Origin of the sequence: Curtobacterium sp. MCBA15_005, from assembly GCF_001864855.1 — a bacterium.
In the GTDB taxonomy this organism is placed as follows: Bacteria; Actinomycetota; Actinomycetes; order Actinomycetales; family Microbacteriaceae; genus Curtobacterium; species Curtobacterium flaccumfaciens.
The window spans coordinates 55,527-112,290 of sequence record NZ_MJGL01000089.1 but is presented as its reverse complement, the minus strand read 5'-3'; the positions used below and the strand labels follow the sequence as shown (position 1 = coordinate 112,290).

Below are 56,764 nucleotides of genomic sequence, written 5' to 3'. Positions count from 1 at the left end.
GAGCACGAACGCCCACATGTCGGTCCGGATGATGAACGACACCAGGAAGCTGATGAACACGAGCATGAGCAGCGGGTTCTTCCACCGCGGGGACACCCGGAAGGCGATGAAGTACGCCACCGGGTACCCGACGACGATGCAGGCGATCGTGGCGGCGGCGCCGTACCAGAGCGACCGGAGCAGGAACGTCAGGTAGGGCACCTGCGGGTCGACGAACAGCGAGCCGTAGATCCCGAAGTTCCAGGTGAACGTGTAGCCGTCGTCCGGGTTGCCGGTCATGAGCGAGACGATCAGCCCGGACACCAGCGGGATGACGAAGAACACGCAGAGGTACGCGGTGCCGACGAGCGCCAGGAAGAACGGTGTGCTCCGACGGCGTCCACGCCGCACCGGCGCCGGGCTGGCGGAACCACCGGGAGCGAGCCCCGGCGCCACTCCGACCGCGCTCACGACTGCACCACCGCGTTGAAGATGCCGTTCCACTCCGAGTACTCGTCGTAGTTCTCGAACACCCGGAACTCGTGCGACTGCTCCAGCACGTCCGCAGAGGGGAACACGAGCGGGCTGTCCGCCACGGTGGCGTCGTCGAGTTCGTCCCGCACGTAGTCCTCGGCCGCGGGCACCGGGCAGACGTAGTTGACCCAGTCCTCGACGATCCCGGCGACCTTCGGCGTGTAGTAGAAGTTCATCCACTCCAGCGCCGACACCGGGTTCGCGGCCTGCCGTGGGATGAGCATGTTGTCGTGCCAGGTCATCTGCCCCTCTTCCGGCGTGACGAACTCCAGGTCGGGGAACCCGGACTGCTGCGCCTGGAACACGTCGCCCGACCACGCCTGGGTGATCCAGGTGTCGCCGTTCTCCAACCGGTTGATGTAGCTCTGGTCGTAGAAGCCGGTGACGCTCGGCCGCAGTTCGCGCAGCCAGGCCTGGGCCTTCCGCCAGTCGGCGGGCGTCGAGGTCTCCGGGTCGATGCCGAGCGCGAGCAGTCCGAGCGACCCGAGTTCGGTGTTGTCGCTCATCAGTCCGATGCGGCCCGTGAAGGCCGGGTCCTGCAGGTCCTTGAGCGAGGTGATCTTCCGCCCGGTGTACTTCGGGTTGTAGGCGAGCCCGGTGAACCCGGTCTGCCAGACGACGGAGTGCTTGTTGCCCGGGTCGTAGATGGGGTCCTTCACGGAGTCCGAGGCGTTCGCGGCGAAGTTCGGCAGCCGCGAGTGGTCGAGTTCGCACACGAACCCGTTCTTGATCATCTGGGTCAGCTCGAACCCGTTCGTCATGACGACGAGGTCGTAGCCGGTCGCACCGTGCGCCCGCAGGATCGGTGAGACGGTCGCGTAGAAGGTCGCGTTGTCCTGGATCACCGCCTGGTAGTCGACCGCGATGCCGGTCTCCTGCTTGAACAGCGCCAGGGACTCGGACTTGCCGTGGTCGGAGTCGATGTACAGCGGCCAGTTCGCGAAGTTCAGGGTGCCGGTCGCCTTCGCGTCCTTCCAGAACGCCGCCCAGTCGACGGTGTCCTCGGCGCCGGCGGCGGCGGAGCCCTTGATGCTGCAGCCGGTGAGCAGGGCGGCCAGCGCGGCGGCCCCGCCGCCTGCCAGCAGGCCGCGTCGGCTCACGCGGGCCGACGTCAGCCCGCGCAGCAGGTCCGGACCGGGCACCGCGCCGGTCACGCGAGCGATCCTGCCGTGGCGGGGACGGACTGGAGGCCCGGGTCGTCCTGGGTGGTGACGGTCGCGTCGGACGCGGGGTGCGCCTCCAGGCCGAACCCGTGGTCGACGCCCCACGTGAGCCAGACCTCGGTGCCGGTCGCGATCCGCGGCCCGCCCTTCGAGTTCTGCGCGAACACCGAGACGCGCCCGGCGCCCGGCACGTCGACCAGGTACTGGGTGCTGACGCCGGAGAACGAGACGTCCACGACCCGACCGGGGCCGAGGATGTTCCGTCCGGCCTCGGGGGTCGGTTCGGCGGTGCGGATCTTGAGCTTCTCGGGCCGGACGCCGACGACGACGCGACCGGTCGTGGCGACGGCTCGGTCGGCCGGCACCGCGATGGAGCCGGCCGCGGTGGCGACGACGAGCAGGCCGGCGTCGGTGCCGCGGACCTCGCCCTCGAGCAGGTTCGACTGGCCGAGGAAGTTCGCGACGAACGCGGTGCGCGGCAGCTCGTACAGGTCTTGCGGGCTGCCCATCTGCTCGATCCGGCCGCCGTTCATGACGGCGACCGTGTCGGCCATCGTCATCGCCTCTTCCTGGTCGTGGGTGACGTGCAGGAACGTGAGCCCGACCTCGGCCTGGATCGTCTTCAGCTCGAGCTGCATCTGGTGGCGGAGCTTCAGGTCGAGGGCGCCGAGGGGCTCGTCGAGCAGCAGCAGTGCCGGCCGGTTCACGATCGCGCGGGCCAGGGCGACGCGCTGCTGCATGCCGCCGGAGAGCTGGGCGGGCCGCTTCGACGCCGATCCCTCGAGCTCGACGAGCCGCAGCGCTTCCGTGGCCTTCGTCATCGGGTCCGGGATCCGGCGGCGCTTCAGCCCGAACGCGACGTTGTCGAGCACGCTCATGTGGGGGAACAGCGCGTAGTTCTGGAACACCGTGTTGACGGGCCGCTGGTACGGCTTCGTGTCGGTGACGTCCTGGCCGCCGATGGTGATGGTGCCGCTCGTGGGTTCCTCGAGCCCGGCGACGAGCCGCAGGGTCGTCGTCTTGCCGCAGCCCGACGGGCCGAGCAACGCGAAGAACGAGCCGGCGGGCACCGTCAGGTCAAGGCTGTCCACCGCGGTGTGGCCGGGGAAGGACTTCGTGATCTGGTCGAGGCGGAGATCCGCTCCCGATTCGGCGAACGTTCCGGTCATTGCCATGGTGCCTCCAGGGGGTGGTCGGCCTCAGCCGATGTAGGACATGACGTGCTTGATGCGGGTGTAGTCGTCGAAGCCGTACTGGGACAGGTCCTTGCCGTACCCGCTGTGCTTGAACCCGCCGTGCGGCATCTCGGCGACGATCGGGATGTGCGTGTTGATCCACACGCAGCCGAAGTCCAGGTCACGGGCGAAGCGCATCGCACGCGCGTGATCGGTCGTCCACACCGAACTCGCCAGGCCGTACTCGACGCCGTTCGCCCACGTCAGGGCCTGCTGTTCCGTCGAGAACCGCTGCACGGTCTGCACGGGGCCGAAGATCTCCTGCTGCACGGCACGGTCGTCCTGGCGCAGGCCGGCGACGATCGTGGCCTCGTGGAAGTACCCGCGGTCACCCTGTCGTGCGCCGCCGAGCTCGATCGTCGCGTGGTCGGGCAGCGTGTCCAGGAACGACTGCACGTGCGCGAGCTGGTTCGCGTTGTTGACGGGGCCGTAGTGACCGTCCGACCCGGTTCTCGCGTTGACGCGTGCCTCTGCTGCGAGCGCTGCGACGAACTCGTCGTGGATGCCCTGTTGCACGAGCAGCCGGGTGGCGGCGGTGCAGTCCTGTCCGGCGTTGAAGAACCCGGCGGCGACGATCCCGGCCACCGCCGAGGGGATGTCGGCGTCGTCGAACACGATCACGGGTGCCTTGCCGCCGAGCTCCAGGTGGGTGCGCTTGAGGTCCCCGGCGGCGGCACGGGCGACCTCGACGCCGGCCCGGACGGACCCGGTGATGGACACGAGCTGCGGGGTGGGGTGGTCGATCATCGCGGCGCCGGTGGTGCGGTCCCCCACGACGACGTTCAGGACCCCCGGCGGCAGGAACTCGGCGGCGACCTCGGCGAGCAGCAGGGTCGACAGGGGTGTCGTGTCGCTCGGCTTGAGCACGGTGGTGTTCCCCGCGGCGAGCGCCGGCGCGAACTTCCACACCGCCATGTTGAGCGGGTAGTTCCACGGGGTGACCTGGGCGACGACACCGATGGGTTCACGCCGGACGAACGAGGTGTGGTCGGCCAGGTACTCGCCGGCGCTCCGGCCCTCGAGGTTCCTGGCGGCCCCGGCGAAGAAGCGGATCTGGTCGACGGAGAGCAGGATCTCGTCCTCGACCAGGGTGGCGCGGGGCTTCCCGGTGTCGAGCGACTCGAGGTCGGCGAACTCCGACGCCCGCTGCTCCATCGCGTCGGCGATCCGGAACAGGGCGAGCTGCCGTTCGGCGGGGGTGGTGCGGCGCCAGGTCTCGAACGCGGTCGCGGCCGCATCGAAGGCGGCGTCGACGTCGGCGGGGGTGGACACCGGGGACGTGCCGTAGACGTGCTCGTCGGTCGGGTCGACCAGGTCGAACGTGGTGTCGGCGGTCGACTCGACCGAGGCACCCCCGACGAAGTTCCGCACGACCCGGGTGTCGGTGTCCGCCGTCGCCGTGCTCTGTGCGTCCAGCATGGCGGTGATACTGACACGGATTCCGGCGGCGCGGAAGAAGGATCCGGAGGTTGTGGAGAACCGTAACAACGGAAATCGTCGCGAAACACGGTGTTCACAACGGAATCCCTTGCGCACCCCGAACCTCGCTGCCATGCTGTCCGGCATGGCGGCAGCACCACGACGTCCGGGACCGATCGACGACACCTCGAAACGGATCATCGAACAACTCCAGGCGGACGGGCGCCGCCCGTACGGCGAGATCGGCAAGGCCGTCGGTCTCAGTGAAGCGGCGGTCCGACAGCGCGTGCAGAAGCTGACCGAGACCGGCGTCATGCAGATCGTCGCGGTCACCGACCCGATGCAACTGGGCTTCCACCGCCAGGCGATGATCGGCATCCGGGTCAGCGGCGACACCCGAACCGTCGCCGATGCCCTGGAGCAGCTGCCGGCGGTCGACTACCTCGTGATGACCGCCGGCAGCTTCGACCTGATGGTCGAGGTCGTGTGCGAGGACGACGACGACCTGATCGAACTGCTCAACGGCACCATCCGGGCCATCCCGGGCGTCGCCGGCACCGAGACCTTCGTCTACCTGCAACTCCGCAAACAGCTCTACGACTGGGGAACGCGATGACCATCTCCGACCAGAAGACCGAACAGCCCACCCGCCTCGGCTCGTACGACCCGTTCGCACCGGTCGACGACGCCGACCTGCAGCGGAAGTCCCGGGACCACCTGTGGATGCACTTCGCCCGGCACGGTGCGAACCAGGCCGGTGCCGACGTGCCGATCATGGTGCGCGGCGAGGGCCACCACGTCTACGACAGCCACGGGAAGGAGTACATCGACGGGTTGTCCGGCCTGTTCGTCGTCGCCGCCGGGCACGGGCGGAAGCGCCTGGCCGAGATGGCCGCGAAGCAGGCGGAGACGCTGAGCTTCTTCCCGATCTGGTCGTACGCGCACCCCGCGGCGATCGAGCTCGCCGACCGGCTGGCCGAGCACGCCCCCGGTGACCTCAACAAGGTCTTCTACTCCACCGGCGGCGGCGAGGCGGTGGAGACCGCCTTCAAGCTCGCGAAGTACTACTGGAAGCTCCAGGGCAAGCCGATGAAGCACAAGGTGATCTCCCGTGCGGTCGCCTACCACGGCACCCCGCAGGGCGCCCTGGCGATCACCGGCATCCCGGCGATGAAGGAGATGTTCGAGCCCCTGACCCCCGGTGGCTTCCGGGTACCGAACACGAACTCGTACCGCGCCGAGGAGATGGGCTTCCCCGGCGGCACCGAGGAGCAGTTCGGCTTCTGGGCGGCGGAGCGGATCCGCGAGATGATCGAGTTCGAGGGCCCCGACACCGTCGCCGCGGTGTTCCTCGAGCCGGTGCAGAACTCGGGCGGCTGCTTCACCCCGCCGCCCGGGTACTTCCAGCGGGTGCGCGAGATCTGCGACGAGTACGACGTGCTGCTCGTCTCGGACGAGGTCATCTGCGCCTTCGGCCGGATCGGCACGATGTTCGCCTGCGACACCTACGGCTTCGTGCCGGACATGATCACGTGCGCCAAGGCGATGACCTCCGGGTACTCCCCGATCGGCGCGACGATCATCAGCGATCGCCTGTTCGAGCCGTTCTCCAAGGGGGACACGACCTTCTACCACGGCTACACGTTCGGGGGGCACCCGGTGTCGGCCGCCGTCGCGATGGAGAACCTCGACATCTTCGAGGAAGAGGGGCTGCTCGCCAACGTGCAGCAGAACGCCCCGCTCTTCCGCGCCGAGCTCGACACCCTGCTCGACCTGCCGATCGTCGGGGACGTCCGCGGTGACGGCTACTTCTACGGCATCGAGCTCGTCAAGGACAAGGCCACCAAGACGACCTTCGACGACGACGAGTCCGAGCGGCTGCTGCGCGGGTTCCTGTCGAAGGCACTGTTCGACGCGGGGCTGTACTGCCGGGCCGACGACCGCGGTGACCCCGTCGTGCAGCTCGCACCGCCGCTGACCATCGGGCAGCCGGAGTTCCGCGAGATGACGTCGATCCTGCGGAGCGTCCTGTCCGAGGCCTGGACGAAGATCTGACCGTGGGCGGCTACCGGGGCGTCTCGTTCTGGCTCGACCAGCTCGCGTCCACCGGACGCGACGACCTGACGCCCCGGCCGCCGCTCGACGGCGACACGACGGCCGACGTCGTGATCGTGGGCGGTGGACTGACGGGTCTCTGGACCGCGTGGTACCTGCACCGGGCCGACCCGGGCCTCCAGATCGTCGTCCTGGAACGCGAGATCGCCGGCTTCGGCGCGTCCGGTCGGAACGGCGGCTGGTGCTCGGCGCTGTTCCCGCGGTCCGCCTCCGCGATCGCCGAGGAGCACGGGCGCGACGCCGCCCTGGCGCTCCGGGCCGCCATGCGCGACACCGTCGACGAGGTCGGCCGCGCCGCGGCCGAAGCCGAGGTCGACTGCGACTACGTGAAGGGCGGGACCGTCCTGTACGCACGCTCCGCCGTGCAGGAACGCGCCGCCCACGACGAGGTCGCGTCCTCCGCGGCATGGGGCGACGACATGACCTGGCGACCCGCTCGAGCGGGCGACGCCGCCGGATCGGCGGGTGTCGCGTGGACCCCGGACTGCGCGCGCGTGCAGCCCGCCGCGTTGGTGCGTGGCCTCGCGGCCGCCCTGGAGGCCCGTGGCGTCCGAATCGCGGAGCACACGCCCGTCTCGTCCTGGGATCGCGGGCGTGTGGTCACGTCGCGTGGCACCGTCACGGCGGGCGCCGTGGTGATCGCGGTCGAGGGCTACGGAGCCCAGCTGGAGCAGACGAAGCGGCGGATCCTGCCGCTGTACTCGCTCATGATCGCGACGGCCCCGCTGCCGGCGTCCGCGTGGGAGCGCATCGGGCTCGAGCACGGGCAGACGTTCTCCGACTACCGGCACCTGCTCGTGTACGGGCAGCGCACGGCCGACGACCGGCTGGCGTTCGGCGGCCGCGGAGCCCGCTACCACTGGGGGTCCTCGATCACGCCCGGGTACGACCGGGTGCCGCGGGTGTTCGAGCACCTGCGGAAGGCCCTGGTCGACCTGTTCCCCGTCGTCGCGGACGCCCCGGTCACCCACACGTGGGGCGGACCGCTCGGGGTCCCGCGTGACTGGTGCGCCTCGGTGACCTGGGACGGCCACGTCGGCAGCGCCGGCGGGTACGTCGGGGACGGCCTGTCGACGACGAACCTGGCCGGACGGACCCTCGCCGACCTCGTGCGCGGCGAGTCGACGGCACTGACCGCGCTGCCGTGGGTGAACCACCGATCGCCCGACTGGGAGCCCGAGCCGCTGCGGTTCCTCGGGGCGAACGCGGGACTCGTCGCGACCGACCTGGCCGACCGCGAGGAAGCGCTGACCGGGCGGCCGAGTCTGGCGGCCCGGCTGATGGCACCGCTGACCGGAGGACACTGATGGCTGCCGGTCTCGACGCCGACGTCGTGGTCGTCGGGGCGGGGATCGCCGGGCTCGCCGCCGCCCGGGCGCTCGCACTCGGCGGGCAGCGAGTCGTCGTGCTCGAGGCCCGCGACCGGATCGGCGGGCGCACCTGGACCGATGCGTCACTCGGGGTGCCGGTCGACCTCGGCGCCTCGTGGATCCACGGGGTCGACGGCAACCCGCTCTGGGCCCTGGCGTCGGCGTTCGGCATCGACACCGTGGAGTTCACGGTCGGCAGCTTCCAGTTCGACGGCCGGCCGATCGCGTGGCACGACCCGTCCGGCGCCGCACTCTCCACCGAGGACACGTCGGCGTTCGTGGCGGACCTGCACACCGTCGACGCGGCCCTCGACGCCGTCGTCGCGCAAGCGCCCCCACCCTCGACCTACGCGGCCGCCGTCGACACCGTGCTGCGGTCGCTGCAGTGGCAGGGCGACCGGGCCGCACGGGTCCGCGAGTACACGGCTCACCGCTCCGAGGACCTCTGCGGTGCCCCCGTGACCGTCCTCGACGCGCACGGCCTCGACGAGGAGCACGTCCCCGGCGACGAGGTGGTGTTCCCCGGCGGCTACGCCCAGTACGCCCGCGCGCTGGCCGAGGGTCTCGACGTCCGGCTGTCGTCGATCGTGCGGTCGGTGACCCAGGCCGGCGACTCGGTGACGGTGGGACTCACCGACGGCACCACCGTGGTCGCCCGGCAGGTCGTCGTCACGGTGCCGCTCGGGGTGCTGCAGGCCGGCGACGTGGTCTTCACTCCGCCCCTGTCCGCACCGGTGACCGGAGCGCTCGACCGGCTCGGGATGGGCACCTACGACAAGGTGTTCCTGCGGTTCCCCTCACGGTTCTGGGGCGACTCGTGGGTGGTCCGGCAGCAGGGGTCCGTCGGGGTCGACTGGCACTCCTGGTACGACATGTCCCGGGTGACCGGTGCGCCGGTGCTCGCCGCCCTGGTCGGTGGTGCCGGAGCCCGTCGGCTCGAGACCCTGCCGGACGCCATGGTCGTCGACGAGGGGGTGGTGGCGCTGCGGAGGATGTTCGGCGCGTCCGTCCCCCGGCCCGAGGCGTTCCGGATCACCCGGTGGGCCGAGGACCCGTTCTCGCGGGGCTCGTACTCGTACCTGCACGTCGGGGCGTCACCCGACGACCACGACCTGCTCGGCACCCCGTCCGGCCGGGTGCAGCTCGCCGGCGAGGCCACCTGGAGCGACGACCCGGCGACGGTGCACGGTGCGCTGCTGTCCGGGCTGCGCGCGGCCGGGCGGTTGCTCGGCACCCAGGTCGAGCCGCTCTCGCTCGCCGACCCGCTGTCCAGGCCCTGAGCGCCACACCCCCGCGGGTGTCGGCCCGTGCGACACTCGCTCCGTGACCCCGACGAGGACCCGACCGAGACACGAACACCGGGCACCGGTGGCCGTCGCGGTCCTGGTGAACCTGGCGCTGAGCCTGTTCCTGCCGGACGAGGTGCTGTTCTTCCCGTCGTGGGTGGTGCCAGTCCTGGGCGTCCTGCTGCTCGCCCCGCTCATCGTCTTCAACCCGCGGCGTCTGACGCGCGAGACCACCTGGTCACGGTGGCTGTCGTTCGCGCTGGCGGCCCTGCTCACCGTCGCCAGCCAGCTCACCGTCGTCCGGACCATCACCGAGCTGCTCGGCGGGCACGCGGACGGTGCGGCCGTGCTGCTCACCGCGCTGCAGGTCTGGGTGAGCACGATCATCGTGTTCGGGCTCGTCTACTGGGAGCTCGACCGCGGGGGTCCGGTGGCACGGCGTCGCCCCGAGCTGTGGGCGAGTGCCGAGGCAGACTTCCAGTTCCCGCAGGAGACCGACCCGAAGACCGCGGACTGGCGGCCGGTCTACCTCGACTACCTCTACGTGGCGATGACGAACATGATGGCGTTCAGCCCGACGGACACGATGCCGATGACCGTCCGGGCGAAGATGATCATGGCCTACCAGGCGCTCAGCGGGTTCATCCTGCTGGCGCTGGTCATCTCGCGCGCGGTCAACATCATCAGCTGACCCTCCCGACACGACCCGACGGGCACCCCGCGCGAGATGCGCGGGGTGCCCTGGGGCTCAGCCCTTGCGCCACAGCTCGAGCAGGAACCGGGCCACGGTCACGAGCAAGCTCGCGATCCCCAACCACGGCACTCGACGGCCGCGACGCGGTTCGGTGTCGTTCGACATCGGACCACCTTCGTGTCAGCGCCGGCGGACACGAGAAGCGCAGGCCGAGGGATGCAACTCGCTCGACGAGCGCGTTACACTGGCTCCGAGTTTCAGGCTCGGGACCCAGTTCGTCCCTCGTTCTCCACTCGGAGGACAAATCGAAGCCCACCACTGTTGCTGCAGTGGTGGGCTTCTTCTCTGCCCGGGCCCGCGTCCCGGCGACGACACGGAACCCGAGACCAGCATACTGATATTCGAGGGTCGAAGCCGGGGTCTTGCGTCAATTGATCGTGTGATCAACAATGGCGCATGGACGTCGTCACCGCACCCTCGCTCCCGTCGCCGCTGCACGCCGACACCGGCGCACCCCGCCGGTCCCTCCGCGTCGCCCTCGTGCAGGTGCGGTGGCTCCCCGACCCGGACGAGCACCGGGCCCAGCTCGCCGACGGCATCGCGACCGCCGCAGCGCACGGAGCCACCGCGGTGTTCCTGCCCGAACTGACGCTACGCCGCTACCCGGGCGACTCCCCGGCGAGCGGGACCCCGAAGGACCTCGCCGAGTCGCTGCAGGACGGTCCGACCGTCGCCTTCGCCCGTGCCCAGGCGATCGAGCACGGGGTGTTCGTGCACGCCTCCCTCTACGAGCGGCCGGATGACGACGACCAGCCCGACGACCCGCGCGGGTACAACACCGCCGTCCTCGTCGGGCCCGACGGCACCCTGGTCGGCCGGACCCGGAAGACCCACATCCCGATCAGCGCCGGCTACCACGAGGACACGTACTTCCGCCCGGGGACGGACGACGACGCCTTCCCGGTGTACGAACCCGCCGGACTCGGTGCGCGCCTCGGGCTGCCGACGTGCTGGGACGAGTGGTTCCCCGAGGTCGCCCGTTCCTACGGCCTCGCCGGGTCCGAGGTGCTCGTGTACCCGACGGCGATCGGCTCCGAACCGACCTTCCCCGACTTCGACACCGCGCCGATCTGGCAGCGGGTGATCGTGGCGAACGGCATCACCGCCGGACAGTTCATGGTCGTGCCGAACCGGTGGGGTGACGAGGGCGACATCACGTTCTACGGCTCGTCCTTCATCTCGGACCCGTTCGGCCGGGTGCTCGTCGAGGCGCCCCGTGACGCGAGCGTGGCGCTCGTCGCCGACCTCGACCTCGACGCCCGGACGGAGTGGCTCCGGCTGTTCCCCTTCTACCTGACCCGGCGACCCGACCTGTACGCCGGGCTCGTCGACCCCGTCGACGAGCAACGCCACGCGTACGGCGCACGCGACGCGATCGACGCGGCCCTGGCCGTGGAACCGGCCACCGCCGGGCGCGGGGCGCGCGCATGACGTGGGTGATGCCTCCCGAGACGGCTCCGCAGGAACGCACCTGGATGGCGTTCCCGCGCCCCGGCCTGACGCTCGGCGACGACGCGGCGAGTGCCGAGGCCGCGCGCGCGGCGTGGGCGACCACGGCCAACACGATCAGCGAGCACCAGCCGGTGACCGTCGTCGTGGACCCCGTCGCACGCGCGGATGCCGCTCGCCTGCTGTCGTCCGACGTGGACGTGCTCGAGGCGCCCCTCGACGACTTCTGGATGCGCGACATCGGTCCGACGTTCGTCGTCGACGACGACACCGGGCGACTCGGCGCAGTCGACTGGGTCTTCAACGGCTGGGGGGCGAACCCGTGGTCGACCTGGACGCGTGACGCCGAGGTCGCCGCGACGGTCGCCCGTGCTGCGCGAGCCTCGCGGATCCCGTCGTTGCTCGTCAACGAGGGCGGGGCGATCCACGTCGACGGCACCGGCACCGTGCTCGTGACGGAGACGGTGCAGCTCGACCCGCGCCGGAACCCGTACGCCGACCGGGAGCGCGTCGAGCTGGAGCTGGCGCGCACGATCGGCGCCACACGGGTGATCTGGCTGCCCCGCGGTCTGACGCGCGACTACGACGGCTTCGGCACCCGGGGGCACGTCGACATGGTGGCGACCTTCGCCGACCCGAACACGGTCCTGCTGCACGCCCAGCCGGATGCGGGTCACCCGGACCACCTGGTCATGCCCCAGATCCGGCGAGCGCTCGAGCAGGCGACCGACGCGACGATCATCGAGTTGCCCGCCCCCTCGACGCTGTCGGACGACGGTGGACCGGTGGACTGGAACTACGTGAACCACGTCGTGGTGAACGGTGCCGTGATCGCCTGTGCGTTCGGCGACCCGGTCGCTGACGACCGCGCCAGGGGCATCCTCGCCGAGGCGTACCCGGGCCGACGGGTCCGCTCGATCGACGCGCGACAGGTGTTCGCGCGCGGCGGCGGGCTGCACTGCATCACGCAGCAGCAACCGGTGGCCTGAACCACCGCCGCGGTGTACAGCGGGTGCCGATCACCTGTACACCGCGGCCGGTCCACCCACTGCCGACCCGTCGGTATGGTGCTCCGAACTGATCCGGGCGACGCTGCCCGGCCCCGAAGAGCAGGGAAGTCACATGGCATCACCGATCGCGGTCACCGCGCCGGCAGCACCGGTGCGCGGCGGGTCGCTGAAGCGGAGCCTCGGGCTCTGGGCGATCGTCGGACTCGGCCTCGGCTACATGACCCCGACGGTCGTGTTCGACACCTTCGGCATCGTCTCCGGGCAGACCGACGGCGCGGTGCCGAGCGCCTACCTCATCGCACTCGTCATCATGGCGCTCACCGCGATCAGCTACGGGAAGATGGTGCGCGTCTACCCCGCGGCCGGTTCCGCGTACACGTACGTCCGGGAGTCGATGCACCCGAACCTCGGCTTCATGGTCGGCTGGGCGTCACTGCTCGACTACCTGCTGCTGCCGATGGTGAACGCCCTGATCATCCGGCTCTACCTGGAGCAGGTGTTCCCGGAGCTGCCCCCGTGGGTGACCGTCGTCGTGTACACGGTGTTCGTGACGACGGTGATCTGCCTGTCGATGCGCGGCACGTCGAACCTCAACATGGTGCTGCTCATCGGTGCGGTCCTGGCGATGATCGCGTTCGTGGTCTTCACCGTGATCGAGCTCACCCACGGTGCCGGTGCGGGCACGATCGTCAGCGCCGAACCCTTCGTCCACGACGGCGTGACGATGTCGGCCCTGCTCACCGGGGCGACGGTGGTGTGCTTCTCGTTCATCGGCTTCGACGCGGTGACGATGTACACGGAAGAGGCGAAGTCGATCCGCATCATGCCGAAGGCGATCATGCTGACCGTCCTGCTCGGTGGCGCGATCTTCCTGGTCTCCGCCTACTTCGCCCAGCTCCGCTTCCCCACCAACGCACCGTTCGGCGAGTTCACCGACGACCCGCTCCCCCAGATCGGCCTGCTCGTCGGCGGTCCGGCGTTCCAGGCGGTCCTGGTGTCGGCCGGGTTCGTCGCCGCACTCGCCTCGGGTCTCGCGTCACACGCCAGCGTCGCCCGCATGCTCATGGTGATGGGTCGGAACAACGTGCTGCCGAAGCGGGTCTTCGGCTACGTGCACCCCCGTACGCACACCCCGGTGTTCAACGTGGTCTTCGTCGGCGCGGTCACCCTGCTGGCGATGAGCTTCTCACTCGACACGATCGCGGCCTACATCAACTTCGGCGCGCTCATCGCGTTCACCTTCGTCAACGCCACCGTGATCGTGCACTTCGCGATCCGGAACGGACGCCGTCACACGGCGGGCGACCGCTGGCGCTACATCGTGCTGCCGGGGGTCGCGATGCTCCTGACCGGGGTGCTCTGGACGCAGCTCCATGCCGACGCCCTGATCGCAGGAGGAGTGTGGGCGGCGATCGGGTTCGTCTACCTGCTCGTCATCACCAAGGGCTTCCGGGTCGCACCGAAGGGCTTCGACGAGAACCAGCCCGTCACCGGTGTGAACAAGCAGCTCACCGACCAGGCCTGACCGCCACCACGAGAGGACGCCATGTACGCCGTCACCGACCCCACCACGGGCACGACCCTCGAGACCTACCCGACCATCACGGACGCCGAGCTGCACGACGCCGTCGCAGCCGCCGACCGCACCCACACCGAGTGGTCACGGACGACGACGGTCGCCGACCGCGCGGCCCTGCTCCACCGGGTCGCGGACCTGTACCGGGAGCGGCACGCCGAGCTCGCCGCCACGATCGTGCGCGAGATGGCGAAGCCGATCGACCAGGCCGAAGGCGAGGTCGACTTCTGCGCCGACATCTACGACTACTACGCGGACCACGCCGAGGCGTTCCTGGCCGACCAGCCGATCACCCTGGCTGACGGGTCCGAGGGGTCCGCGTTCATCCGCAAGGCCTCCATCGGCGTCGTGCTCGGCATCATGCCGTGGAACTTCCCCGCCTACCAGATCGCCCGGTTCGCCGGACCGAACCTGGTCATCGGCAACACCGTGCTGCTCAAGCACGCACCGCAGTGCCCGGAGTCCGCCCTGGCCATCGAGCGGATCTTCCACGATGCCGGCTTCCCGGACGGCGCCTACACGAACGTGTTCGCGACGAACGACCAGGTCGCCGACGTCATCGCCGACCCGCGCGTGCAGGGCGTCTCGCTCACCGGTTCGGCGCGCGCCGGTGCCGCGGTCGCCGAGATCGCCGGCCGGAACCTGACGAAGGTGGTGCTCGAACTCGGCGGCTCGGACCCCTTCATCGTGCTGTCCACCGACGACCTGGACGCCGTCGTCGAGTCCGCAGTCACCACCCGGCTCGAGGGCAACGGCCAGGTCTGCAACGCCCCGAAGCGGTTCCTGGTGGTCGACGGCCTGTACGACGAGTTCCTGGCGAAGTTCACCGCGGCGATGTCGGCGGTCGAACCGACCGATCCGAGCGTGCCCGGTGCCGAACTCGGTCCGTTGTCGTCCACGGCCGCGGCCGACCGGCTGCAGGAACAGCTCGCTGCCGCCGTCGAGCAGGGTGCGACCGTCGTCACGGGCGGCGACCGCCAGGGCAACGCCTTCCTGCCGACGATCCTGACCGACGTCACACCGGACAACGACGCCTACCGCGAGGAGTTCTTCGGCCCCGTCGCCGCCGTGTACCGCGTCGCCGACGAGGACGAGGCGATCGCCCTGGCCAACGACACCCCGTACGGCCTCGGTTCGTACCTGTTCACCACCGACGCCGATCAGGCACTCCGGGTCGCCGACCGGATCGAGGCCGGCATGGTCTACGTGAACATCGTCGGCGCGGACAGCCCGGAGCTGCCGTTCGGTGGCGTCAAGGGCAGCGGCTTCGGCCGCGAGCTCGGCCCCCTGGGGGCCGACGAGTTCGTGAACAAGAAGCTGATCCGCATCGGCTCCTGACGCCCCGGACCCGGGTGACGGACGGACGGGAGGCGCGGTGCCAGCTGGCACTGCGCCTCCCGTCCGTCCGTGGGTCGCCGCTACTGCTGCGGGTCGGCGGGCTCGCCGCCGGAGTCCGTGTCGCTGTCCTGCTGCGGGTCCTCCGTCGCGTCGCCCGTGGGCGACCCGTCCGGCAGGTCCTCGGTGTACTGCTCCTGGTCCTTGGTGGGGTCGCTCGACCCGTTCGCTGCGTCACTCATGGCCCGGACGGTACGCGCCGGCGCCTGGACGGGGCACCCAGCCGTAACCCGCCGAGGTGATTACCGTGCCGCAGTGGGCTGTGGAACGACCGCCAGGATCTCCTCGGCGACCTCGCGCCCGATGCGCACGGCACCGTCGACGTGCTGGTAGCCCTGCCCGGCCAGGTCGCTCGAGGCGAACCGGATCGGACCGACCGCGGCGCGCTGGTCGGCGCCGTACCGGACGAGCCCGCCCAGGTCGAAGCTCGCCGCGTAGGCGCCGCGCGTCCACTCCTCGGTGCCCCAGTCGCTCTCGTAGTAGACGACGGGCGACAGGGCCTCGTCGCCGTAGTAGTGCGCCAGCGAGGCGAGCACCCGGGCCCGGCGTTCCTCGGTCGACAGCGCGAACAGGTCGTCGGCGTGCTGGTCGGAGACGAACCCGACCAGGGTCCCCTGCTCCGAACCGTGCGAGGTGTTGTCGTACGCCTCGTGCACGACCTCGTACGGGCTGAACGCGGTGCCGGACAGGCCCGCCGCACGCCAGAAGGGACGGTCGTAGACGGCGTGCACCTTGATCACGAAGCCCATCGACAGGTGCTGGTGCAGCTGGTGCTGGCGTCGGGGCAGCGGCGGCTCGTACGAGATCCGCGAGTACAGGGGCGGCGGCACCGCGACGAGTGCCTGTCGGGCGTGCACCTCGATGCCGCCGTCGGCGAGCGCGACGACCCCGTCGTCGCCCCACCGCAGCGTCCGGACCGGCGCGTTCAGGTGCACGTCGTCGCCGAGGCGCTCGGCGAGCCGCTCGGACACCTGCTGCATGCCGCCGACGACCCGCTTGTCGAGGATGAAGTCAGCGTCGACCAGGTTGGTGAAGCTCCCGGCGGACGCCGCCATCAGCAGGGCCTGCAGCGCCGAGAACGCGTGCGCGGGCTTCGTGAGCATGGCGCCGGCGATGAACAGCTCGACGTTGTCGGTCGCGACCCGGTCCGGGCTGAGGTCGTGCAGCCAGGCGCGGAACGAGACCTCGTCGAGGGCGGCCGCGTCCGGGGTCTCCCAGGGGCGGGTCGGGTCGACCTTCGCGACGTACTCGTCGACGACGGCGACGAGCCGTTCGATCTCGTTCGCCGTGGCCTCGGGCAGGGGGAAGATGTCGCCGGTGTACTCGGTCCGGGTGCCGTCGGCGTCGACGTAGACGCTGGAGCCCTCGCGGTACCGGTCGTACGTCTGCAGGCCGAGCTCGTCGAGGGTCTCGAGCAGTGCGGTCTGGTCGGGCGAGACCCACTGCCCGCCGATCTCCAGGGTCACCCCGTCGATGTCGTTCGTCCAGGTGCGGCCCCCCACGCGGTCGCGGGCCTCGAGCACGGCGACCCGCAGGCCGGCGGCCCGCAGGCGGTTCGCGGCGGTGAGACCGGCGACACCGGCTCCGATGACGACGACGTCCTTCTCGATCATCGAGCTGCTCCCTGTGCGGTCGTGGTGCTGTCGGTGTGCCGGAACGGGTCCGGGGTGAGCGTGTACATGGTCTCGAGGTACTCGGCGATGCCCTCGCCGCCGCCCTCGCGACCGAGGCCGGACTGCTTCACGCCGCCGAACGGGGCCGAGGCGTTCGACACGACACCGGTGTTCAGCCCCAGCATGCCGGTCTCGAGCCGCTCCATCAGGCGCTGCCCGCGTGCCGGGTCCTCGGTGAACGCGTAGCCGACCAGACCGTACTCGGTGTCGTTCGCGGCGGCCACGGCCTCGTCCTCGGAGCGGAACGTGCGGATCGCGAGCACCGGCCCGAAGATCTCGTCGTCGAGGATCGCACTGCCGGGTCGTACGTCGGTCAGGACGGTCGGTGCGTAGAAGGTGCCGGGCCCGTCGACCGGGTGTCCGCCGGTCCGGAGCGTCGCCCCGCGCTCGACCGCGTCGGTGACCAGGCGGTGCGCCTTGTCCACGGCTCGGGCGTCGATGAGCGGCCCGATGGCCACGCCGTCCTCGGTCCCCCGGCCGACCCGCATCGCGGCGACCCGCTCGGTGACCCGGCGGGTGAACTCGTCGGCGACGTCCTCGTGCACCAGGAACCGGTTCGCGGCGGTGCAGGCCTGGCCGGTGTTCCGGAACTTCGCGGCGAGCGCGCCCTCCACCGCCAGGTCGAGGTCGGCGTCGGCGAACACCAGGAACGGGGCGTTGCCGCCGAGTTCCATGCTCGTCCGGAGCACGTTCTGCGCCGCCTGGCGGAGCAGTGTGCGTCCGACCGGCGTGGAACCGGTGAAGGACAGCTTGCGCAGGCGCCGGTCGGCGATCACGGGTGCGGAGACGTCGGCGGCCCGGGTCGTCGGGACGACGTTGACGACGCCGGCGGGCACACCTGCCTCGACGAGCAGGTCGGCGAACAGCAGGGTGGTCAGCGGCGTCAGTTCGGCCGGCTTCACGACGACGGTGCAGCCTGCGGCGAGCGCCGGTGCGATCTTGCGGGTCGCCATCGCCAACGGGAAGTTCCACGGCGTGATCAGGAACGCGGGTCCGACGGGCTTGTGCGAGACGGTGGCGCGGCCGGTCCCCTCGGGGTTGGTGCCGTACGAACCACCGATCCGGACCGCTTCCTCCGAGAACCAGCGGAGGAACTCGCCGCCGTACGCGACCTCGCCGCGGGCCTCGGCCAGGGGCTTGCCCATCTCCAGCGTCATCAGGAGCGCGAACTCCTCGCGTCGCTCCTGCAGCAGGTCGAAGGCGCGGCGCAGCACCTCGGCGCGCTGCCGCGGGGGCGTGGTCGCCCAGCCGTGCCGTGCGGCGACGGCAGCGTCGAGCGCCTTCCGGCCGTCCTCGGGCGAGGCGTCGGCGATGTGCAGGAGTGTTTCGCCGGTCGCAGGGTCGACGACGGCGAAGGTACCGCCGTCGGCCGCCGGCTGCCAGGCACCGTCGACCAGGAGGCCCGTGGGGACGCGGTCGAGCACCGCCTGTTCGGCGGCTGGTCCGGTGGCGTCGGGGACGCTGGGCCACGCTGTGGCGGGGATCGTCGCGCTCACGACGCGGCCAGCCCGTCGAGGACGACGGTCAGGCCGTCGCGGAGCAGGTCGTCGTCGATCGACAGCGGCGGCAGGAAGCGCACGACGTTGCCGTACGTGCCGGCCGTGAGGGCGATGACGCCGTGCTCGAACGCGTGCTGCACCACCCGTCCGGTGAGCCCGGGGTCGGGATCACCGGTGGCGGGGTCGACGAGCTCCATCGCGACCATCGCACCGCGGCCGCGGACGTCGCCGATGCGGGGGTCGTCGGCCTGCGCGCTGCGCAGGGCGTCGAGCAGGACCGCACCGATGGCTCCGGCGCGCTCGACGAGTCCGTCGTGCTCGAAGGCGTCGATGGCCGCGAGGGCCGCGGCGCAGGCGATCGGGTTGCCGCCGTACGTCCCGCCGAGGCCGCCGACGTGGGCGGAGTCCATGATCGCCGCACGCCCGGTCACACCGGACAACGGGAGTCCGCCGGCCATGCCCTTCGCGGTCGTGACGACGTCGGGCACGATCCCCTCGTGCTCGCTGGCGAACATCGCGCCGGTGCGGGCGAACCCGGTCTGCACCTCGTCCGCGATGAACACGACGCCGTTCGCGGTGGTCCACTCGGACAGCGCGGTGAGGAACCCCGGTGCCGGGACGACGAAGCCGCCCTCGCCCTGGATCGGTTCGATCAGGACCGCGGCGGTGTTCAGAGCTCCGACCTGCTTCTCGATCTGGCTGATCGCACGCTTCGCCGCCTCGGGCCCAGACAGCCCGTCGTGGAACGGGTACGACATCGGGACGCGGTAGACCTCGGGTGCGAACGGTCCGAAGCCGTTCTTGTAGGGCTGGTTCTTCGCGGTCAGCGCCATCGTCAGGTTCGTGCGGCCGTGGTAGGCGTGGTCGAAGACGACGACGGCCTGCCGACCGGTGTGCTTCCGGGCGATCTTGACGGCGTTCTCGACGGCCTCGGCCCCGGAGTTGAACAGCGCCGTCCGCTTCTCGTGGTCGCCGGGGGTCAGACGGTTGAGTGCCTCGGCGACGGCGACGTACCCGTCGTAGGCGGCGATGGTGAAGCACGTGTGCGTGAAGGCGGCGACCTGCTCGGCGACCGCAGCGACCACGCCGGGGTGGGCGTTGCCGACCGACGTCACGGCGATCCCGGACCCGAGGTCGACGAACGAGTTGCCGTCGGCGTCGACCACGACGCCGCCACCGGCCGCGACGACGGCGATGGGCACGGCGACGCCGACCCCGGCCGCGACGGCACCGGCCTTCCGGGCGAGCAGCTCCTGCGATCGCGGGCCGGGGACGGCGGTGACGAGCCGTCGCTCCTGGGGCAGCGAGGGGCCGCCGGTGGTCGCTCGGGTCGCGGACGCTGCGGTGGAGGACATGCCGCGATGGTAGGAGCCACCACCGCGCACTCGTACTGTCCACGGCGTACATCGGCCCCCGGCCAGATCGACCTGGTGGATAGGGTGACCGCATGCCCGCAACGCTGCGCTCCCTGCTGCACCGGCGTGAACTCCACCTGCGCCCGCTCACCGACGCGGACGAGCACGCCCTCGATGCCCCGCTGTCCTGGCTGCACAGCTCGGACCTCGAGGACCCGACGCCGTTCCTCGCCGAGGGACAGGGACTGCTCACGACCGGCACCCAGTTCGGTGCCGAGGCCGAGGTGCGCGACGACGTCGCCGAGGCCTACGTCCGGCGGCTCGTGGACGGCGGTGTCGTGGCGCTCGGCTTCGGCACCGAGGTGGTCCGGGCCGGCACCCCCGATGCCCTGGTCGCCGCCTGCACCCGGAACGGACTGCCGCTGTTCGAGGTGCCCTACGAGACCTCCTTCATCGCGGTCGCGCAGGCCAACGCCGAAGCGGTCGCGCGGGACGCCAACGCACGCGGTGCCTGGGCCCTCGCCGCGCAGCGGGCCATCTCGTTTGCCGCGATGCGACCGGACGGACTCGGCGCGACCATCGCCGAGCTGTCCCGGCAGCTCGACGGGTGGGTCGGCCTGTTCGACGTCTCCGGGCGGCTCGACCGCGGACACCCCGCCGACGCGCTGCCCGCTGCCGACCTCGACCTCCTGCGGACCGAGGCGCTGCGGCTGCTGCGCTCCGGGCAGCGGGCGAGCCTGCCGGTCGCCACGGACCGGGGCGTCGGGTACACCCTGCAGACGCTCGGCAGCGGCGGGCACCTGAGCGGCGTGCTCGCGATCGCGAACGGCGGAGCCCTCGACCGGGCCGGACGCGAGGTCGTCACGGCCGTGATCGCCCTGGCCGGCCTCGCCCTGCAGCAGAACCGCGAGCTCGCCCGTGCCCGCGGACTCCTGCGCACCGGACTCCTCACGATGCTGTCCGTCGGCGAACCCGAGGTGGTGCAGGCGACGTCACGCGAGGTGTGGGGGCCGCTGCCCGCCGAACCCGTCCGGATCGCGGCCGTCGACGTCCCCGACCACGAACTGGACACCGTGGTGGACCTGCTCGAACTGTGGGTGCAGGACCGTCCGGGGCACCTGTTCTTCGCGGTCGACGACGCCCTGTTCCTCTGCGTGAACGCGGACGAGACCGGGATCGTCGGTGAACTCGTCGACCGCTTCGACCTGCGCGCCGGCCTGTCCGACGGCGCCGCGTACCGGTCGTTCGGACGCGCCCGCACCGAGGCCGTGCAGGCACTCGACCGACGCCGTGAAGGACGCCCGGGCACCACCGAGTTCGGCGATCTCGCCCGAGAGGGGGTGCTCGCCCACCTCGCCCACGTCGACGTGGACGCCGGTGCCGTCGCCCGCGCGTTCCTCGCCCCGCTGCTCGACCACGACCGCACGGCCGGCACCGAGCTCACGGGCACCGTCCGGACCTGGCTGCAGGAGAACTGCGAGTACGACCGCACCGCACGGGTCCTCGGCATCCACCGGCACACCGCCCGCGCCCGGGTGGAGCACGCCGGTCGGCTCCTCGACCGTGACCTCTCCGTCTTCTCGACCCGGGCCGACCTCTGGGCAGCCTTCGTGGTCGACGGCGCGTGACGCGCGGATACGGTGGGACGATGCCGTCGACACCGGCCCGCCGGCGCCTGAGCCCGGCCGAACGCGGAGCCCAGATCACGGCGGCCGCCGTCGACCTGGCGCGTGCCGAGGGCCTCGCGGCGGTGACGCTCCGCGGGGTCGCCGCCGTGATCGGGGTCGCGCCCTCGCTCGTCGCCCACTACCGCCCGAGCATGGAGGACCTGGTCGGTGAGACGTTCCGCACCGTCGCGGTGGCCGAGGTCGCCGAGGTCCGCGCGATCGTCGCCGCTGCGCCCGACCCCGTCTCCGGCCTCCGCATCCTGCTCGACTGCATCGCCGATCCCGCCCGCGACGACGTCGCCACCCTGTGGGCCGACGCGTGGAGCATCGGCCGCACGAACGCGGCACTGGCGACTGCGGCACGGGACGTCATGGACGACTGGCAGCTCCTCGCGACCACGGTCGTCGGCGACGGGGTGCGCGCGGGGGTACTGCACACCGACGACCCGGACGGCGTCGGACGCCTGCTCTTCGCGCTCGTGGACGCCACCAACGGGTACGCCCTGGTCGACTACCTCGACCGCCCGACCCGCGAGGGCCTGGTCCGCACGACGATCGCGCGAGCGGTGGGCCTGGACGGGTCAGCCCTGTCGGGGTGACACCCGCCGCAGCGCCACCCACTGCAGCAGCATGATCGTCTTGCCGTCGGCGATCCGACCGTCCGCCACCATCGCGAGCGCCTCGTCGAGCTGCACCTCGAGCACCTCGATGTCCTCGCCCTCGTCCTCCAGGCCGCCACCGGCCTCGACCCGGTCGGCCGGGGTGTACGCGCCGAGGTAGAAGTGCACCCGCTCGGTGACCGAACCGGGGCTCATGAACACGTCGCCCAGGTGCTCGAGCGCACCGAGCCGGATGCCGAGCTCCTCGACCGCTTCACGCCGCACCGCGGTCTCGGGGTCGTCCTCGTCGAGCAGTCCCGCCGCGGCCTCGATCAACATGCCGTCCGGGTGTCCGTTCACGTACGCCGGCCACCGGAACTGCCGCGTGAGCAGGACGGTGCCGCGCTCGGCGTCGTACGGCAGGACCGTCGCACCGTTGCCGCGGTCGTAGGTCTCGCGCTGCTGCCGGTCCCACCGACCGTCACGGCGCCGGACGTCGAGGGTCGTGCGGCGGAGCACGTGCCAGCCGTTCGACACCACCTCGACGTCCCGCACGACGACGTCGGGGTTGCGGTCGAGGGCACGGCCCACGGCGTCGAGTCCGATGCGACCGCGGTCGTCGGGGACGTCGACACCGGGACGGGGGACGGTCGTGCGTTCGTCGGTCACCCGGTCACCGTAGCGGGGCACCTCGGCAGGTCTCCGTCCGCTCGGTACGCTCGACGTGCCGCACCAGGGAGCGGCAGAGGGCGGTGCAGCATGACCAGGACGTTCATCCTCCGACGACCGGACCGACCGCAGGTGGTCACCGTGTCCTTCGTGCTGTGGCTGGTGTGGGTGGCAGCCTGCGTCGTCGCCACCGTGCTCCAGTTCTTCGCGACGGACGCCGCGCTCGGCCAGGCACCGGTCCTCGCCGGGATCGTCGCCCTGGCGCTCTGGGCGCTGGTGACGTGGGCGGTGTTCCGGATGGCCGCGGGCTCCCGCGTCGCGCGCATCGTGCTCGTCGTCGTCGCGGCCTTCCGCGCGGTCCTGAGCCTCACCGGCGGCGAACTCGCGGTCCTGACGATCGCGCTGTCGGTCGTCGCCGCGGTCCTGCTCTTCCTGCCCAGCGCGCGCCCGTTCTTCGCCTCGCGGCAAGGACGGAGAGCCGACCACGGGTTCGACGGGACCGGCGTGTCGGGGCCGAGCCGTGCCTCCAGGCCGGATGTCGACCACACGACGGACGCCGACCGGGCCTGACAGCCGCGAACCGCGGACGACTCCGAGGAAACAGGAAAGGCCCCGGATTCCTCCGGGGCCTTTCCTGTTCTTCGCCTGGTGCGCGAGGGGGGACTTGAACCCCCACGCCGTTTCCAGCACACGGACCTGAACCGTGCGCGTCTACCAATTCCGCCACTCGCGCCAGCCCCGAAACACTACCACGCACAGACGGGTGTCAACGCCAACCACTACCATGCAGTGGTTGACGACCGACGACACGGGAGACGCATGGGCCTGCTGGACAACTTCGAGCGAGGGTTGGAACGCGCCGTCAACGGCGCGTTCGCGAAGACCTTCCGCTCCGGGGTGCAGCCCGTCGAGATCTCGAGCGCCCTGCGGCGCGAGCTCGACACGAAGGCTGCAGTGGTCTCCCGCGAGCGCATCCTCGTGCCGAACGAGTTCACCGTGCGCCTGGCACCGCCGGACTGCACGCGCATGAACGACGTCGGTCGCCCGCTCATCGACGAACTGACCCAGATGGTGCACCAACACGCCGTCGCGCAGAACTACTCGTTCTCCGGCCCGGTCACCATCCGGCTCCAGCAGGACGGCACGCTCTCGACGGGCATCCTGCAGGTCGACTCCACCACCGTGCAGCGCGACGTGGCCTGGATCCCGGTGCTCGACATCGGCTCGCAGCGACACCGACTGCACCGCGGGCGCACGGTGATCGGGCGCGGCAGCGACGCCGACATCACCATCGCGGACACCGGGACGAGCCGGAAGCACGTCGAGGTGCTGTGGGACGGCAAGCACGCCCAGGCCACCGATCTCGGCTCCACGAACGGCTCGAAGCTGAACGGTCAGCACTTCCAGCAGGCGATCGTCGAGCCGGACTCCACCATCGAGATCGGTCGTACCCGTATGGTGTTCCGGGTGATCCCGGAGAACGACGGAGGTGCTCGATGACCACAGGCCTGACCCTGCTCGTCCTGCGCTTCGCGTTCCTCGCGGTGCTCTGGCTGTTCGTCTTCGTGATCGTGTTCGCCCTGCGCAGCGATCTCTTCGGCCAGCGCGTCCGCACGATCCCGACCGATCCCAAGTCGGCGCCGTCCGGACCGAGCACCCCCACCGTCCCGGCTGCGGCGGCCCCCGGCCCCGCCTCGAGCGGTGCGTTCACCGACGTGATCGGGCAACCCGGCGGTGCGCAACGGCCCGCCTCGCCGGCCGCGTCCCGCCTGGTCATCACCGAGGGTGCACGCGAGGGCATGGAGATGCCCCTGGGTGGCGGCCCAATCACGATCGGACGTTCGAGCGAGTCGAACGTCGTGATCCGTGACGACTACACCTCGACCAACCACGCCCGCCTCGACCTCCGCGCCGACGGCTGGCTCCTCACCGACCTCGAGTCCACGAACGGCACCTTCGTCAACGGTCAGAAGGTGAGCGCTCCCGTCCACGTGGCAGAGGGCACGCCCATCACGATCGGGACGACGACGTTCGAGCTGCGGCGGTAACCCGGCATGACCGCTCGCACGCTGAGCGCCGCTGTGTCCCACGTGGGGCGCATCCGCGCGAACAACCAGGACTCCGGCTACGCCGGGGCGCACCTGTTCGCGGTGGCGGACGGCATGGGCGGCCACGCCGGCGGTGACGTCGCCTCGGCGATCGCGATCCGGCGCATCCGCGAGGTCGACCGCGAGTTCCCGTCGGCGCACGACGCCGAGTTCGCGCTGCAGTCGGCACTCATCGCGGCGAACCAGCTGATCACCGAGACCGTGTTCGAGCACCAGGAGCTCACCGGGATGGGCACCACGGTGTCCGCGATGATCCGCGTCGGCGAACAGATCGCGATCGCGCACATCGGTGACTCCCGCATCTACCGTCACCGCGACGGCGAGCTGCAGCAGATCACGTCCGACCACACCTTCGTCCAGCGGCTCGTCGACAGCGGCCGGATCACGCCGGAGGAAGCCGCGGTCCACCCGCGTCGCTCCGTGCTGATGCGCGTGCTCGGTGACGTCGACGCCGCCCCCGAGGTCGACACGGCGATCATGGACATCCAGCCGGGCGACCGCTGGCTGCTCTGCTCCGACGGGCTGTCCTCGTACCTGGCCGAAGAGCGCATCCGCCACGCCCTGGCCTCGAACATGGACGCCAACCAGGTCACGCAGCGCCTGGTGAAGGAGACGCTCGACCACGGCGCCCCCGACAACGTCACCGTCGTGGTGATGGACGTCACGGACACCGAACCCGAGGACGACGACGACGCGGCCACCACGGTCGGCTCCGCTGCAGCACCGCTCACCTTCGAGGCGTCGACCGGCCGCAAGCCGATCCGCCTCCCCACGATCCTGCTGCACCCGCTCAAGGTCACCACCGCGCCCGAGGACTCGCACTTCGAGCCCGAGTCCGACCAGTTCTTCGCCGAGCTCATCGCCGAGGACCGCCGTCGCCGCATCCGCCGCCGGGTGTCCTGGACCGTCGCGCTCGTGGTCGCGGTCGCCGTGCTCGTCGGCGCGGTGTTCGTCGGCTGGCGGATCACGCAGGACCACTACTACGTCGGCACCGACCGCGGCACCGTCGCGATCTACAAGGGCGTGCAGCAGTCGATCGGGCCGTTGGCCTTGTCCGACGTGTACGAGGACACCGACATCACGGTCTCGTCGCTGCCGGACTACACCCGCGAGAACGTCCGCTCGACGATCAACGCGCAGTCCCTCACCGACGCCCGTGACATCGTCGACCGCCTGCGCAAGGCCGCCGCGACCGGCGAGGACCAGGCCGGCACCGGTGGGGACGGCGACGCCAGCTCGTCACCGTCGCCCTCGCCGACCCGATCGCCGTCGCCGAGCCCGACGCGGAGCCCGCGATGAGCAACGCCACGGCCGCCCAGTCCTTCACCCAGGCGATCACGATCAAGCTCCGGGAGCCCGCCCGCGCGCGGAACCTCGAGCTCTTCCTGCTCGTCATCGCGTGCGGCATCTGCGCGGGTGCGATGGTGCTCGTGCAGCTCGGCACCAAGGGCCGGCTGTTCGACCAGTCGGTGCTCTGGGTCGGCGGTGGCATCCTCGGCCTCGCACTCGTCATGCACGTGGTGCTGCGGGTCGTGGCGAAGAACGCCGACCCGTTCATCCTGCCGATCGCGCTCGTCCTGAACGGCATCGGCATCGCCGAGATCTACCGCATCGACGTCCACAACGGCCTGTCCGGCTGGGACGCCATCGGCGTGAAGCAGATCGTCTGGACGATGCTCGCGATGGTCCTGGCGATCATCACGCTCGTCGCCGTCCGCAACCACCGGTTCCTGCAGCGGTACCGCTACATCTTCATGGCGCTGACGATCGTCCTGCTGCTCCTGCCGATGCTGCCGGGCATCGGCACGAACATCGGTGGCGCGCGGGTCTGGATCAAGATCGGCCCGTTCTCGTTCCAGCCCGGTGAACTCGCGAAGATCACCATGGCGCTGTTCTTCGCCGGGTACCTCGTCACCGCCCGCGACTCGCTGTCGATCGTCGGCAAGAAGTTCCTCGGCATGACGTTCCCGCGTGCCCGTGACCTCGGTCCGATCCTGGTGATGTGGGGCGCCGCGATGGCCGTCCTCGTGTTCCAGCGCGACCTCGGCACCGCCCTGCTGTACTTCGGCCTGTTCCTCGTGATGATCTACGTCGCCACGGCACGCATCAGCTGGGTCGCGATCGGTCTCACGCTGTTCATCGGTGGTGCCCTCGTCGCGCAGAGCGTCCTGGAGTACGTGCGCGGCCGCTTCGAACAGTGGCTCGACCCGTTCAACCAAGAGGTCTTCAGCCGCGACACCCAGGCGAGTTACCAGCTCGTGCAGGGCCTGTTCGGGTTCGCGAACGGCGGGATCACCGGAACCGGGCTCGGGCAGGGCAGGCCGTACATCACGCCTGTCGCCAACGCCGACTACATCGTCGCGTCGCTCGGTGAGGAGCTCGGCCTGATCGGCGTCTTCGCGATCCTCGCCCTCTTCATCGTGTTCGCATCGCGCGGCATCCGCGTCGGGTTCATGGCGCAGGACGACTTCGGCAAGCTGCTCGGTGTCGGCTTCGGCTTCATCATCGCCCTGCAGGTGTTCGTGGTCGTCGGCGGCATCACCCGGATCATCCCGGTGACGGGCCTGACGACGCCGTTCATGGCCGCCGGTGGTTCGTCCCTCATCGCCAACTGGATCATCGCCGCGATGCTGCTGCGACTCACCGATTCCATCCCAGCCGAACAGCGTGTCCAGCAGGGCGCGATCCCCGCCGCGAATGGGCGATCTGCGCGCGCGACCAGGAAGGAGCGTCGTCGATGAACCGGCAGCTCCGCGGTGTCTCGACCGTCATCGTGCTCATGTTCGTCGCACTCTTCGTGTCGACGACGTCGATCCAGTTCTTCGCAGCCGACTCGTTGCGCGCCGACTCCCGGAACTCCCGAACCATCTTGGACAGTTACTCAACCAAGCGTGGCGCGATCCTCGTCGACGGCAGCCCGATCGCCGAGTCGACCCCGGTGGACGACCAGTACCAGTACCAGCGGAAGTACACGAACGGCGACCTGTACTCGGCGGTGACCGGGTACTTCACGATCGGGCAGGGCAACACCGGCATCGAGAGCGCGGAGAACACCGTGCTGTCGGGCAACTCCGACGCCTCGTTCTTCCAGAACCTCAACTCGATCCTCACCGGCCAGGACGTCCAGGGCGACAACGTCAACCTGACCATCGACCCCGACGTGCAGCAGGCCGCGTACGACGCACTCGGCACCAACAGCGGTGCCGTCGTCGCGATCCAGCCGAAGACCGGCAAGATCCTCGCGATGGTGTCGAAGCCGAGCTACGACCCGAACTCGCTCACCTCGCACGACACGGCCGAGGTCAAGCGGCAGTACGACGCCCTGCTCGGCGCCGACACCGCCCCGCTGCAGAACCGCGCCATCGGCGGTGACCTGTACACACCCGGGTCGGTGTTCAAGCTCGTGGTGGCCTCCGCGGCACTCGAGGGCGGCAAGTACAACCTCGACTCCACGTTCCCGAACCCGTCGCGACTGCAGCTGCCCGGGACGAGCTCGTACATCAACAACGCCGAGGGCGGCACCTGCGGCGGCGGCGACAAGGTCAAGCTCCGCACGGCCATCCAGTACTCGTGCAACATCCCCTTCGCCGAACTCGGCCAGAAGCTCGGGTACGACGCGATCAAGAGCATGGCCGACAAGTACGGCTTCGGCGACGCCATCGAGGTCCCGATGGCGGCCACCGCGAGCCAGTACCCCGACGTCGACTCGACGGCCCAGCTCATGCTGAGCGCCTTCGGCCAGGCCAGCGTCCGGGTCTCCCCGCTGCAGATGGCGATGGTGTCGGCCGGCATCGCGAACGGTGGCAAGGTCATGCAGCCGTCCCTCATCGACTCGATCACCACGAGCGACCTGAAGACGGTCGAGTCCTTCTCCCCGAAGCAGTACAGTGATCCGCTGTCACCCTCCGAGTCCGCTGACCTCACCGAGGCCATGCAGAGCGTCGTGAACGCGGGGACCGGTACCAATGCCAAGATCGACGGTGTCGACGTCGCCGGCAAGACCGGCACGGCCGAAGGTGGCACCGGCGATCCCTACACGCTCTGGTTCACGGGGTTCGCCCCCGCCAAGGACCCGGAGGTCGCCGTGGCGGTCGTCGTCGGCAACGGCGGCGGGCTCGGGCAGTCCGGAGTCGGCAACACGGTCGCGGCCCCGGTCGCGAAGAAAGTCATGGAGGCGGTGCTGAACAAATGAGACCCACCAGCGGACTCACCTTCGGTGGGCGGTACCAGCTCTCCTCCCGGGTCGCCATCGGCGGCATGGGCGAGGTGTGGCAGGCGACCGACCTCGTCATCGGCCGAACCGTCGCACTCAAGATCCTCAAGGACGAGTACCTCGGTGACCCCGGCTTCCTCGAGCGCTTCCGCGCCGAGGCCCGGCACGCTGCCCTCGTCAACCACGAGGGCATCGCCAACGTCTTCGACTACGGCGAGGAGGACGGCAGCGCCTACCTCGTGATGGAGCTCGTCCCCGGCGAGGCCCTGTCGACCATGATCGAGCGCGAGCACACGCTCCCGGTCGACAAGGTGCTCGACATCGTCGCGCAGACCGCGAACGCCCTGCAGGCGGCGCACGCGGTCGGCCTGGTGCACCGCGACATCAAGCCCGGCAACCTGCTCATCACGCCCGACGGGCGCGTCAAGATCACCGACTTCGGCATCGCCCGCATCGCCGACCAGGTCCCGCTCACCGCGACCGGTCAGGTGATGGGCACGGTGCAGTACCTGTCGCCCGAGCAGGCGAGCGGCCACCCCGCCTCACCGTCGACCGACATCTACTCGCTCGGCATCGTCGCGTACGAGGCCCTGGCGGGTCGTCGTCCGTTCACCGGTGAGTCGCAGGTCGCGATCGCGATGGCACACATCAACGAGCAGCCGCCGCCGCTGCCCGGGGACATCCCGGAGCCCGTCTCGGCCCTGGTCATCTCGTGCATCGCGAAGAAGCCCGCCGACCGTCCCGCGACGGCCGCCAACCTCGCCCGTGCCGCACAGGCGCTCCGTCGTGGTGACGTGGCCGCAGCCACCGTGGCCGTCCCCGCGATCGCGCAGAACGGCACCGTCGCGTTCAACCCGCCGCAGGGCCAGGGGAACGACGCCGCGACCGCACTCATCGGCACCCAGGCCGGCGCGGTGGCCGGCGGCCCGGGCACCCCCGGTTCGCCCGTCTCCGACGATTCCGACGAGCCGAAGAAGAAGCGCGCCTGGATCTGGTGGGTGGTCGGTGTCGTCGTCGTGCTCGCCATCGCAGCCGTCATCGGAGCCTTCGCCCTGAACGGTGCAGGCGACCCGGAGCCCGCTCCGACGAAGAGCTCGAGTTCTCCGAAACCGAGCCGGACCCCGACGCCGACGCCGACCCCCACGCCCTCACCGAGCAGGGTGACGGTGTCCCTGGCGGACTACACCGGCGTGCAGGCGACGGAGGCCCAGGCGCGCCTGCAGCAGCTCGGGCTCGAGGCGACGATCGTCGACGGCGACCCGGCTGCCAACGCCGGTCAGGTCGGCACGGTGCAGTCACTCGACCCCACCGGCAACCTCGAACCCGGCACGCTCGTGACCATCAAGGCGTACACCGCGGTGCCGACCGTCACGACCGCACCCGATGCCCCGACCGCCGGGACGGTCTCGTCGGACGGCAAGGTGACGTTCTCGTGGAACGCCTTCACGGCGTGCCCGGCCGGCCACTCGTTGAGCGGGTACAACTACACGATCAACAACGGCACCGACGGGAAGAACCAGTCCACCGGCACCGTGACCACGACCTCGATCGAGGTCACCGGCGCCGAACCGGGCACGATCTCGCTCTCGTACACGGCGAAGTGCGGCGACCTGACCTCGCCGAGCTCGTCCACCACGAGCGCCACGTGGGAGGCCACCGACGAGCCGACCACCGACCCGACCGAGGGCAACAACCCCAGCCAGGGTCCGCAGGACCCGAACTGAACGCCCCCCCGGACGGGGACTGTCGACACCGTTCGGTAACGGTTCGGTCGAGCGCGCGGTGACCAGCCTCCCACCAGGTGGGGCTGCCGTACACTAGCCCGGACCGACAGACGGAGGAGTACGTGCCAGAAGGTGTGACCGCGGGGATCACGCTCCTCGCGAATCGCTACGAGATCGGTGACGTCATCGGTCGAGGCGGCATGGCGACCGTGCACCTCGGCAACGACACCCGCCTCGGCCGGAAGGTCGCGGTGAAGCTCCTCAAGCCGAGCCTCGCGAACGACCCGGTCTTCCGCACGCGGTTCCGCCAGGAAGCCCAGGCAGCTGCGCGCATGGCACACCCGACCGTCGTCCGCGTCTACGACGCCGGCGAAGAGACGGTGTCCGAGCCGTCGGGTGCCGAGGTGCAGGTCCCCTTCATCGTGATGGAGTACGTCGAGGGGCGGCCGCTCTCCGACATCATCGCCGAGGGTGCCGTCGCCCCGGACGAGGCCGTTCGCATCACCGAGGGCATCCTCACGGCGCTCGAGTACTCGCACCGGGCGGGCGTCGTGCACCGCGACATCAAGCCGGCCAACGTGATGGTCACGCACAGCGGCCAGGTCAAGGTCATGGACTTCGGGATCGCGCGGGCCATCACCGACACCTCGGCCACGGTCGCGCAGACCACGTCGATTCTCGGTACCGCGTCGTACTTCTCCCCGGAGCAGGCCCGCGGCGAGACCGTGGACGCCCGGACCGACCTGTACTCGACCGGCGTCGTGCTCTTCGAGCTCCTCACCGGTCGCGCGCCGTTCCTCGGTGACACGCCGGTCGCGGTCGCGTACCAGCACGTCAGCGAGCAGCCCGTCGCGCCGTCCACCATCACCCCCGCGGTCTCCCCGGCGCTCGACGCGGTCACACTCCACGCCCTCGTCAAGGACCGCACCCGCCGGTTCCAGAACGCCGCCGAGTTCCGCTCGGATCTGCAGCAGGCCGCAGCCGGACACGTCCCGGCATCGACGAAGAAGTTGCAGCAGAACGCCGCGAACGACGCCTCGACGGTGTTGTTCGGGGTTGATCCGCGCATGACCTCGAACGCCGCGTCGGCCTTCCGTGAGCTCGACGACGACACCGCCGAACACCGTCCGCAGCGCACGCAGAACCGCCCGCCCGTCGCGTGGATCTGGGTCGGCGTCCTGCTGACGGTCGCCGTCGTCGTCGGGGTCGTCTTCTTCGTGGCGAACCTGCAGCCGGGCAAGCCGCCGGTGTCGTCCTCGGTCTCGGTGCCGAACGTCGCCGGGTTGTCCTACGACGCCGCCGCCGCCGCGTTGGAGAGGCGCGACCTGAAGGCGGTCCAGGTCGAGGAGAACTCCGACGACGTCGACAAGGGAACGGTCATCCGCACCGACCCCGGCTCAGGGATCAACGTCGGACGCAGCCAGAGCGTGAACGTCATCGTGTCCTCGGGTCCGGAACCCGTTGCCATCCCCGAGCTGAGCGGCCAGTCACAGGCAGCAGCACAGCAGGCGTTGGACAGTGCGGGCTTCACACTCGGCGCCATCACGTCCGGGTACTCGCCCGATGTCCCCTCCGGCACCGTGATGAGCTCCGACCCGGCGTCAGGCTCGATCCAGACCAAGGGCTCCGCGGTGAACCTCACGGTCTCCAACGGCAAGGTGCAGCTGCCGAACGTGACGAACCAGCCGTACACCGAAGCCAAGGCGTCCCTCGAGCAACTCGGATTGACGGTCGCTCCGGCGCCGTCGAACTCGTGCACGGGCGGCCTGGTCACCCAGCAGAGCACCCCGCAGGGCGACATCGCCCAGGGCAGCACCGTCACCTTGGCCTACTGCGCGGCACCGAACGAGCCGGCGAAGAACCCGACCCCGAGCGGCGACAAGGGCGACCGCGGCGGCGACGGTGACGGTGACGACGGACGCTGATCCGTCCGCCGCGCCCACGACCGGTCGGACGGCACAGCCCCGAGCGTGATCGCCAGGTCCGCGCACGGCAGACGGGTGCGTCAGGCGCGGTGCGTGGCGATGAGTGGCCCGAGGTCAGCGGCGCGCGCAGCGGCTCCGGTCAGGCCGGTGGTCTCGAGCCAGTTGCCGACCATGCGGTAGCCGCCCTCGGTCAGGACCGACTCCGGGTGGAACTGCACGCCGAACACGGGGTGCGCACGGTGCTGGACGCCCATGATGACCCCGCCCTCGGTGCGCGCGGTGACGGTGAGCTCGTCGGGGACGGTGCCGTCGACGATGGCGAGCGAGTGGTACCGCGTGGCCGTGAAGGGGTGCGGGACACCGGCGAAGAGCGCGCTGTCGTCGTGGTCGACCTCGGAGGTCTTGCCGTGCATGAGCTCCTCGGCGTGCGTCACCGTGGCACCGAGGGCCTCAGCGATGGCCTGGTGCCCCAGGCAGACACCCATCAGGGGGGTCTCGGCAGCGATGGCCGCGTGCACCGTGGGGATCGAGACGCCCGCAGCAGCTGGCGTTCCCGGACCCGGGGACAGGAGCACGCCGTCGTACTCGGCGATCCGGTCGGCGATCTCGGACTCGGGGAAGGCATCGTTGCGCACGACGTCGGTCTCGGCGCCGAGTTGCTGCACGTACCCGTTGAGCGTGTAGACGAAGCTGTCGTAGTTGTCGACGACGAGGATCCTGGTCATGGCGGTTCACCGTACTCGTGGGGGATGTGTGCGGCGGTCCGCGGGCCGATCCACACACGTGGTCACGGTAGGATACCGGCCATGGCCAAGGACAAGGACCGCACCAAGCCCGCCCGGACGACCCGAGCTGACTCGGTCGACACCGCGGGGGACGCCCCGAACCCGGTGTGGTTCAAGCCGGTCATGTTCGGCTTCATGCTCATCGGTCTGGTGTGGGTGATCGTCTTCTACATCTCGAACGCCACGCTGCCGGTTCCGAGCCTCGGCTCGTGGAACATCGTGATCGGCTTCGGCATCATGTTCGTCGGCTTCCTCATGACCACCCGGTGGCGCTGACCCCCAGCCCGCTGTTCTTTTGACGCCCGTCGCACCGCAAGGTGCGGCGGGCGTTGTCGTTCTCCACAAGGTCGAGCACCAGAGGAACGCAGATCCTCGATGATCCGGCCGTTCTCCACACTTTTCCCCACTCTCCACACGGTCATCCACACCCGCACCCCGGAGTTATCCACAGCTGAGTCCACAGTGGGGATAATCACACTGGTGTAACTCACCGACTTCTCCACACCTGTGGATAACTCCCGGGGACGCTGTGGAGAGCTGTGGAGGAGCAGGAGCGGGCGCCCTGGGAACGACGAACGCCCCGCCGCAGTGCGACGGGGCGTTCGAAGGGATCTGTCAGACGCCCCAAACGCCGAGACCACCGATGCTGATGAACGCGGCGTAGATCGCCAGGATCAGCACGACGGCCTCGGCGATCAAGAGTCCGGCTTGCAGCCCTCGCTTCCGCACGTTGCGCGTCTTCGAGAACACGTACCCGGTCACGAAGCCGATGACGATCCCACCGACGTGCGCTTGCCACGAGATCTGTGTCCCGGGCAGGAACCCGATGAGGAGGTTGAGGCCCATCACCACGAGCAGCTGGACCGCGTTGTAGCCCAGGCTGCGCTGGATGATGAAGAACGCAGCGAACAGACCGAAGATCGCTCCGGAGGCACCGACCACTGGCGTCCCGGGAGTCAGCCACGCCACGGCGAGATCACCGCCCAGTCCCGCGAGGAAGTAGAGGGCGAGGAACCGCCACGTCCCGAGCATGTTCTCGAGGATCCGTCCGAAGATGAAGACGGCGAACATGTTGAAGGCGATGTGCAGGAACGACGAGTGCACGAACAACCCGGTCACGAGTCGCCACGGCTGCGTGCCGATGGCCGGCGTGTAGAAGGCGAGCCAACTCGTGAGCGCCCGCCCGCTCACCTGGTCGAGCAGCCAGATGACGACCGAGATCGCGATGATGACGACCGTGGCCTTCTGGTCGAGCATGGCGAAGCGCCGCCGAGCGACCGTGAACCCACTCGGGGCTCCGGACGCTCGGCGGTTCGCTGCGAGCTGTGCGCGCTGTTCACGAACGCACTCCGGGCAGTGCACCCCGACCGCCGCCGGCGTCTGGCACTCCGGGCAGATCGTCCGCCCACAGCGCTGGCAGAGGACGAAGCTCTGCCGGTCCGGATGCCGGTAGCAGGTGTTGTTCGGGTTGTACGCCTGGTCGGTCACGTGAGGGTCAGACGCCTTCGACGTCGATGCTCTGGATGACGACGTCCTCGACGGGCTTGTCGCGACCGTCGGTGGGAACACCCTCGATCGCGTCGACGACCGCGCGGGACTCGTCGTCGGCGACCTCACCGAAGATGGTGTGCTTGCCCTGCAGCCACGGCGTCGCCACCGTGGTGATGAAGAACTGCGAGCCGTTGGTGCCGCGGCCGCCCTGGATGCCGGCGTTCGCCATGGCGAAGATGTAGGGGTTCTGGAACGTGAGCTCCGGGGAGATCTCGTCGTCGAAGCGGTAACCCGGGCCGCCGATGCCCTGGCCGAGCGGGTCGCCGCCCTGGATCATGAAGTCCTTGATGATGCGGTGGAAGATCACGCCGTCGTAGAGCTTGTCGGTCGAGACCTTGCCCGTGCCGGGGTGGGTCCACTCCTGCTGGCCCGTGGCGAGGTCGACGAAGTTCTTGACGGTCTTCGGTGCGTGGTTGCCGAACAGGTTGACGCGGATGTCGCCCTTGTTGGTGTGGATCGTTGCGACAGCGGTGTGCAGAGACATGTTCCGATTCTCGCATGTACTCCTGACCGCGGACGGATTGCACAGCTGCGGTTCCGTGACCTGTCAGGCAGTGTGGTGGCAGGATGGGGGCACGCCGATCCGATGGAGGTACCAGATGACGACGATCGAGATCCCGCGAAAGCGTCGGAAGCAGATCAAGAAGCTCAAGGGCCAGACCGCCTCGCTCCTCGGCGAGCAGCGCAAGGTCCTCGAGCACGCGAACGCGATCCTGGCTGAGGCCCGGTCGAACGCCGCGGACGCAGCTCGCAAGGACATCGCACCCCGCGTGCAGAACGCGATCGACAACGGGATCCGTCCCGCGTTCGCAACCGGCGTGCACGCTGCCACCTCGGCAGCGCAGAGCGCTTCGCACAAGTTCCAGTCCGAGGTGGTCCCCGGACTCGTCTCGACCGCTGGTTCGGTGCTCAGCGTGACCGATCTCGCGAAGGACCCCCGGGTCAAGAAGATCGTGAAGAACGCGCAGAAGAAGAGCAAGAGCGCGAAGAAGGCCGCGGCGAAGTACGTCCCGTCGCAGCAGAAGAAGGGTCTCGGCTTCGGCGGAGTCGCGCTCATCATCGTCGGCGTCGTCGCCGTCGCCGGTGCTGCGTACGCCGCGTACCAGACGCTCCGCGCCGACGACGACCTGTGGGTCGCCGACGACGCCGACACGGCGGAGAAGCCCGCCGCCTGACCTCCCGGTTCGTACGAAGGGCCCCGGCTGTTGCCGGGGCCCTTCGTCGTTCTCGGGCTTCATCTGTCGCCCCACACGCCGCGTGCCCTGAACGCGCCCACCCACCGGCCTGGAGGCCCGCGCCGGCCTGGCCCCGCGCCTCCCGTCCGCCACGCAGTCACGCCATGCGCCCCGGGAACGCCGCCGAGAGGTCGCAACCTGTCGTCCAGACGGCCCGCAGACGACAGTTCCAGCCACCACGCCACCACGCACGCGGCAAGTCGTGACCACTCAACGACGATGACGCGGATGTCGTGGCCACTTGACCAAAGCGACCCGGAGTAGCGGACCCGACCACCGCGGAGCGGAGCGTCGCCGAAGGCACGCAGACAAGCACGACGACCGGCCTCCCCGCGACGATCGCGCCGCAGGGGCGGCGGCGCGCACGGGCACAGAACGAAGCCCCTGGGCAGACGAGGAAGTCGGCAACCAGGGGCTGATGCGAGTGGAGCCTGGGAGAATCGAACTCCCGACATCCTGCTTGCAAAGCAGGCGCTCTACCAACTGAGCTAAGGCCCCGAGTGCCACCGAGGTGCTCGGCGACGGGATGGAATTGTCGTGCTGTTCCGGAGAACTGGTGGGGCTACAAGGACTTGAACCTTGGACCTCTTCGTTATCAGCGAAGCGCTCTAACCGCCTGAGCTATAGCCCCTCAGACCGGATGAAAGCCTACCGTACGATGCCGCCGGAACGAAATCGAGCAGTGGGCCCATCCGGCCCGGGTGTGTCAGTTGTTCGTGAAGCCCACGAGCAGACCGCCCGTGATCCGCACACTGAGGTTGTAGAGCACGCTCACGATGGCGCCGAGCACGGTGCCGACGACCACGTTGAGGATGCCCACGACGATGGAGAACCCGAGGACCTGGCCCAGCGAGAACTGGTCCATGATCGAGTAACTGTTCTGCCCGGTGACGTCCTTCAACAGGGCGTCGACCTGGGTGAACACACCCGTCTGGTTCAGGATGACCCACACCAGTGCCGTGGCGACCACGATCACGATGCTGCCGGCCAGGGCGATGAGGAAGCTGAGCTTCACCATCGACCAGAAGTCGACGTAGACCAGTCGCAACCGCACCTGGCGGGTGCCGACGGGTCGCTTCGCCTTCTTCTGGAGCTTCTCGGCGACACTACTCATTGCTTGACTGGTCCTCTCCGGCCTCGTCTGCGACGGGCTCGGTGTCGATGGGATCAGTGGAATCCGGGGCCGCTTCGGCAGGGCTGACCGTCTCCACCGGGCCCGCGGGCTCGATCTCGGCGTCGTCCTGGTCGTCCAGGTTCCGCTCGGTGTTCCGGGCCACCGCGATGATCCGGTCGTTCTCCGCAAACCTCGCGAAGACGACGCCCATCGTGTCACGGCCCTTGGCAGGGACCTCGGCCACGGCAGACCTTACCACCTTGCCCGATTGCAGCACGACGAGCACCTCGTCGTCCTCGCCGACGATGAGAGCGCCCACAAGATCGCCTCGGTCGACCGCCAACTTGGCCACCTTGATGCCCAGACCACCACGGCCCTGCACGCGGTACTGGTCGACCGCGGTGCGCTTGGCGTAGCCGCCCTCGGTCATCACCCAGACGTAGCCGTCGTCGGACACGACCCGGGCTGCGAGCAGCGAGTCGCCGTCGCGGAAGGACATGCCCTTCACGCCCGAGGTCGAGCGACCCATCGGACGCAGGGTGTCGTTCGTCGCCGTGAACCGGAGCGACATGCCCTGGCGGGACACCAGGAGCAGGTCGTCGTGCTCGTCGACGAGCAGCGCCTGGCGGAGCTTGTCGCCGTCGCGCAGGTTGATCGCGATGATGCCGCCGGTGCGGTTCGTGTCGTACTCGGTGAGCGCGGTCTTCTTCACCAGGCCGTGCTCGGTCGCGAGGACGAGGTACTGCGCGACCTCGTAGTCGCGGATGTCGAGCACCTGCTGGATCTGCTCGTCGGGCTGCATCGCGAGGAGGTTCGCGACGTGCTGGCCCTTCGCGTCGCGGCCGGCTTCCTGCAGCTCGTACGCCTTCGCGCGGTAGACCCGGCCCTGGTCGGTGAGGAACAGGAGCCAGTGGTGCGTCGTCGTGACGAAGAAGTGCTCGACGATGTCGTCGGCGCGGAGCTGGGCGCCACGGACACCTCGGCCACCGCGGTGCTGCGAGCGGTACTGGTCGCTGCGCGTGCGCTTGACGTAGCCACCGCGGGTGATGGTGACGACCATCTCCTCTTCGGGGATCAGGTCTTCCATCGACATGTCGCCGTCGTAGCCGAACATGATCTCGGTACGGCGGTCGTCGCCGAAGCGGTCGACGATCTCGCTCAGCTCGTCGCGGATGATCGAGCGCTGACGGCTCTCCGACCCGAGGATGTCCTGGAAGTCGGCGATCTTGCGCTCGAGCTCTTCGGCCTCGTCGTGGATCTTCTGACGCTCGAGGGCGGCGAGACGACGGAGCTGCAGCTCGAGGATGGCGCGCGCCTGGATCTCGTCGACGGACAGCAGGTCCATCAGGCCGGTGCGGGCCTCTTCGACGTCGGGCGAGCGACGGATGAGCGCGATGACCTCGTCGAGGGCGTCGAGCGCGGCCAGGTAGCCGCGCAGGATGTGGGCGCGCTTCTCGGCCTCGCGCAGACGGAACTGCGTGCGGCGGACGATGACGTCGACCTGGTGCGCGACCCACGCCGAGATGAAGCCGTCGAGCGGCAGGGTGCGGGGCACCCCGTCGACGATCGCGAGCATGTTCGCGCCGAAGTTCTCCTGCAGCTGGGTGTGCTTGTACAGGTTGTTCAGCACGACCTTGGCGACGGCGTCGCGCTTCAGCACGATCACCAGGCGCTGCCCGGTGCGACCGGAGGTCTCGTCACGGATGTCGGCGACACCGGCGAGCTTGCCGTCCTTGACGAGCTCGGCGATCTTGATCGCCAGGTTGTCCGGGTTGACCTGGTACGGCAGCTCGGTGACGACGAGGCAGGTGCGACCCTGGATCTCCTCCACCGAGACGACGGCCCGCATCGTGATCGAGCCACGGCCGGTGCGGTAGGCGTCCTGGATGCCCTTGGTGCCGAGCACCTGCGCACCGGTCGGGAAGTCCGGGCCCTTGATGCGCTGCATGAGCGCGGCGAGCAGCTCTTCGCGGGTGGCATCGGGGTTGTCGAGCGCCCACTTGGCACCCTCGGCGACCTCGCGCAGGTTGTGCGGCGGGATGTTCGTGGCCATGCCGACCGCGATGCCGACCGAGCCGTTGACGAGCAGGTTCGGGAACCGGGCCGGCAGGATCGCCGGCTCCTGGGTGCGGCCGTCGTAGTTGTCCTGGAAGTCGACGGTGTCCTCGTCGATGTCGCGGACCATCTCGAGCGCGAGCGGCGCCATCTTCGTCTCGGTGTACCGCGGGGCGGCGGCACCGTCGTTGCCCGGCGAACCGAAGTTGCCCTGGCCGAGCGCGAGCGGGTACCGGAGCGACCACGGCTGCACCAGGCGGACGAGGGCGTCGTAGATCGCCGAGTCACCGTGCGGGTGGAACTGACCCATGACGTCACCGACGACGCGGGAGCACTTCGAGAACGCACGGTCCGGGCGGTAGCCCCCGTCGAACATCGCGTAGATCACACGGCGGTGCACCGGCTTGAGGCCGTCGCGGACCTCCGGCAGGGCACGACCGACGATGACCGACATCGCGTAGTCGAGGTACGAGCGCTGCATCTCGAGCTGCAGGTCGACCTGCGAGATGCGGTCACCGGAGACGACGATGTCCCCGCTGTCGCCGTGGACGATCTCGGGCAGCTCGTCGGCGCCGTTCTCGTTGTCGTCAGCCATGTGGCTTCGTTCCCTTTCTGGACAGCCTGGAGGCTGTGGTTCCGTTGGTCGCGCCGGGCGCGACCACAGGTGGTCAGGACTGGTCGACGCGGCTCACGCCGCGCCTCCTGGCCGTTAGATGTCGAGGAAGCGGACGTCCTTGGCGTTCTGCTGGATGAACTGGCGACGTGCGTCGACGTCTTCACCCATCAGCGTCGAGAAGACGCTGTCCACAGCTGCCGCGTCCTCCAGCGTGACCTGCAGGAGCGTGCGGGTGTCCGGGTTCATCGTGGTGTCCCAGAGCTCCTTGTAGTCCATCTCGCCGAGGCCCTTGTAGCGCTGGATCCCGTTGTCCTTCGGGATGCGCTTGCCGGCTGCGAGGCCCGCCTGCATCAGGGCGTCGCGCTCCCGGTCGCTGAAGACGTACTCGTGGGCCGAGTTCGACCACTTCAGGCGGTACAGCGGCGGCTGCGCGAGGTACACGTAGCCGTGCTCGATGAGCGGACGCATGTAGCGGAACAGCAGCGTGAGCAGCAGCGTGGTGATGTGCTGGCCGTCGACGTCGGCATCGGCCATCAGCACGATCTTGTGGTACCGGGCCTTGTCCGGGTCGAAGTCCTCACCGATGCCGGCACCGAACGCCGTGATCATCGACTGGATCTCCTGGTTGGCGAGGGCGCGGTCGAGCCGGGCCTTCTCGACGTTCAGGATCTTGCCGCGCAGGGGCAGGATCGCCTGGGTCATCGGGTTGCGGCCCTGCACGGCGGAACCACCGGCGGAGTCACCCTCGACCATGAAGATCTCCGACACCGTCGGGTCCTTCGACTGGCAGTCCTTCAGCTTGCCGGGCATGCCGCCCGACTCGAGCAGCCCCTTGCGGCGGGTGGTCTCGCGCGCCTTGCGGGCGGCCAGACGTGCTTGCGACGCCTGGATCGCCTTGCGGACGACGTCGCGCGCCTGCGTCGGGTTGCTCTCGAACCAGTGGGTCAGCTCGGTGCCGACGACGCGCTGCACGAACGACTTCGCCTCGGTGTTGCCGAGCTTGGTCTTCGTCTGGCCCTCGAACTGCGGCTCGCCGAGCTTCACGGAGATGACGGCCGTCAGCCCTTCGCGGATGTCGTCACCCGTGAGGTTGTCGTCCTTCTCCTTGATGATCTTCGTCTCGCGCGCGTAGCGGTTGACAAGGGTCGTGAGAGCGGCTCGGAAGCCCTCTTCGTGGGTGCCGCCCTCGTGCGTGTTGATCGTGTTCGCGAAGGTGTGGACGCTCTCCTGGTACGAGGTGTTCCACTGCATCGCGACCTCGAGCGCGATCTTGCGCTCCGGGTCCTCGGACTCGAAGCCGATGACGTCGGGGTGGACGAGGTCGGCCTTCTTCTGCGCGTTGATGTACTCGACGTAGTCGGCGAGACCGCGCTCGTACATGAACGTGTCGTTGCGCGCCTCTTCCCCTTCTTCCGGGGTGCGCTCGTCGCGCAGGTTGATCCGCAGGCCCTTGTTGAGGAAGGCCATCTGCTGGAACCGGGTGCGCAGGGTCTCGTAGTCGAAGACGACGGACTCGAAGATCTCGGCGTTCGGCCAGAACGTGATCGTCGTGCCGGTCTCGTCCGTCGCTTCGTCCTGGGAGACGGGCGCGACGGGGACACCGTCGGTGTAGCTCTGGCGCCAGACGTGGCCCTGCCGACGGACCTCGACGTCGAGCTCGGAGCTCAGCGCGTTCACGACGGACGAACCGACGCCGTGCAGACCACCGGAGACGGCGTAGCCGCCACCGCCGAACTTGCCGCCGGCGTGCAGGACGGTGAGGACGACCTGCAGGGTCGAGACCCCTTCGGCCGCGTGGACGTCGACCGGGATGCCACGGCCGTTGTCGACGACGCGGACGCCACCGTCTTCACGGATGCTCACGTCGATGGTGTCGCAGTAGCCGGCGAGGGCTTCGTCGACGGAGTTGTCGACGATCTCCTGGACCAGGTGGTGCAGACCACGGGGGCCCGTCGAACCGATGTACATACCGGGGCGCTTGCGGACGGCCTCGAGCCCTTCGAGCACCTGAATCTGGTCTGCGCCGTAGGACGGTTCGCTCTGCGGGGTCTCCGCGCCGAGCGGGTTCTGCCGGTCGTCTTCAGATTCTGCTGCCATGTCGAGCGTGCTCCTGCCTGCGCGCGGAACGCCCGCGCACTGCACCTCCCAGTCTACCGCAGAGCCCCCTCTTTCGAGGGCTCATCTGCCCCTCAGACGGGCTTTTCTGGCACTCCAGGATGATTTCGTCGCCTCAACCGTAGGTGTCGCGAGGACCGCGCCCCTGGACCGTCCTGGGGCCGCGTTTCCACGTGGGGGCGTCCGGGCCGGAAACCCTGATCGACTCGACCCCGGCTTCCGGGTGCCGTTCCGCGATGGTCGTCGTGACCGTCGCACGCATGAGTCGGAGCTGGGTCGCCCAGGCCGTCGAGTCGCACCGGATGACGAGTGCGCCGTCCTCGATGGTGACCGGCCGGGAGTGCTTCGCCAGCTCCTCGCCGACCACGCTCGGCCAGTCCACGAAGAGCTCGGAGCGGGCGAGGGGTTCCGTCCAGCCGAGCTCCTGGGCGAGCGAACCGACGATGTCGGCGAGGCCCTTCGGCTCGCGGCCGCGTCCGTACGGCACGGTGTCGGCGTCGAACTCGCGGGCACGGCGGCGGCGGGCATCGGTGCCGCGCTTGGACGGGTCGCCGAACACCGCGCGCAGGTGCCGGTACACCTGCGAGGGCTCGGTGGGCTTGCGGGGCTTCGGCATCAGGCGTCGGCTCCGGCGGGGGTCGGGTCCGTTGCGCCGGTGGCGTCCGTCTGGTCCGTCCGGTCAGTCGCCGGACTGGAGGCCCGGATCGCGTCCGCCTCGTCGGTCACGATCGTGCCCGCCTCGATCCGTACAGTGTGCGCCGCCAGCTTCGGGGGCACGTCGCCGAACACCGCGGCCGTGATGAGCACCTGCTCGTAGTCGGCGACGGCGTTCGCCAGTCGCTCCCGACGCGATTCGTCGAGCTCGGCGAAGACGTCGTCGAGGATGATGATCGGGTCGCCGAGGTTCGACTCCGCACGCAGGATCGAGGCGCTCGCGAGCTGGATGGCCAGCGCGAAGGACCACGATTCGCCGTGACTGGCGTACCCCCGTGCCGGTAACCCGTTGAGCTGGAACAGGACGTCGTCACGGTGCGGCCCCACCAGGGTGAGCCCGCGATCGAGTTCGTCCCGGCGACGTCGCTCGAGCGCGGCTGCGAAGGCCTCGGCCGCCGACGCGACCGTGACGGGCTCGTCGGGGGTCCCGAGGACGGGATCGGTGGCCGCCGCCGACTCGGGGTCGCCACCACGGATCGACAGGACACCGGTGATCGAGGCGTCGTGGTGCTCGCCGGCGACGGTCGCGTAGGCCTCGGCCACGAAGGGTGCGAGCCGCCGGGTCAGGTGGTCACGTGCCGCGACGATCTCGGCGCCGAGTCCGACGAGCCGGTCGTCCCAGACGTCGAGCGTCGACAGGGCGTTCGCCTTCGCGCCGGTGGCACGGGCTGACTTGAGCAGGGTGTTCCGCTGGCGGAGCGTGCGGTCGTAGTCGGCGAGCACGCCCTGCATCCGCGGCGCGATCTGGCCGAGCAGCTCGTCGAGCATCCGGCGCCGACCGGCCGGCTCGCCCCGGACGAGCGCCAGGTCCTCCGGCGCGAAGAGCACGCTCGTGCAGTAGCGCGGCAGCTCGCGCGGCTTGATCGCGGAGCGGTTCACCTGCGCACGGTTCGCGCCGGTGCGGTTGATCTGCACCTCGGCGAGGATGCTGCGTTCCTCGTGGGCGAGCCGTGCCCGGACGATCGCGGCGTCGCATCCCTGACGGACGAGGGCCGCGTCGGTGGGGACGCGGTGCGAGCCGAGCGTGGAGAGGTACCCGATCGCCTCGACCAGGTTGGTCTTGCCCTGTCCGTTGCGCCCGACGAACAGGTTCGGCCCGCGTGCGAGGTCGACGTCCGCCTCCCGGTAGTTCCGGAAGTCGGTCAGTTGGAGATGGTCGACGTGCACGCGGGCCGAGTCCGGGTTCCCCCGGGAAGTCCTAGGACTTCTTGACGGCGTGACCGCCGAACTGGTTGCGGAGCGCCGCGACGGCCTTCATCGTCGGCGAGGCGCTGCCCTGGCGCGAGACGAAGCGCGCGAAGATCGACGCCGAGAGCGCCGGCATCGGCACGGCGAGCTCGATGCCCTCTTCCAGCGTCCAGCGGCCCTCGCCCGAGTCCTCGACGTAGCCCTCGAGCTCGTCGAGCTTCGGGTCCTCGTTCAGCGCGAGCACCATCAGGTCCAGCAGCCAGGAACGGACGACCGTTCCGCGCTGCCAGCCGGCGAACACGGCGGGGACGTCGGTGATCAGGTCCTTGGCCTCGAGGAGCTCGTAGCCCTCGCCGTACGCCTGCATGATCGCGTACTCGATGCCGTTGTGGACCATCTTCGCGTAGTGGCCGGCGCCGATCGGGCCGGCGTGCGAGAAGCCTTCTTCGCGGGGACCCTCGGGACGCAGGGCGTCGAACACGGGCATCGCGAACTCGACGTCCGCGGCGTCACCGCCGACCATGAGGCCGTAGCCGTTGTCCTTGCCCCAGACGCCACCGGAGACGCCGACGTCCATGTAGCGGATGCCGCGCGCACCGAGCTGCTCGGCGTGCGTCGTGTCGTCAAGCCACTTCGAGTTGCCACCGTCGATGACCAGGTCGCCCTCGCCGAGGACGCCGGCCAGGTCGGTGATCACGTCGTCGGTGATCTTGCCGTGCGGGACCATGACCCACACGAGACGCTTGCCCTCCGGGAGGGCAGCGGCGAGGGCGCCGAGGTCGGCGACGTCCGAGACGGCGGGGTTGGCGTCGTACCCGGTGACCTCGATACCTGCGTTGCGGAGACGGGCACGCATGTTGTTGCCCATGCGACCAAGGCCGACAAGACCGATGTGCATGATTTCCTCTTCTGTTCGTCGTCGCGCTGATGCTGCCGGTGGTGTGCGCCAGCGCAGGTTGCCTGTTGCGCCTATCGCAGCAGCAGGTTCGGCTGCAGCAGGTACCGGTATCCATCGGTCGCTGCGGCCTCTTGCGAAGTCTGGCCGGTGATCAGCACCGGGCCCGGCTTGTTGGGGTTCTCCGTCTTGGTGAAGGAGATGCGGACGAACTCGGAGTGCACCGCGTTCAGTCCGTCCAGGAGGAAGGCGGGCTTCAACGAGACCACCGTTTCCTCGCCGGTCAACAACGCACTGATCGACTCTGACGCCTGCGCTTGTTCGGATCCGATCGCCTCGAGCGTGAGCCCGTCGACCGTGAAGGAGAACCGGAGCGCCGCTTCGCGCTCCAGGACGAGGGAGACCCGTCGGACCGCTTCGACGAGCTCCGCGGTGTTGATCACCGCGTGGTCGTTGACGGTCTCGGGGAAGAGCCGGCGGACCGGCGGGTAGTTGCCCTTGATGAGCAACGACGTCACGGTCTTGTCGTCGGCGTGGAACGCGATGAGCTCGCGGTCGGAGTTGCCGCTGATCGACACCGACACCGTGGACGCCGAACCGAACGTGCGGCCGACCTCCTGCAGGGTGCGGGCCGGGACCAGTGCGTGCAGGGGGTCCGAGCCGACTCGGCCGGAGTCCCATGCGATGGTGCGGACGGCGACGCGGTAGCGGTCCGTCGCGATGAGCGAGAGGTCGTTGTCGCCGACCTCGAGCTGCACGCCCGTGATGACGGGGGTCACGTCGTCGCGGCTTGCGGCGACGGCGACCTGGGACACCGCTTCGGAGAACGCGTCGCCGGGGATCACACCGGTCTGCGGCCCGATCTCCGGCAGGGTCGGGTACTCCTCGACCGGCATGGACAGCAACGTGAAGTGCGCCGAACCGCAGGAGACGGAGATCTTGGCGTCCTCGGTGGTGAACGACACCGGGGCGTTCGGCAGTCGGCTCGCGATGTCGTTCAGCAGTCGACCGGAGACCAGGACCGTGCCCGGCTCGTCGATCTGGGCCGAGATGGACGTCTGCGCCGACACCTCGTAGTCGAACGACGAGAGCGTCAGACGATCTCCGTCGGCGTGGATCAGGACGCCCGAGAGGATCGGGAGGGTCGTGCGCTGCGGGAGGAGCTTCACTGCGAAGGAGACGGCTTCGGAGAAGACGTCCCGGTTGACCTCGAACTTCACAGCTGGAACCCCTGTCGATCGGCTTGGACTGTCCGGCCGCCCCATTCTGGCACAGGCGGACGGGGGCCGGATTTCTTGTCATCCCGCCGTCCACAAGGTTGTCCCGCAGAGATTGATTGTTAACCAGGAGTAATGGTGTTAACGCCTGTGCACACTGTGGATAACCCTGTGCATCCCGCCTCGCAGTAGGGAACTACACGCTTGTGACTTGTGAGCGGTGTGTGAGCGTTAACGGGATGAATGAATCTCATCTATCCACTTCCATCCCCAGTCTCCACAGGTGACCCCCCACCTGTGTACAACCGGGCGGCGTGTCCTCCACAGTTATCCACAGGCTATCCACACTGTGAGAAGTCCGGCCCATGGAACCGTCTCAGATGGTGGATGGGGCCGGGAACGGGCCGATCTCAGCGGTAGCGGCGGTCCTGCTTGATGCGGCTGGTGAGCTCGGTGACCTGGTTGTAGATCGACCGACGCTCCTTCATCAGCTCGGTGATCTTCTTGTTCGCGTACATCACGGTGGTGTGGTCGCGGTTGCCGAACAGCTGCCCGATCTTGGGCAGGGACAGGCTCGTCAGCTCGCGGCACAGGTACATCGCGATCTGTCGTGCCGTGGCGATCGCCTGGGAGCGGGACGACCCGTACAGGTCGTCGACGGAGAGCTTGAAGTACTCCGCGGTGTGGTTGATGATGTCCGTCGGCGCGACGACGTTGTCCTCGTCGAGGGTGATCAGGTCCTTGAGGACCGTCTGCACCAGGGCCATGTCCACGGCCGTCCGGTTCAGGCTCGCGAACGCGGTGACCCGGATCAGGGTGCCCTCGAGCTCGCGGATGTTGCTCGACACCTTCGACGCCATGAACTCGAGGATGTCGTCGGGCACCTGCAGGTGGTCGGACTGTGCCTTCTTGCGGAGGATCGCGATGCGCGTCTCGAGCTCGGGTGCCTGTACGTCGGTGATCAGGCCCCACTCGAAGCGCGATCGCATCCGGTCCTCGAACCCGGTCAGGTGCTTCGGCGCGACGTCGGACGTGATGACGACCTGCTTGTTGTGGTCGTGCAGCGTGTTGAACGTGTGGAAGAAGGCCTCCTGCGTGGAGTCCTTCCCCTGCAGGAACTGGATGTCGTCGATCAGCAGGATGTCGATGTCGCGGTACCGCTGCTGGAACTGGTTCGAGCGGTTGTTCGCGATCGAGTTGATGAAGTCGTTGGTGAACTCCTCGCTCGACACGTACCGGACGCGGATCCCCGGGTAGAGGCTCTCGGCGTAGTGCCCGATGGCGTGGAGCAGGTGGGTCTTGCCCAGCCCGGAGTCCCCGTAGATGAAGAGCGGGTTGTAGGCCTTGGCCGGTGCCTCGGCGACGGCGACCGCTGCGGCGTGGGCGAACCGGTTCGACGACCCGATGACGAAGTTGTCGAAGTTGTACTTGGGGTTGAGCCGCGACTCGGGGCGCCCGCTGGTGCCGGGAGAGTCGATCTGGCTCGGCACGAACGGCGCCTCGATGTACTGGCGCGGCGCGGCACTCTGCTCGACGGCTTCCTGGACGGGCTCGGCGTACTCGGGGACGTTCGGGTCCACCCGCGGCTCCGAGGCCATGTCGGGGTTGACCGTGATCGCGAAGTTCGCGACGGAGTCGTCACCGATGCGCGCGACCGCTTCGGTGATCGGGATGCGGATGCGCTGTTCGAGCATGCCCCTGGTCAGGTCGTTCGGTACCTCGAGGTACAGGGTGCCGGCGAGCACGCCCTTCGGCTCGACGAGGTTCAGGAACCCGTGGAGCTGCGGCGTGATGCGGGGGTCCTCGGCGAGGAGTCCGAGTACGGATGACCAGAGGTCCTCGACGGGGTCGGCCGGCATCGTCATGTCGCGCTCGTCTCCAGGGGTCGTGTCGTGCGTTCGCTGCCGGACGAGGGTGCGTCCTGCGGGGTCGGACATGCCGTGGCGTCCTCGGCGACCGCACTCGGGACCAGGTCGTCGCCGGCGGATCGTCGGTGGCTCCGGGGGCTTCGTCGACGCCTCGTTGCCGCGGAGGTTCCCACAGGGTTGTCCACAGTGTTGTCCACGACCACCTCGAGCCGTCCGACAGGAGTACTTCCCTGTCGTACCGGCCATCGGGGGGATCGATCACACCACTGTAAAGGACCGGACCGAGTCCCACCGAACGGAAGTTGTCCCCAATGTGGAGAATGGGCTCGAGGGGCGCCGGACCCGGCGGCGACGGCTCGACCGCTCGGAGCGGGGTTTGACCTGCTCGCCGCTGTCACGTACCGTTAACCAGTTGACTGCGGCCCTTTGGTCGCGCCCATCTGCGTCGTTCGACACCCGGACGGCTACACATACGTGACGGCTCGCCGCGAGCAGCCGTGTGGAGAACATCATGAGCAAGCGCACCTTCCAGCCGAACAACCGCCGCCGCGCCAAGAAGCACGGCTTCCGCCTCCGCATGCGGACGCGTGCCGGCCGCGCCATCCTGTCGGCGCGTCGCGCCAAGGGCCGTACCGAGCTCTCGGCCTGATCAGGCTCATCGCCTGATCCGGTCCTCGGTCTGACCCCGGCGTCGCAGTGTTGGCCAGCGCCAACCGCATCGTGCGCGGGGATGACTACCGGAACGTCGTGCGTCGTGGTCGCAAGAGCGCCACGGCGCACGTCGTCGTGTCCGTGGTCCGTCAGCCGGCGGATCGCAACGGACCGACGCGGTTCGGCTTCATCGTCGCGAAGACGGTGGGCAACGCCGTGACCCGGAACCTGATCAGGCGGCGGCTCAAGGCGATCGCGCACGACCTGCTCGTCGAGTGCCCTCAGGGCTTCGACGTGGTGGTCCGTGTACTGCCAGCCGCATCGCAGGCCGGATGGCCTACCCTGCTCGAAGACGTCACGCGCTCCTTCGCGCGCGGGGTGGAGAAGGCAGCATGAACCGCACTCTGTGGACCCGGCTTGCCTGGGTCATCGCGTTGCTCCCACGCAACGCGTGCGTCGTCGTGCTCCGGGCCTACCGTGCTGTGATCTCCCCGCTGTACGGCAACGTCTGCCGCTACCACCCGTCGTGCTCCCGGTACGCCCTCGAGGCGATCCAGCAGTACGGCGTCGTGCGCGGATCCGCCATGGGCGCCTGGCGCATCGCCCGTTGCAACCCCTGGGCTGCTGGCGGCATCGACGACGTCAAGGAACGCCGTCACCCGTTCGTCGTCAACCGGTTCGGGTTCGTCCTCGCGCCGATCCCGCAGCAGCCGCACCCCGCGGTCGGAACGGTTCGGCCGGTCCTGCTCCCCCAGCGCACTCGAAAGGCGTAGCCGTCCCCATGGACATCATCGGAACGATCCTCTGGCCGCTCAAATGGGTGGTCTCGGCCATCCTCGTCGGCTTCCACTGGATCTTCGAGAACCTCGGCATGGACCCGAACGAGGGCATCACGTGGGTGCTCTCGATCATCTTCCTGACGTTCGTCGTCCGCGCGGCGTTGATCCCGATCTTCGTCCGGCAGATCAAGTCGCAGCGCCGCATGCTCGAGGTCGCGCCGCAGCTGAAGAAGATCCAGGACAAGTACAAGGGCAAGAAGGACCAGTTCTCGCGTGAGGCCATGAGCCGCGAGACGATGGCGCTCTACAAGGAGACCGGGACCAACCCGCTCAGCTCCTGCCTGCCGCTGCTGCTGCAGATGCCGATCTTCTTCTCGCTGTACTCGGTGCTGCACGAGGCTCAGATCAACAAGACGGGCATCGGCCTGCTGACGAACGACCTCGCGGCGTCGTTCGGCAACGCGGCCCTGTTCGGCGCTCCCCTGCACGAGACGTTCACGAACGCCTCCGGCTGGGAGGTCCGTGCGATCGCGGGCTTCATGATCGTCGTGATGACGGCGTCGCAGTTCATCACGCAGCTGCAGCTCGTCGCGAAGAACATGTCGCCGGAGACCAAGGAGTCTCCGATGTACCGCCAGCAGAAGATGATGCTGTACATCCTCCCGCTGGTCTTCGTGATCTCGGGTCTGAGCTTCCCCCTCGGCGTCATGTTCTACTGGCTGGCCTCGAACCTCTGGACGATGGCGCAGCAGTACTTCGTCATCCGCAGCATGCCGACGCCCGGCTCCGAAGCAGCACTGGCTCGTGAAGCCCGCTTGGCCAAGAAGGCACAGCGTCGCGGGACCGCCACCCCGGTCCTCGCCGAGGCCGGTGCCGGCGCCGGTGCAACGGAGATCGAGCCCGTGCGCGTCACCACCCAGCGTCAGCAGCCGGTCGGCAAGCAGCGCCAGAAGAAGAACGGGAAGAAGTAAGTGACCGAGCAGGACACCGCAGGCGCCGTCGAGACGACGGACACCGAGACCGAGGACGCCCGCGACGAAGCGGACATCGCGGCGGACTACATCGAGGAGCTCCTCGACATCTGCGACCTCGACGGCGACATCGAGATCGAGGAACGCGCCGGTCGCGTGTACCTGTCGGTCACCGATGACGGCGAGGCACTCCGAGTGCTGTCGAAGCCCGACACCGTGACGGCATTGCAGGAGCTGACCCGGATCGCCGTGCAGGCAGAGACCGGCGAGTTCAGCCGGCTGATCCTCGACGTCGGTGGCTCGCGGGACGCCCGTGCTGACGAGCTGCAGCGGCTCGTGGACACCGCCGTCGAGCGCATCGAAGCCGGTTCGTCGTCGGCTGCACTCCCCCCGATGTCGTCCTACGAGCGCAAGCTCGTGCACGACCTGGTCGCTGAGAAGGGCTTCCACTCGGAGTCCGAGGGTGAGGGTCGGGACCGCCACACGGTCGTCACCCGATGACGGACGCACCCGTCCCGACCGAGGCCGCACCGGTGCTCGAGGCTGAGCCCGCGGCGGCCGCAGCACTCTTCGGTGACCAGATCGAGGGTGCTCGCTCGTTCACGAACGAACTTGCGCGACGGGGTGAGGAGTTGGGCCTGATCGGCCCGCTCGAGCTCCCCCGCTTGTGGACACGACATATCCTCAATTCGGCGTTGCTTGCACCGCTCCTGGAGGCCCGTGGTCGCGTTGCCGACGTCGGCTCCGGGGCAGGGTTGCCGGGTCTCGTGCTCGCGATCGCCCGTCCGGACGTCGAGTTCGTCCTCATCGAGCCGATGGAGCGCCGGACGGATTGGCTTCGTGCCGAATCCGATCGTCTCGGCCTGCAGAACGTCACGGTGCTCCGCGGCCGTGCTGAGGACGTCGCTGACGACGTCGTCGTCGACCAGGTCACCGCACGGGCCGTGAGTGCCCTGTCGAAGCTCATCCCGCTCACCGTGCCGCTGGTGCGTTCGGGCGGGCAGCTCATCCTGATGAAGGGTGCGCGGGTCGACGAAGAGATCGAGAAGGCCCGAAAGGTCATCCTTCGGAAGCGCCTCTCCGATGTCGAGGTGCTCGAGCTCGGAGAAGGTGTGGTCGACGAGACCACCCGCGTCTTCCGGGCTACAGTTGACTGACGCTGCGGCTCGGGCCGGGACATCCGGCCGCCAGTGGCTCCGCGTTCCACGTGAAACATCGAACCGGGGAAGAGGCACTCGTTGAGTTCATCGACCGACTACGACGCGTCGACACCGCTCGCTCGCGAGATCGCCGACCTGAACCGTCGCCGGCGCGCGATCGCCACACAGCAGTTCCCGCTGCCTTCCGAGACACGGATCATCACTGTCTCGAACCAGAAGGGTGGCGTCGGCAAGACGACGACGACGGTGAACCTGGCCGCTGGTCTCGCGCATGGTGGCGCTCGGGTGCTGGTGATCGACCTCGACCCGCAGGGCAACGCCTCGACGGCGCTCGGCGTGGACCACCAGGCGGAGGTCGCGAGCATCTACGATGTGATCGTCGATGAGGCACCGATGGCGGACACCGTGCAGGCCTCCCCCGAGTCGGACACGCTCTGGTGTGTTCCGGCCACCATCCACCTTGCCGGTGCGGAGATCGAACTCGTGTCACTGGTAGCCCGCGAGCAGCGCCTCCGGACTGCACTCGACATGTACCTGCAGTCGCTGGATGAGCCCTACCACTACGTCTTCATCGACTGCCCGCCGTCACTGGGCCTCCTGACGATCAACGCCTTCGTTGCCGCACAAGAGGTACTCATCCCGATCCAGTGCGAGTACTACGCGCTCGAAGGACTGAGCCAGCTGCTTCGGAACATCGAACTGATCGAACGGCACCTCAACCCGAACCTCCGCGTCTCGACGATCCTGCTGACCATGTACGACAGCCGCACGAACCTGTCGAACCAGGTGGCGAACGATGTCCGTGAGCACTTCGGCGACCAGGTGCTGAAGGCCATGATCCCCCGGTCGGTCCGCGTCAGCGAGGCTCCGAGCTACGGCCAGAGCGTCGTCGCCTACGACGTGAACTCCACCGGGTCGCTGTCCTACCTGGAAGCGGCCGCCGAGATCGCAGCACGAGGAGCGAAGCACTGATGGCACCGAAGCGAACCGGACTCGGACGAGGCATCGGCGCCCTGATCCCGACAGCGACCGATCAGCAGGACCGTCCCGTCGACGTGTTCTTCCCGACCGGAGGCTCGCCGGCATCTGCTCCGACGGCAGATGACCTGGTGGCCGTGCCGGGAGCACGTCTCGCCAACCTCAATCCGCTCGACGTGATCCCCAACGCGCAGCAGCCGCGGAAGGAGTTCCGCGAGGAGGAACTCCAGGAACTCGTCCACTCGATCCGTGAGATCGGCGTGCTGCAGCCGATCGTCGTCCGGCCCATCCCCGGCGCCACGGGTACCGAGCCCCAGTACGAGCTCATCATGGGTGAGCGTCGTCTGCGTGCCACGAAGGAACTCGGCCTGAGCACGATCCCGGCGATCGTGAAGGACACCCCCGACGACGCGATGCTGCGCGATGCACTGCTGGAGAACCTCCACCGTGCGCAGCTCAACCCCCTCGAGGAGGCGTCGGCGTACCAGCAGCTCCTCGCCGACTTCGGGATCACCCAGGAACAGCTCGGGCAGCGCATCGGTCGATCGCGCCCGCAGATCACGAACACGATCCGACTCCTGCGGCTCCCCTCCCCCGTGCAGCGGCGGGTGGCCGCGGGCGTGCTCTCTGCCGGACACGCTCGCGCCATCCTCGCCGCTCCGGACGCGGAGGCGATGGAGTACCTGGCCGAGAAGATCGTCAACGAGGACCTGTCCGTCCGTGCTGCTGAGGCCATCGCGCAGCAGCTGGCGGCCAAGACGCCGCCGGCGAAGCCGAAGGCCGAGCCGTCCAAGCGCCAGGCACACTTCAACGATCTCGCTGAGCGGCTCGGTGATCGCCTGAACACCCGGGTGAAGATCGCAGTCGGTGCTCGCAAGAGTTCGGTCACGATCGACTTCGCGAACGGCGACGACCTCAACCGGATCCTCAGCGAACTCGGAGTGCAGGACCTCGAGGGCTGATTCCATCGCTGTGCGGCCCTGTGCGGCCGTGTGCGGCGTTTTGAGCCCCTGTAACGGCCAGGCTGGGTCCGGATGAGGGTAGGCCGTTTCGTCGGCTCCAGCGGCTCCGTAGCTCGCTCGGGCGCGGTTGCAACAGGGCTGACCGCAGTCGGCCTCGGGTGAGATGGTGGTGTCGTGACCAACTGCGGCTCGCCCTTCAGGCCATCGGTCCGAGGGACGTTCTACCGGGCCGTTGACCCGAGGTTCTGCGATGATCGCCCACAAGGTCGTCCGGCCCGTGGCCGTGGAGGTCGTCGCGATCGACGTCGAAGCGTCCGGCATCGTCGACGTGCGCGATGTGAGCGCCGTGAAGGCAGTCGGCATTGACCTCGAGGACGCCTTGGCTCCTCGGCAGCGGATCGCGGAGGGCGGCGGGATGCCTCGGTCATGGACGGTGCGTGACCGCCTCATCGAAGTCGTGCCGACGGCTTGATCGACCCTTCGCGGAAGAGCCTGGGCCTCTGGCACCTGGTGCTGTTCCGGTGGAACGTGGCGGACGCGCCGAGCGCCCGTCTGCTCGACACCCAACGCCTCGGCGAGTGAAGCGACGTTCCACGTGGAACATCGAAGCTCGCCGACAGAGCAGGCGGGACACGATGTGCCGGTGTTCCACGTGGAACACCGGCTGCAGGGTCAGGCGCGGTGGTCGCGGATCGCCTGCTCGGCGAGCTCTGCGTAGGTCCAGCCAAGATCGAAACCGGAAGCCGACAGCGCCTGCGGCAGCAGTGACGTCTCAGTGAGCCCAGGGAGGACGTTCGCCTCGAGGAACCAGGGCGTCCCCGCCCCGTCGATGATCAGGTCGACACGGGACAGGTGGCGGAGTCCGAGAGCTGCGTGCGCGGCGACCGCAGCCTCCGCGGCTGCTCCGGCGAACTCGTCCGAGAGCCGCGCGGGCGTGTAGAAGGTCGTCTCCCCCGCGTTGTAGCGAGCCTCGAACCCGTAGATGCCGTTCCGCGGCACGATCTCCACGGCGGAAAGCGCCACGGGGCCGTCTCCGGTGTCGATGATCCCCACGGCGACCTCGGTGCCGCGGATGAGCTGCTCGACCACGACGTCGTCGCAGTACGTGTACGCCGTCACCATGGCCCGGGGCAGGTCCTTGATGTCGTCGACCAGGGTGACGCCCTGTGCACTCCCGCCTCGCGCTGGCTTGACCGCGAGCGGCACCGGGTGCTCTGTCGCGATGGCCTCGAGGACACCGACGGCACCGAGCTCACGGAAGACGTCGTGGGAGAGCGTTACAGAACGAGGGGTGCGGACGCCGGCGCGGGCGACCAACGCTGACGCTGTGGGCTTGTCCCATGCCAACCGGGCCGACGTCGAACGTGAGCCGACGAACGGGATGTCCACGGCCTCCAGGATGCCCCGCAGGGCCCCGTCTTCACCGGAGGCGCCGTGCAGTGCCGGCCACACGACGTCCGGGCGTGAATCGGCGAGAGCCGGCAGGAGCATCGCGTCTGCGTCGCGCAGGTCGACCTGCCAGCCGTAGCCGGTCAGTGAGTCGGCGACCCGACGGCCGGAGCGGAGGGAGACGTCGCGCTCGTGCGAGATGCCTCCGGCTACGACGACGACGTGACGACGGGTGAGCTCGGCCATGCGGGGTCCTCCGGTGTGGAACTGCGGTGCTGTGCGAGCAGCACTGAGGAAAAGCGCTGATCAGGAGATGTTCGGCGGCGGTGCGCTGACCGACGACGTCTGGCGGACCACGGTGTTCGGTCGGGTCGTCGGGCCGAACGTCTCGATCAGTTCGAGTTCGTCGTTGACGACGTTCGCCAGGCGCTTGACCCCCACCCGGATCTGCTCCGGCGTGGGGTAGCAGAACGACAGACGGATGTGTCCGCCTCCGCGTCCGTCGGCGTAGAAGGCCGTCCCGGGGGTGTACGCCACGAGCTCCTTGACCGCGCGCGGCAGCATGCCCTTGGAGTCGAGGGACTCGGGCAGGGTGAGCCACACGAAGAAGCCACCGTTCGGCTTGGTCCAGGACAGGTCGGGCAGGAACTCCCCCAGTGCGGACAGCATGGCGTCACGGCGCTCGGCGTAGATGCCCCGGAAGGTGTCGACCTGGCCCTTCCAGTCCGCCGCGTCGAGGTAGGCGTTCACGACGTACTGGCCGAAGGAGTTCGGCGCGAGCACGGCCGATTCGTTGGCGAGCACGAGCTTCTCGCGGATGGCGTGCGGCGCGAGGGCCCAGCCGACGCGGAAGCCCGGTGCGAGGGTCTTCGAGAAGGAGCCGAGGTACACCACGCCCTCTTCGTCGATCGATCGGATCGCCTGCGGCGCGGGCTCGTCGAACCAGAGGAGCCCGTACGGGTTGTCCTCGAGCACGAGGATGTTGTTCGACCGGCAGATGTCGAGCACCTCGATGCGGCGCTCGCGGCTCATCGTGACGCCGGCCGGGTTGTGGAAGTTCGGGATCGTGTAGAGGAACTTGATCCGCTTGCCCTGGGTGCGGAGGTTCGCGATGGCCTCGCGCAGCGCCTCGGGGACGAGACCGAGCTCGTCCGTTGTCACGTGCACCGTCTCGGCCTGGTACGACCGGAAGACGCCGATCGCGCCGACGTAGGACGGCGACTCGGCGAGCACGACGTCGCCCGGATCGATGAACAGGCGGGTGACGAGGTCGAGGGCGTGCTGCGAGCCCGTGGTGACCACGACGTCCTCGGCGCTGGCACGGATGCCCTCGAGGCTCATGACGTCCACGATGTGCTCGCGGAGGGACCGCAGGCCCTGTCCACCGCCGTACTGGAGGGCCATGGCGGAGTGCTCGGTCATGACACGGTCCAGAGAGCCCGTGACGAGCTCTCTGGGGAGCGCGGAGACGAACGGCATGCCGCCGGCCAGCGAGACCACTTCGGGCCGCGAGGCGACGGCGAACAGGGCTCGGACCTCGGAGGCGCTCAGCCCGGCGGTGCGCTGGGCGTAGGAGTCGTACCAGGGGTCGAGGCTGTTACCGTTCGTCATCGAGTGCTCCGTTCAGTGGGACATTCCCGCCACACTACGACATCGGCCCGGGGAACCAGGGTTCCGCGACGGGGCCGATCGTCATCCGGTGGCTCCGGACGAGAACGGCCCCGCCCTCCGAGGAGAGCGGGGCCGTTCGGGAGGGGCGACCTACGCGAGGAACTCGGCGAGGTCGGCCTCGAGCGCGGGCTTC

General features: G+C 69.2%; 53 protein-coding genes and 3 tRNA genes (2 of these 56 only partly in view). 30 read left to right on the top strand and 26 right to left on the bottom strand.

All coding sequences use genetic code 11. The features are described from left to right. The 4 genes in view from BIU89_RS17185 to BIU89_RS17170 are tightly spaced (at most 30 nt apart) and all read right to left on the bottom strand, a layout consistent with a single transcriptional unit that may run on beyond the window. A protein-coding gene (locus BIU89_RS17185) for an ABC transporter permease (protein ID WP_139179333.1) crosses the window boundary here: on the bottom strand, window positions 1-450 show its beginning. It extends 483 nt beyond the left edge of the window; the window shows 450 of its 933 coding nt (coding positions 1-450); its start codon is at window positions 448-450; the stop codon falls past the left edge of the window. Continuing rightward, the gene (locus BIU89_RS17180; RefSeq protein ID WP_071248717.1) at window positions 447-1,667 is read right to left on the bottom strand and encodes an ABC transporter substrate-binding protein; all 1,221 of its coding nucleotides are present in this window, start codon (window positions 1,665-1,667) and stop codon (window positions 447-449) included. The genes BIU89_RS17185 and BIU89_RS17180 overlap by 4 nt, the downstream gene beginning before the upstream one ends. Next, window positions 1,664-2,845 (bottom strand): ABC transporter ATP-binding protein, encoded by a 1,182-nt coding sequence (locus tag BIU89_RS17175; protein ID WP_071248715.1) that lies wholly within the window; start codon window positions 2,843-2,845, stop codon window positions 1,664-1,666. The genes BIU89_RS17180 and BIU89_RS17175 overlap by 4 nt, the downstream gene beginning before the upstream one ends. A 30-nt stretch (window positions 2,846-2,875) precedes the next feature. Further along, window positions 2,876-4,330 carry a gamma-aminobutyraldehyde dehydrogenase gene (locus BIU89_RS17170; protein WP_071248712.1) on the bottom strand — a complete coding sequence of 485 codons (1,455 nt, stop codon included), beginning with the start codon at window positions 4,328-4,330 and terminating at the stop codon, window positions 2,876-2,878. A gap of 133 nt (window positions 4,331-4,463) precedes the next feature. Between BIU89_RS17170 and BIU89_RS17165 the strand changes: the two genes are divergently transcribed. From BIU89_RS17165 to BIU89_RS17125, 9 genes are all read left to right on the top strand, one after another. After that, window positions 4,464-4,946 (top strand): Lrp/AsnC family transcriptional regulator, encoded by a 483-nt coding sequence (locus tag BIU89_RS17165; protein WP_035809531.1) that lies wholly within the window; start codon window positions 4,464-4,466, stop codon window positions 4,944-4,946. Next, the gene (locus BIU89_RS17160) at window positions 4,943-6,385 is read left to right on the top strand and encodes an aspartate aminotransferase family protein (protein WP_083404460.1); all 1,443 of its coding nucleotides are present in this window, start codon (window positions 4,943-4,945) and stop codon (window positions 6,383-6,385) included. The genes BIU89_RS17165 and BIU89_RS17160 overlap by 4 nt, the downstream gene beginning before the upstream one ends. Window positions 6,386-6,387: 2 nt before the next feature. After that, the gene (locus tag BIU89_RS17155; protein ID WP_071248709.1) at window positions 6,388-7,752 is read left to right on the top strand and encodes an NAD(P)/FAD-dependent oxidoreductase; all 1,365 of its coding nucleotides are present in this window, start codon (window positions 6,388-6,390) and stop codon (window positions 7,750-7,752) included. Beyond that, a complete protein-coding gene (locus BIU89_RS17150) occupies window positions 7,752-9,095 on the top strand; it encodes a flavin monoamine oxidase family protein (protein ID WP_071248706.1) in 1,344 nt (447 codons plus the stop codon). Before BIU89_RS17155 ends, BIU89_RS17150 begins: the two co-directional genes overlap by 1 nt. 88 nt (window positions 9,096-9,183) lie before the next feature. Then, complete coding sequence (locus BIU89_RS17145; protein ID WP_254791695.1) at window positions 9,184-9,792, top strand: DUF1345 domain-containing protein; 609 nt, start codon at window positions 9,184-9,186, stop codon at window positions 9,790-9,792. A 459-nt stretch (window positions 9,793-10,251) separates the two neighbouring features. After that, window positions 10,252-11,286, top strand: a complete 1,035-nt coding sequence (locus BIU89_RS17140; protein WP_071248700.1) for a nitrilase-related carbon-nitrogen hydrolase — start codon at window positions 10,252-10,254, stop codon at window positions 11,284-11,286. Next, window positions 11,283-12,293, top strand: a complete 1,011-nt coding sequence (locus tag BIU89_RS17135) for an agmatine deiminase family protein (RefSeq protein WP_071248697.1) — start codon at window positions 11,283-11,285, stop codon at window positions 12,291-12,293. Before BIU89_RS17140 ends, BIU89_RS17135 begins: the two co-directional genes overlap by 4 nt. A gap of 133 nt (window positions 12,294-12,426) precedes the next feature. Next, on the top strand, window positions 12,427-13,839 hold the full coding sequence (locus BIU89_RS17130) for an APC family permease (protein ID WP_071248694.1): 1,413 nt from the start codon (window positions 12,427-12,429) through the stop codon (window positions 13,837-13,839). A 21-nt stretch (window positions 13,840-13,860) separates the two neighbouring features. Next, the gene (locus tag BIU89_RS17125) at window positions 13,861-15,228 is read left to right on the top strand and encodes an NAD-dependent succinate-semialdehyde dehydrogenase (protein ID WP_071248691.1); all 1,368 of its coding nucleotides are present in this window, start codon (window positions 13,861-13,863) and stop codon (window positions 15,226-15,228) included. 80 nt (window positions 15,229-15,308) lie between these two features. Here BIU89_RS17125 and BIU89_RS18735 read toward each other — a convergent pair whose 3' ends face one another. The 4 genes from BIU89_RS18735 to gabT form a co-directional block, all read right to left on the bottom strand. Further along, window positions 15,309-15,467, bottom strand: coding sequence for a hypothetical protein (locus BIU89_RS18735; protein WP_155896911.1), 159 nt, complete (start codon window positions 15,465-15,467; stop codon window positions 15,309-15,311). A 60-nt stretch (window positions 15,468-15,527) separates the two neighbouring features. Continuing rightward, a complete protein-coding gene (locus tag BIU89_RS17120) occupies window positions 15,528-16,898 on the bottom strand; it encodes a flavin monoamine oxidase family protein (RefSeq protein WP_071248688.1) in 1,371 nt (456 codons plus the stop codon). Beyond that, window positions 16,895-18,382: an NAD-dependent succinate-semialdehyde dehydrogenase gene (locus tag BIU89_RS17115; RefSeq protein ID WP_139179335.1), complete on the bottom strand. Its 1,488-nt coding sequence runs from the start codon at window positions 18,380-18,382 to the stop codon at window positions 16,895-16,897. The genes BIU89_RS17120 and BIU89_RS17115 overlap by 4 nt, the downstream gene beginning before the upstream one ends. A 68-nt stretch (window positions 18,383-18,450) precedes the next feature. Beyond that, a complete protein-coding gene (gabT, locus tag BIU89_RS17110; RefSeq protein WP_071248685.1) occupies window positions 18,451-19,812 on the bottom strand; it encodes a 4-aminobutyrate--2-oxoglutarate transaminase in 1,362 nt (453 codons plus the stop codon). Between the two features lie 92 nt (window positions 19,813-19,904). On the opposite strand from gabT, the gene BIU89_RS17105 reads away from it, so the two are divergent. Further along, window positions 19,905-21,440, top strand: a complete 1,536-nt coding sequence (locus BIU89_RS17105; RefSeq protein WP_071248682.1) for a PucR family transcriptional regulator — start codon at window positions 19,905-19,907, stop codon at window positions 21,438-21,440. Window positions 21,441-21,460: 20 nt separating this feature from the next. Next, the gene (locus BIU89_RS17100; RefSeq protein ID WP_071248679.1) at window positions 21,461-22,078 is read left to right on the top strand and encodes a TetR/AcrR family transcriptional regulator; all 618 of its coding nucleotides are present in this window, start codon (window positions 21,461-21,463) and stop codon (window positions 22,076-22,078) included. On the opposite strand, the gene BIU89_RS17095 is transcribed toward BIU89_RS17100, so the two are convergent. Continuing rightward, window positions 22,061-22,747, bottom strand: a complete 687-nt coding sequence (locus tag BIU89_RS17095; RefSeq protein WP_071248906.1) for an NUDIX domain-containing protein — start codon at window positions 22,745-22,747, stop codon at window positions 22,061-22,063. The two genes, BIU89_RS17100 and BIU89_RS17095, sit on opposite strands and share 18 nt — an antisense overlap. A gap of 90 nt (window positions 22,748-22,837) precedes the next feature. Between BIU89_RS17095 and BIU89_RS17090 the strand changes: the two genes are divergently transcribed. After that, complete coding sequence (locus BIU89_RS17090; protein WP_071248677.1) at window positions 22,838-23,317, top strand: hypothetical protein; 480 nt, start codon at window positions 22,838-22,840, stop codon at window positions 23,315-23,317. A gap of 76 nt (window positions 23,318-23,393) precedes the next feature. Here the strand turns inward: BIU89_RS17090 and BIU89_RS17085 are convergent. Continuing rightward, window positions 23,394-23,480: transfer RNA gene (locus BIU89_RS17085), tRNA-Leu, on the bottom strand. 86 nt (window positions 23,481-23,566) lie between these two features. Between BIU89_RS17085 and BIU89_RS17080 the strand changes: the two genes are divergently transcribed. The 7 genes from BIU89_RS17080 to pknB all read left to right on the top strand — a co-directional run bounded on the left by BIU89_RS17080 (window position 23,567) and on the right by pknB (window position 32,717). Continuing rightward, window positions 23,567-24,247 (top strand): FhaA domain-containing protein, encoded by a 681-nt coding sequence (locus BIU89_RS17080; protein WP_017887797.1) that lies wholly within the window; start codon window positions 23,567-23,569, stop codon window positions 24,245-24,247. Then, window positions 24,244-24,795 (top strand): FHA domain-containing protein FhaB/FipA, encoded by a 552-nt coding sequence (locus BIU89_RS17075; protein WP_071248675.1) that lies wholly within the window; start codon window positions 24,244-24,246, stop codon window positions 24,793-24,795. The genes BIU89_RS17080 and BIU89_RS17075 overlap by 4 nt, the downstream gene beginning before the upstream one ends. Window positions 24,796-24,801: 6 nt before the next feature. Beyond that, the gene (locus BIU89_RS17070) at window positions 24,802-26,154 is read left to right on the top strand and encodes a Stp1/IreP family PP2C-type Ser/Thr phosphatase (RefSeq protein WP_071248673.1); all 1,353 of its coding nucleotides are present in this window, start codon (window positions 24,802-24,804) and stop codon (window positions 26,152-26,154) included. After that, window positions 26,151-27,596: an FtsW/RodA/SpoVE family cell cycle protein gene (locus tag BIU89_RS17065; RefSeq protein WP_071248670.1), complete on the top strand. Its 1,446-nt coding sequence runs from the start codon at window positions 26,151-26,153 to the stop codon at window positions 27,594-27,596. The genes BIU89_RS17070 and BIU89_RS17065 overlap by 4 nt, the downstream gene beginning before the upstream one ends. Continuing rightward, window positions 27,593-29,047, top strand: coding sequence for a peptidoglycan D,D-transpeptidase FtsI family protein (locus BIU89_RS17060; RefSeq protein WP_027466930.1), 1,455 nt, complete (start codon window positions 27,593-27,595; stop codon window positions 29,045-29,047). The genes BIU89_RS17065 and BIU89_RS17060 overlap by 4 nt, the downstream gene beginning before the upstream one ends. Then, window positions 29,044-30,792, top strand: coding sequence for a serine/threonine-protein kinase (locus tag BIU89_RS17055; protein WP_027466929.1), 1,749 nt, complete (start codon window positions 29,044-29,046; stop codon window positions 30,790-30,792). Before BIU89_RS17060 ends, BIU89_RS17055 begins: the two co-directional genes overlap by 4 nt. Before the next feature lie 122 nt (window positions 30,793-30,914). Beyond that, entirely contained in the window at window positions 30,915-32,717 is a 1,803-nt protein-coding gene (gene pknB, locus BIU89_RS17050; RefSeq protein WP_027466928.1) for a Stk1 family PASTA domain-containing Ser/Thr kinase, read from the top strand. 80 nt (window positions 32,718-32,797) lie between these two features. Here the strand turns inward: pknB and BIU89_RS17045 are convergent, their stop codons facing one another. Further along, window positions 32,798-33,442 carry an anthranilate synthase component II gene (locus BIU89_RS17045; RefSeq protein ID WP_071248654.1) on the bottom strand — a complete coding sequence of 215 codons (645 nt, stop codon included), beginning with the start codon at window positions 33,440-33,442 and terminating at the stop codon, window positions 32,798-32,800. Window positions 33,443-33,523: 81 nt separating this feature from the next. On the opposite strand from BIU89_RS17045, the gene BIU89_RS17040 reads away from it, so the two are divergent. Further along, the gene (locus BIU89_RS17040; protein ID WP_027466926.1) at window positions 33,524-33,778 is read left to right on the top strand and encodes a cell division protein CrgA; all 255 of its coding nucleotides are present in this window, start codon (window positions 33,524-33,526) and stop codon (window positions 33,776-33,778) included. Between the two features lie 339 nt (window positions 33,779-34,117). Here BIU89_RS17040 and BIU89_RS17035 read toward each other — a convergent pair whose 3' ends face one another. After that, the gene (locus BIU89_RS17035) at window positions 34,118-34,990 is read right to left on the bottom strand and encodes a rhomboid family intramembrane serine protease (protein WP_071248649.1); all 873 of its coding nucleotides are present in this window, start codon (window positions 34,988-34,990) and stop codon (window positions 34,118-34,120) included. Between the two features lie 7 nt (window positions 34,991-34,997). Beyond that, window positions 34,998-35,537 (bottom strand): peptidylprolyl isomerase, encoded by a 540-nt coding sequence (locus BIU89_RS17030; RefSeq protein WP_027466924.1) that lies wholly within the window; start codon window positions 35,535-35,537, stop codon window positions 34,998-35,000. 115 nt (window positions 35,538-35,652) lie between these two features. Here BIU89_RS17030 and BIU89_RS17025 point away from each other — a divergent pair, with 115 nt between their 5' ends. Next, window positions 35,653-36,228 (top strand): hypothetical protein, encoded by a 576-nt coding sequence (locus BIU89_RS17025; protein ID WP_051597033.1) that lies wholly within the window; start codon window positions 35,653-35,655, stop codon window positions 36,226-36,228. A 485-nt stretch (window positions 36,229-36,713) separates the two neighbouring features. Here the strand turns inward: BIU89_RS17025 and BIU89_RS17020 are convergent. From BIU89_RS17020 to dnaA, 10 genes are all read right to left on the bottom strand, one after another. Continuing rightward, window positions 36,714-36,786: transfer RNA gene (locus BIU89_RS17020), tRNA-Ala, on the bottom strand. A 56-nt stretch (window positions 36,787-36,842) separates the two neighbouring features. After that, window positions 36,843-36,919 (bottom strand) — tRNA-Ile (locus BIU89_RS17015). Between the two features lie 75 nt (window positions 36,920-36,994). Beyond that, window positions 36,995-37,402: a DUF3566 domain-containing protein gene (locus tag BIU89_RS17010; protein ID WP_027466922.1), complete on the bottom strand. Its 408-nt coding sequence runs from the start codon at window positions 37,400-37,402 to the stop codon at window positions 36,995-36,997. Further along, a complete protein-coding gene (gene gyrA, locus BIU89_RS17005; protein WP_027466921.1) occupies window positions 37,395-40,052 on the bottom strand; it encodes a DNA gyrase subunit A in 2,658 nt (885 codons plus the stop codon). Before gyrA ends, BIU89_RS17010 begins: the two co-directional genes overlap by 8 nt. 114 nt (window positions 40,053-40,166) lie before the next feature. Beyond that, window positions 40,167-42,170 (bottom strand): DNA topoisomerase (ATP-hydrolyzing) subunit B, encoded by a 2,004-nt coding sequence (gyrB, locus tag BIU89_RS17000; protein ID WP_071248645.1) that lies wholly within the window; start codon window positions 42,168-42,170, stop codon window positions 40,167-40,169. Between the two features lie 133 nt (window positions 42,171-42,303). Then, window positions 42,304-42,804: a DUF721 domain-containing protein gene (locus BIU89_RS16995; protein WP_027466919.1), complete on the bottom strand. Its 501-nt coding sequence runs from the start codon at window positions 42,802-42,804 to the stop codon at window positions 42,304-42,306. Continuing rightward, window positions 42,804-44,069, bottom strand: a complete 1,266-nt coding sequence (recF, locus tag BIU89_RS16990) for a DNA replication/repair protein RecF (protein WP_071248642.1) — start codon at window positions 44,067-44,069, stop codon at window positions 42,804-42,806. The genes BIU89_RS16995 and recF overlap by 1 nt, the downstream gene beginning before the upstream one ends. A gap of 31 nt (window positions 44,070-44,100) precedes the next feature. Continuing rightward, window positions 44,101-44,988, bottom strand: a complete 888-nt coding sequence (gene gnd, locus BIU89_RS16985) for a phosphogluconate dehydrogenase (NAD(+)-dependent, decarboxylating) (RefSeq protein ID WP_071248639.1) — start codon at window positions 44,986-44,988, stop codon at window positions 44,101-44,103. A gap of 71 nt (window positions 44,989-45,059) precedes the next feature. Continuing rightward, window positions 45,060-46,205, bottom strand: a complete 1,146-nt coding sequence (dnaN, locus tag BIU89_RS16980) for a DNA polymerase III subunit beta (RefSeq protein ID WP_027466916.1) — start codon at window positions 46,203-46,205, stop codon at window positions 45,060-45,062. A 407-nt stretch (window positions 46,206-46,612) separates the two neighbouring features. Beyond that, entirely contained in the window at window positions 46,613-48,067 is a 1,455-nt protein-coding gene (dnaA, locus tag BIU89_RS16975; protein WP_027466915.1) for a chromosomal replication initiator protein DnaA, read from the bottom strand. A gap of 514 nt (window positions 48,068-48,581) precedes the next feature. Between dnaA and rpmH the strand changes: the two genes are divergently transcribed. The 9 genes from rpmH (at window position 48,582) to BIU89_RS18815 (ending at window position 54,043) form a co-directional block, all read left to right on the top strand. Beyond that, window positions 48,582-48,719 (top strand): 50S ribosomal protein L34, encoded by a 138-nt coding sequence (rpmH, locus tag BIU89_RS16970; RefSeq protein WP_022889115.1) that lies wholly within the window; start codon window positions 48,582-48,584, stop codon window positions 48,717-48,719. 47 nt (window positions 48,720-48,766) lie between these two features. Next, window positions 48,767-49,117, top strand: a complete 351-nt coding sequence (gene rnpA / locus BIU89_RS16965; protein WP_027466914.1) for a ribonuclease P protein component — start codon at window positions 48,767-48,769, stop codon at window positions 49,115-49,117. Further along, a complete protein-coding gene (gene yidD, locus BIU89_RS16960) occupies window positions 49,114-49,494 on the top strand; it encodes a membrane protein insertion efficiency factor YidD (RefSeq protein WP_071248636.1) in 381 nt (126 codons plus the stop codon). The genes rnpA and yidD overlap by 4 nt, the downstream gene beginning before the upstream one ends. Before the next feature lie 8 nt (window positions 49,495-49,502). After that, complete coding sequence (gene yidC, locus BIU89_RS16955) at window positions 49,503-50,471, top strand: membrane protein insertase YidC (RefSeq protein WP_071248633.1); 969 nt, start codon at window positions 49,503-49,505, stop codon at window positions 50,469-50,471. Continuing rightward, window positions 50,472-50,972: a Jag family protein gene (locus tag BIU89_RS16950; protein ID WP_071248630.1), complete on the top strand. Its 501-nt coding sequence runs from the start codon at window positions 50,472-50,474 to the stop codon at window positions 50,970-50,972. After that, on the top strand, window positions 50,969-51,628 hold the full coding sequence (rsmG, locus tag BIU89_RS16945; RefSeq protein ID WP_051597032.1) for a 16S rRNA (guanine(527)-N(7))-methyltransferase RsmG: 660 nt from the start codon (window positions 50,969-50,971) through the stop codon (window positions 51,626-51,628). Before BIU89_RS16950 ends, rsmG begins: the two co-directional genes overlap by 4 nt. An 81-nt stretch (window positions 51,629-51,709) precedes the next feature. Beyond that, entirely contained in the window at window positions 51,710-52,603 is an 894-nt protein-coding gene (locus BIU89_RS16940; RefSeq protein ID WP_027466910.1) for a ParA family protein, read from the top strand. Then, entirely contained in the window at window positions 52,603-53,571 is a 969-nt protein-coding gene (locus tag BIU89_RS16935; protein WP_071248628.1) for a ParB/RepB/Spo0J family partition protein, read from the top strand. Before BIU89_RS16940 ends, BIU89_RS16935 begins: the two co-directional genes overlap by 1 nt. Window positions 53,572-53,821: 250 nt before the next feature. Then, window positions 53,822-54,043 (top strand): hypothetical protein, encoded by a 222-nt coding sequence (locus tag BIU89_RS18815; protein ID WP_217642849.1) that lies wholly within the window; start codon window positions 53,822-53,824, stop codon window positions 54,041-54,043. Between the two features lie 200 nt (window positions 54,044-54,243). Here the strand turns inward: BIU89_RS18815 and BIU89_RS16925 are convergent, their stop codons facing one another. The 3 genes from BIU89_RS16925 to trxA all read right to left on the bottom strand — a co-directional run. Next, window positions 54,244-55,206 (bottom strand): D-alanine--D-alanine ligase family protein, encoded by a 963-nt coding sequence (locus BIU89_RS16925; RefSeq protein ID WP_071248625.1) that lies wholly within the window; start codon window positions 55,204-55,206, stop codon window positions 54,244-54,246. 60 nt (window positions 55,207-55,266) lie between these two features. After that, entirely contained in the window at window positions 55,267-56,571 is a 1,305-nt protein-coding gene (locus BIU89_RS16920) for an aminotransferase-like domain-containing protein (protein ID WP_071248622.1), read from the bottom strand. Window positions 56,572-56,721: 150 nt separating this feature from the next. Then, window positions 56,722-56,764 carry the end of a thioredoxin gene (gene trxA, locus BIU89_RS16915; RefSeq protein ID WP_017887828.1) on the bottom strand. Its footprint extends 284 nt past the window's final position, so the window shows 43 of its 327 coding nt (coding positions 285-327); the start codon falls outside the window, past its right edge; its stop codon occupies window positions 56,722-56,724.

Excerpts from the sequence above, each read along its gene's own strand:
- BIU89_RS17045 (WP_071248654.1), bottom strand. The coding sequence starts at position 33,442 with ATGACCAGGATCCTCGTCGTCGACAACTACGACAGCTTCGTCTACACG.
- gyrA (WP_027466921.1), bottom strand. The coding sequence starts at position 40,052 with ATGGCTGACGACAACGAGAACGGCGCCGACGAGCTGCCCGAGATCGTC.
- BIU89_RS17120 (WP_071248688.1), bottom strand. The coding sequence starts at position 16,898 with ATGATCGAGAAGGACGTCGTCGTCATCGGAGCCGGTGTCGCCGGTCTC.
- BIU89_RS17170 (WP_071248712.1), bottom strand. The coding sequence starts at position 4,330 with ATGCTGGACGCACAGAGCACGGCGACGGCGGACACCGACACCCGGGTC.
- BIU89_RS17010 (WP_027466922.1), bottom strand. The coding sequence starts at position 37,402 with ATGAGTAGTGTCGCCGAGAAGCTCCAGAAGAAGGCGAAGCGACCCGTC.
- BIU89_RS17060 (WP_027466930.1), top strand. The coding sequence starts at position 27,593 with ATGAACCGGCAGCTCCGCGGTGTCTCGACCGTCATCGTGCTCATGTTC.
- BIU89_RS17090 (WP_071248677.1), top strand. The coding sequence starts at position 22,838 with ATGACCAGGACGTTCATCCTCCGACGACCGGACCGACCGCAGGTGGTC.
- BIU89_RS17175 (WP_071248715.1), bottom strand. The coding sequence starts at position 2,845 with ATGACCGGAACGTTCGCCGAATCGGGAGCGGATCTCCGCCTCGACCAG.
- gnd (WP_071248639.1), bottom strand. The coding sequence starts at position 44,988 with ATGCACATCGGTCTTGTCGGCCTTGGTCGCATGGGCAACAACATGCGT.
- BIU89_RS17150 (WP_071248706.1), top strand. The coding sequence starts at position 7,752 with ATGGCTGCCGGTCTCGACGCCGACGTCGTGGTCGTCGGGGCGGGGATC.
- BIU89_RS17105 (WP_071248682.1), top strand. The coding sequence starts at position 19,905 with ATGCCCGCAACGCTGCGCTCCCTGCTGCACCGGCGTGAACTCCACCTG.
- BIU89_RS17065 (WP_071248670.1), top strand. The coding sequence starts at position 26,151 with ATGAGCAACGCCACGGCCGCCCAGTCCTTCACCCAGGCGATCACGATC.
- yidD (WP_071248636.1), top strand. The coding sequence starts at position 49,114 with ATGAACCGCACTCTGTGGACCCGGCTTGCCTGGGTCATCGCGTTGCTC.
- BIU89_RS17040 (WP_027466926.1), top strand. The coding sequence starts at position 33,524 with ATGGCCAAGGACAAGGACCGCACCAAGCCCGCCCGGACGACCCGAGCT.
- BIU89_RS17100 (WP_071248679.1), top strand. The coding sequence starts at position 21,461 with ATGCCGTCGACACCGGCCCGCCGGCGCCTGAGCCCGGCCGAACGCGGA.
- BIU89_RS17080 (WP_017887797.1), top strand. The coding sequence starts at position 23,567 with ATGGGCCTGCTGGACAACTTCGAGCGAGGGTTGGAACGCGCCGTCAAC.
- rpmH (WP_022889115.1), top strand. The coding sequence starts at position 48,582 with ATGAGCAAGCGCACCTTCCAGCCGAACAACCGCCGCCGCGCCAAGAAG.
- yidC (WP_071248633.1), top strand. The coding sequence starts at position 49,503 with ATGGACATCATCGGAACGATCCTCTGGCCGCTCAAATGGGTGGTCTCG.
- BIU89_RS16920 (WP_071248622.1), bottom strand. The coding sequence starts at position 56,571 with ATGACGAACGGTAACAGCCTCGACCCCTGGTACGACTCCTACGCCCAG.
- BIU89_RS17165 (WP_035809531.1), top strand. The coding sequence starts at position 4,464 with ATGCTGTCCGGCATGGCGGCAGCACCACGACGTCCGGGACCGATCGAC.
- BIU89_RS17160 (WP_083404460.1), top strand. The coding sequence starts at position 4,943 with ATGACCATCTCCGACCAGAAGACCGAACAGCCCACCCGCCTCGGCTCG.
- BIU89_RS18735 (WP_155896911.1), bottom strand. The coding sequence starts at position 15,467 with ATGAGTGACGCAGCGAACGGGTCGAGCGACCCCACCAAGGACCAGGAG.
- BIU89_RS17070 (WP_071248673.1), top strand. The coding sequence starts at position 24,802 with ATGACCGCTCGCACGCTGAGCGCCGCTGTGTCCCACGTGGGGCGCATC.
- BIU89_RS17055 (WP_027466929.1), top strand. The coding sequence starts at position 29,044 with ATGAGACCCACCAGCGGACTCACCTTCGGTGGGCGGTACCAGCTCTCC.
- gyrB (WP_071248645.1), bottom strand. The coding sequence starts at position 42,170 with ATGGCAGCAGAATCTGAAGACGACCGGCAGAACCCGCTCGGCGCGGAG.
- BIU89_RS17075 (WP_071248675.1), top strand. The coding sequence starts at position 24,244 with ATGACCACAGGCCTGACCCTGCTCGTCCTGCGCTTCGCGTTCCTCGCG.
- BIU89_RS16935 (WP_071248628.1), top strand. The coding sequence starts at position 52,603 with ATGGCACCGAAGCGAACCGGACTCGGACGAGGCATCGGCGCCCTGATC.
- BIU89_RS16995 (WP_027466919.1), bottom strand. The coding sequence starts at position 42,804 with ATGCCGAAGCCCCGCAAGCCCACCGAGCCCTCGCAGGTGTACCGGCAC.
- BIU89_RS17130 (WP_071248694.1), top strand. The coding sequence starts at position 12,427 with ATGGCATCACCGATCGCGGTCACCGCGCCGGCAGCACCGGTGCGCGGC.
- rsmG (WP_051597032.1), top strand. The coding sequence starts at position 50,969 with ATGACGGACGCACCCGTCCCGACCGAGGCCGCACCGGTGCTCGAGGCT.
- BIU89_RS17030 (WP_027466924.1), bottom strand. The coding sequence starts at position 35,537 with ATGTCTCTGCACACCGCTGTCGCAACGATCCACACCAACAAGGGCGAC.
- BIU89_RS17140 (WP_071248700.1), top strand. The coding sequence starts at position 10,252 with ATGGACGTCGTCACCGCACCCTCGCTCCCGTCGCCGCTGCACGCCGAC.
- BIU89_RS17025 (WP_051597033.1), top strand. The coding sequence starts at position 35,653 with ATGACGACGATCGAGATCCCGCGAAAGCGTCGGAAGCAGATCAAGAAG.
- dnaA (WP_027466915.1), bottom strand. The coding sequence starts at position 48,067 with ATGACGATGCCGGCCGACCCCGTCGAGGACCTCTGGTCATCCGTACTC.
- BIU89_RS17125 (WP_071248691.1), top strand. The coding sequence starts at position 13,861 with ATGTACGCCGTCACCGACCCCACCACGGGCACGACCCTCGAGACCTAC.
- BIU89_RS17135 (WP_071248697.1), top strand. The coding sequence starts at position 11,283 with ATGACGTGGGTGATGCCTCCCGAGACGGCTCCGCAGGAACGCACCTGG.
- BIU89_RS18815 (WP_217642849.1), top strand. The coding sequence starts at position 53,822 with ATGATCGCCCACAAGGTCGTCCGGCCCGTGGCCGTGGAGGTCGTCGCG.
- gabT (WP_071248685.1), bottom strand. The coding sequence starts at position 19,812 with ATGTCCTCCACCGCAGCGTCCGCGACCCGAGCGACCACCGGCGGCCCC.
- BIU89_RS16925 (WP_071248625.1), bottom strand. The coding sequence starts at position 55,206 with ATGGCCGAGCTCACCCGTCGTCACGTCGTCGTCGTAGCCGGAGGCATC.